Here is a 57671-nt window from a genome sequence, read left to right as displayed (position 1 = left end):
GCAGGAAGTAAGCATATTGGAATATCAGCGACTACTAAAGGTGATAGTACAGGAGCAAGAGTTCTTTACGAAGCTGATGTGACGTTGAGAAATGATATTGTAGAACTTCTATCTACGAGAAGAGAAAATCGTAGAGCAAGACGTAACCGCAAGATCAGATATCGTAAACCACGTTTCGACAATCGCCGTCGCAAGGATGGTTGGTTAGCACCGTCGGTTCAGAACAAAGTAAATACGCATCTTACAGTTGTGGCGAACGCCTGCAAGATACTGCCGGTCACAAAGATAGTTGTTGAAACTGCAAGCTTCAATCTACAAAAGCTTAAAGCTGACCTTGAAGGTTTAAAACGACCGGAAGGAATCGAGTACCAGCAGGGCGAACAGTTGGGCTTTTGGAATATCAGAGAATATGTATTATTCCGCGACGGTCACACCTGCCAGTGCTGCAAGGGTAAGTCAAAGGATAAGATACTAAACGTCCATCACATCCAGAGTCGCAAGACAGGTGGTGATGCGCCAAATAACTTGATCACTCTTTGTGAGACGTGCCACACTGGATACCACAAAGGCTTAGTAAAGCTTCCCGAAAGTATAAAACGGAATAAGCCTCTAAAGGATGCAACATTCATGGGCATCATGCGGTGGGCGTTCTATAACAAGGTCAAGGAAATATATGTTCCGCAGGGCATTGATGTACACATGACATACGGATACATCACTAAGAATACCCGCATAAAGAACGGCTTGCCTAAAGAACACTACATAGATGCAAGGTGTATAAGTAATTATCCAGAAGCTATTCATCCTTGGAATAAAACAGAAGTTTATTATCAAAAGAAAGTACGTTGTCACAATAGGCAGATACACAAAATGTCTATTCATAAGGGCGGTGTGCGCAAACTAAATCAAGCCGAATATCTTGTTAAAGGGTATAGGTTGTTTGACAGAGTGCAATATCAAGGAAAAGAATATTTTGTATTTGGCAGACGTAAAAGTGGATTCTTTGATATTAGGACTTTAGACGGAGAAAAAGTTAACAAAGGCAGTATCAGTTACAAGAAATTAAAATTATTGGAAATCTCAAAAGGATTCTTAACAGAAAGAAAGGTAGTGGCATAGCTAAACAGCGTTCCTCCCACCACCTAAAGGTAGTGGGTTTCCACGCTTGGCTTGCCGAGGTAATTATTTATGAAAACAAGGATATATTATAGATCACATTTTATAAAGTTTGTTTTACTAATCTGTTTATTAATTGGAATCTTATTAATTGGATTTAGGGCGGTATCGGTTACTGCAGGGCACACTGAGGTGTTTGATTCGCAAGAGAAATATTATACAAGCATAATCGTCACATCCGGAGATACTTTATGGACGATTGCTGATGAATATATGGGGAATCATTATGATCAAGCGTCAGATTATATTGAGGAAGTTGTTTCGATTAATCAGCTTCAAAGTGATACAATTCATGCCGGAGAAAGTTTGGTTATTCCTTACTTTAAATAAAATTTACACATTATCTATTTAAGAAAAATCCGAATTTTTTTCGGGTTTTTCTTTCGCTAAAGATATGCTATGATGTTCAAAAAAGTAGGAGTGTGGCATAGTGAAATTCATAATACAAAGAACATTAAATGCATCTGTTGAAATTGATGGACAGGTTATTAGTGAAATTGGGAAAGGCTATCTGGTATTCATCGGGATATGCGAATCTGATACGAAAGAAATAGCTGACAAACTAATTCGTAAAATGATTGGTTTGCGAATATTTGAAGATGAGAACGGAAAAACGAATTTATCTTTAAAGGATGTTGAAGGTGAGATATTATTGGTTTCTCAATTTACACTTTATGCCAATTGTAAAAAAGGAAATAGACCATCCTTTATTGAGGCTGCTAAACCGGATTTGTCAAAGCCTTTATATGACTATATAGTAGGGGAAGTAACTAAGCAATGTAAATGCGTGAAATCAGGCGAATTTGGTGCAGATATGAAGGTGTCTTTGATTAACGATGGTCCGTTTACTATTATTCTAGATTCGAAAGAATTATAAATTATAAAAATGCTCTTAATCAGGGATTAAGAGCATTTTTTATTCCTTAAGTATTTGATATTATATTGTCATGATTATTCATCTTGTAAAGGTGATTCTTCAAATTTAGACATTTCTTCTTTTAATACATTGATATCATCTAAATCTGCATCCGCTCCCGATTTTATTGTTCCCATAGAAGCAACGAGAACATTGACATTTTCTGTAGCTTCAGCTACGCCGGTTGAGCATTCGTTAATAGTAGTAGATACAACCTGAATTGAATTTGCAACGGATTCAGTAATTCCTTGTAAATTATCCATACTATTATTATAGGAATTAATAATTTCTTCCATGTTTTCCGCATCTTCATAATAATTATCGGCCGCTTTTTCAAAATCATCATAATCGCGAATAACAACATCGCTCATCATAGACATCATATCATTAGAAGCTTCCATAAGATCATTAACTGAACTTACAACGCCTTCGGAAATGCTTTGAATATTATTAGCTGTTTCTCTTGATGAATTAGCAAGAAGACTGATTTCATCAGCAACAACTGCAAATCCTTTGCCGGCTTCACCAGCTCTTGCGGCTTCGATTGAGGCATTAAGCGCAAGAAGATTGGTTTTGCTGGCGATTTCTAAAATATCATTGGTAAGATTGGTAATTTCATCAACCTTACGAGAAGCATTAATAGCATCTTCAAGACTTGCTTTCTTTTCTTCAAGTTCATTTTGAATCTCATTTTTACTATTGATTGTATTTTCTTTAATTTCTGAAGCACGTACTTTAATTTCATCAACTAAGGAAGCGCCACGATCGGATTCGCCACCAACGGATTCAACAGTTTCTAAAACTCTGCCTGCATCTTGTGCAATTGTTTCAGCAGATACAGAGACCTGTTCCATAGAAGCAGAAAGTTCTTCCATAACAGCAGAAATATTCATAGAAGATTCTGACGCTTCTGTAATTACATCATTGGTAGTAATTGTATTTTCTTGCACACGGTTAGTTGTATTTCTTACAGAACCAATTACATTATTTAAGGTATCAACAAAATGATTGATACTTTTTACAAGCTGTCCGGTTTCATCCTTAGCTTTAACCGAAATTTTGGTTGTAAGATCACCATGACCTTCGTTAATATCTGAAATAAGTTTATTTACCTGATTATTTGCAACCTGCAATGGCTTTGAAATGTTTCTAGCACAAAGGAAGATGATGATAAATGCGATAACGAAACATACAATTCCAATAATGAAAGCAGATTTATACAGTTGAGAAGTTTGGTCTGAGAACACACTTCCTTCGACAGAAACCTGACAAAGAAAATTATCTGAAACCACATAGCCGGTATAATTTATCTCGTTCGTATATGGATCACTAAAAGAGAAGTAACCTTCTTTGTTTTCTAGTTGTTTATTCCATGATTCCGGATCTAACTCATTCATATTTATAGTTAAAATAGACTCAGTATCTGGAGAAGCAACAACAATACCATTTAAATCAAAGAGTTTGATATCATAAACATCATCGCTTACAATTTTTTCTGTCATGGTTGCTAAATCAATGGAATTATTGACAGCACCAATAACTTCACCGGTTTTCGGATCCGTAATTGCATAGGAAATTACATATACCGGATTTCCGGTAACAGGAGAGACGTTATTTCCAATGAATTCTCCATTTTCTACGCATTCAAGATAAAATTCCTCTTCACTTACGTCATGTAAAGTTTCGTTATTGGATATATCAGCATAGCCGGTTGATCCGACAGTGATAAAGAAATTTTCATACAGATTTCCCGATTGCTCCTGAATGGCTGCAAGATATTCGGCCATTGTATTTTGATCTTCTTTATCAATCGTACCATTCGTAGCATATTCCTGGCATGCTTCTACAACACTTGCGCTTGTTGATACGGCTTTTGTTAAAGTCTTTTGTGCATCAATATATTGCTCTAAAGAACTAAGCTTATCATCTGCAAGTGTTTGCAGATTTTCCTGTGCATTTGTTGTTAAAGAATCGGATGCGAGATATGTGCTGATAAAAGTACTTACAATAAGTGGCACTACCATACATAAAATTGCAACCAAAAAAATTCGCCCAAAAATACCAATGCCTTTACCCCTCAAATCCCGTTTGCTTCTACGAGATCCGCTTTTGTTTTTTTTCATAATAATAGAAACCTCCTAACTTTTTATCCCTAAGCCAAAGACTTTAGTATCATTATCATAGACTTCAGACGAAATAGCAATATAAAATTTACAGAATATTCCTATTATTACAAACTTTTATTTCATTCGATGAAATTTGTATCGTTAATGATTACGTTTATAATCCACGGCATTAGCCGCTCGGCGTTTATGCTCGTCTTCAATTGCAGCATAGTAATCAATAGTGGTATTAATATTTTCATGTCCTAACACATCTGCAACAAGACGAATATCGCCGGTTTCACGATAGAGAGCAGTACCATAGGTACTACGAAGCTTATGCGGGGTGATTTTCTTATTTTTCACCACAAAAGCAGCATATTTTTTAACCAGTCGCTCAATTGCATCTACACTGATACGTTTAAACTGCATAGAGTAAAAGAGTGCATCTTCATGTCCATCTTGTGGAATAACACGACTGCGTTCTCCATTTATATATTCATTTAAAACCTGAATAATTTGATCTCCGATATATAAAATGTCCTGCGAACCACCTTTTCGCACAATCGTTATGGTTCCGCCTCGTAAATCTACATCTTTTTTATCAAGACCTGCACATTCTGATACACGAATCCCGGTACCAAGCATGAGAGTCACAATCGCAAGATCGCGTTGCTGTGTTTTGGCGAGAATCTTTCGTTGATGCTGCGACATTTGTTCATTTCCATATTTCACAGCATTGATAATATCTATGACTTCCTGGTTATTCATTCGCACAATGTTTTTGTCTTTTTTTATTTTAGGCATCTTAACAAGCTGCGTAGGATTGTTTTCAATATTATGATGTTCCAAATGGTATTTATAAAGGCCCCGAAGCGCTGATAATTTACGTGAAATGGCTTTTTTTTCATTAGAATGCGATTTACCGTCCGCATCATCCTCAGAATATTCGAGGAAATGTTGATATTCAATAATGTCATGAGAATTCAAATATTCAATATCAGATAGTTTAAATTGTTTTAATTCGACATTCTTATAAGCCGGATTATAAGTTTTAAGATATGTTAAAAACGTTCGAATATCACGCGAATACGAAATCAATGTACTTGGCTGAGAAGATAGTTCTTTATCATAAATAAAATCCGACACAAATTCCGGAAGCTCACTTAATATCTTACGAAGCAGCATAATCTGATGTTGTTTTTTTGATTTATAGTAAGATGAATCTTTAGCCATATTAATATACTCCTTTTAAAAATATACTCTCTAGCGGAAAAACAGATATTTATCCGCTAGTTTCATATCTCTATATTACTACTTTCCATTAAGAAAGTCCAGTAATATCAAGCAAATACAAGAATCTTCCGAATAAAAAAGAAGGTCTTTACTTAGCTGACCTTCTTTTTACAAATGCTTATTCATTTTTTAATTTAAGCTTCCTTAATTTTTCCTCAAAGTATTTTGGAAGTGGCGCCTTAAATTCTAGATATTCTCCGGTTGTCGGATGAATAAAGCCTATCGTTTGGGCATGTAAAGTCTGTCCCTTGAGATTTTTAACAGCTTTCCCATATACTTCATCACCTAATAATGGATGTCCAATGGATGCCATATGAACTCGAATCTGATGCGTGCGTCCGGTTTCTAATTGAAATTGCATATAAGTATATCGTTCACTTCTAGAAATCACTTTATAATGTGTAATAGCATCTCGTCCGGACACTTCGTCGATTGCCATTTTTTTGCGGTCTTTTTGACTTCGTCCGATTGCGGCATGAATGGTTCCTTCGTCTTCTTTCACAACGCCTGTCACAATCCCTACATATATACGCTTTACAGTATGTTCTTTAATTTGTTTGGCGATATGATTGTGTGCAATATCATTTTTACAAACAATCAAAGAGCCTGTTGTATCTCTGTCGATTCGATGAACAATTCCCGGGCGAATTTCTCCGTTAATACCGGATAATGAATCTTTACAATGATATAATAAAGCATTTACTAAGGTATGACTATCATGGCCTGCAGCTGGATGAACAACCATGCCTTTGGGTTTATTTACAATTAATAAATCACGATCTTCATACAAAATATCAAGCGGTATATTCTCTGCAATAATTGGAGTTTCTTTTAATTCAGGCAAAATCACGCAGATTTCATCCCCGATTACCGGTTTATAGCTTGATTTTACCGGTTTTTGATTTACGAAAACCGATTCATCTTTTAACAAATTTTGAAAAAAAGATCTTGTATAGCTAGGATACAACTTTGATAAAAGTTTGTCAATTCGTTCGTTATTGTTTTCTGTTAAATTATGAACCAGCTTCTCCATTTTGCTTCCTCTTTTTGAAGATCAGATTGAAATCTTTATCTTTATAGATAAATAACAAGCTAACAATTAATGCAATCGCTCCGGCTGTAACATAAATATCCGCAACATTAAAGACCGGGAAATTAATAACCTTAAAGTAAAAGAAATCTACAACATATTGTTGTCTGATACGATCTATAAAATTTCCTAAAGCTCCGGCGACTATTAAAACACAGATACTGTTTAATAAGAAAAATCTTTTGTTTGATGGTATTTTCCTATAAATCATTACGACTACTGCTACAATTACGATTGTAATAAGATAAAAGAAAAATTGTTTTTCCTGTAGTATTCCAAAGGCTGCACCATGATTTTCCAAATAATTTAATTCAAATACGTTTTTTATGATGACATATGCATCCTGATTCTTAAGATGAGTTACAGCTGCGTATTTAGTAACTTGATCTAAAACTAAAAGAATGATAATGCAAATATATCCAATTAATTTATTTTTTTTCATAATATTTCCTCAATAGCATCTAGGATATTAGCATCGTTAAGTTCTTTTGTAATATAGGCATCTCCGATGGTATGAAGCAGGATAAATTTGATTTTACCGGCTTCCATCTTTTTGTCAGATTTTGTTGCTGCAAGAATATCATTTGCACACAGACCGCTGTTGTTTAAAGATACCGGTAAATTGAAACTAAAAAACAAATCTTTTATCATGTCATACTCATCCTTGGTAATATGACCAAGCTTCATTGATAAATAAGAAGCACTGATACTTCCTATTGCAACACAATGACCATGAAGCATTTCAAAATTCATCAGTTTTTCAACTGCGTGTCCAATGGTGTGACCATAGTTAAGTAATGCCCTATCGCCTTGCTCTGTTGGATCAATTTCTACAACATGCTTTTTTATCATACAAGATTCATAAATCATTTCTTCTAAAGCTAAAATATCTTTTAACTTAATTTGAGCTGTATGCTCTTTGATCCATTCAAAATATTTCTTGTTTTTGATAAGCGAATGCTTGATGATCTCACCCATTCCGGAAGAAAACTGATTAGAATCAAGAGTATTTAATACGCTGAGATTCATGTATACCATAAGTGGCTGGTAGAATGCACCTACCATATTTTTGTATTTCATACAATCAACACCGGTTTTTCCTCCGATACTGCTATCTACTTGAGATAACAAAGTGGTTGGCACCTGGATAAATGGGATACCACGCAAATAAGTGGCAGCCGCAAAGCCTGTTAAATCTCCTACTACGCCTCCTCCAAGTGCAAGCAGATAATCTTTACGGTCAAAATGATTTTCTATTAGATATTCATATAATTCCGATACAGTATCAAGATTTTTTTGCTGTTCTCCTGCTTCAAAACAAAATGAATAAATATGTTCAAAATGTTTAGTCAATTCAGCTTGAACGACATCAAGATAGAAATCCCGGACATTCGAATCTGTAACAATACATATTTTAGAAGTTTTAGGTAAATCTAATAAAGCCAGTTCAGCAGCAAGATCAGTAAAATCATTTCTGATATGAATGTTATATTTATGTTTTCCATGATAAGAAACCGGTATGTTTTTTGACATGATTTGCTCCTTTATTTCTTAGCAGAACTTAGTTTTGCTAAATATATTTTTCATAAACAAGTTTTAGTTTTCCTTTTTTACTAATTCCATTAATGTGTATTAATGAATATTTTCCGTAACCACGTACTGAAATGACATCACCTTCATTACATTTATAGGTAGATTTTTCAACACATACGGAATTGACAAATGTTAGTTCCGATTTGATATAATGATCCGCCATAGTTCGAGACGTTCCAAGTAATGCTGCAATGATACAATCCAAACGCATTGAAGTTACCGTTTTGCTAATTGTTTTTGTCTTTATAGCAAATTGAGATATTTCCTGGTTGTATATACTACATTTTACATTGGTATGACGAATTTTCTTAAGTTCGCCCATGATAAAATCACAGATATGTTTTTGGCAAAATACATATGCACCATCTTCTGAAACCAAAATATCACCGATCTGATTTCGTGTGATTCCAAGATGCATTAAAGCGCCCAAAAAATCACGATGCGATAAAGATTCGGCGAATTTTTTATTCTTGGGTTCTACTTTTATGCAAATAATAGGATAATCGAAAGAATCATTTTCATCAAAAGAAAGAGCATCAGGAATAAATGCTATCATCTGACGCTCTGCTTTTTCATATCCACCAAACAATTTATAATGATCACAAATCTCATTCTTATTTTGAAGAAAAAAACTTAATTCATTTAAATTCAAAAAATCAGAATAAGTAGTCTCATAATACTCTTGTGCTCTGCGGGATAAATCTTGTAATCTTTTTAATAAAAATCGTATATCCTCATTCATAATTAGTAATCGGATCGTTTCCCATTTACATTGAAAGAATCAACGATTGTCTGAAAATCACCTGAAACATCTACACTTGCCGGTGTGATGATGAAGATATAATTCGTTATCTTCTGCAAATTACCATTTATTGCAAATGTTGCACCGGAAACAAAATCGATAATTCTCTGTGCAACATCAACATTTAATCCTTCAAGATTCAAAACAACCGTTCGATTTACTAATAAAGTCTCAACAATTTCACTTACTGTTTCAAATGAATTAGGTTTTATAACGCAAACTTCCATTGCGCCATTCTTTTTGCTTGAACGCATAGGTGTTATTTTTGAAGATGCCTTCTCACGATCGCGAGATTTACGCTCATAGGAAGAACTTTCATAAGATTCATCATCAGAAGCTGCTTTTTCTCTACGAAGATTTCTACGGGATGGCTTTACTTCCTCTTCTTCATCATCATAATATTCATCATAAAAGCCGTCTTCTTCCTCTTCAGGATTTAATTTCATAACATCAAGAAACTTATCCAGTACACTTACTGCCATATTATCTTACTCCTTCTTACCATAATCTCTTTCACCGAAAATGCCGGTTCCTACACGAACCATTGTTGCCCCTTCTTCGATTGCCACCATATAGTCTCCGGTCATACCCATTGACAATATATTCATATCTACATTATCAATGTTTTTGGAAGCGATGTCAACAGATAATTGCTTTATTTTGTGGAAAAAAGAACGATTTTCCTCAGCATCCACAACATATGGGGCGATGGTCATCAGTCCTTTTATCTGCACATTTGGCATCTTAGAAATCGTATTTACCATTTCGTATACTTCATTTTCGTTTATACCAAACTTACTTTCTTCATGTGCAATGTTAACCTCTATCAGAATCGGGATAACACGAGATGCTTTTTGTGCTTGCTTATTAATTTCTTCTGCAAGACGTATCGAATCTACAGAATGTATAAGAGAAACATACGGTGCGAGATATTTCACTTTATTTCTCTGCAAATGACCGATCATATGCCAATGGATATCCTTTGGCAATGCTTCACTTTTTCCCGTCATTTCTTGAACTTTATTTTCTCCAAATTCCCTTATTCCACAATTATAAGCTTCTATAAGATCTTCATTGGGTTTTGTTTTACTTACCGCTATTAATGTGACTTCCTCGCGATTTCTGCCGGATTTTTCACATGCTTTGCAAATGTTTGCTTCCACGTCTTTTAGATTTTCGCTTATCATTTTTTATCTGCCTCCTGTTAATTGACAAGTTCTCCCTCAGAAATAATACTTCCGTCAAGAGCAATATGATCATATTGATTCAATCCGTAATCTGTATCATCTGAAATAATTGCATATTCAGCATTTTGAGCAGTAATTTCAATTTGCTTAAATATAGCATATCCTTTATTTATATTGTAAACACCTTTTAGAGATTTGGTTGTTTTTACCGTATATGTTTCATCCGAATCCGGTTTTTGAATAACGGTTCCTTCTTCTAACGCATTAGGATCAATATAATAATAATCATCATCCTCATAATAGATTGTTAATGCTTCAAAAACAACATTATTTGATTCTTCTTGTTTTACCAGTAATCCTTCATCGCTAGAATCATTTCCTTTTGTAAAATAGTCTTTTGGTATCACATAAAAATCTTTTTTTGTAATTGCTGATTTTGGAATCTTTAATCCGCTTTGGGTATCAATTTCAAGCTTTACGCTAACAAATCGATCTTCACTGTATCGAATCATGGAATTATTAAAGGTCAAAACAAGATATTCTTGTTTATCAATAGTTTTGAATTTTACAGCGCCCCATATGGATTCACCATCTTTTTTTATGGTGATTTTGAGATAATCCTCATCCGCAATAAGCTCTTTTGTTTCTTCGGAAATTGGAATTAACATCTTCCATTTTTCGCTGGTAATTATTTTATATACACTCGTTTCTGCAGTAACATTTTCTAATGAAGATAGAGAAGTTTTGCTATAACTGAGAGAATCGAACTGATCGGCAGTTATATTTTTCAGAGTAACATCTTCATAGCCGTCTACATAATATTCAATAATTCCATCAGTCGGCGCCTGGTAAATATGAAAGCTGTCATTGGACGAGAGATTTTCGGATTCTTCAAGCGCATCTAAGGCATCAATACTAAGCACCTCTGACACTTTTGAATTTAAATTGGTTTTAAAACTATAAATGGATGAAAATGAATCATCCTCAAATCCCCCCATATAATCACTGATTTGCGAAGCTAAAGAAGAAAATTCATCTGATGTAATAGAAGAACCATCCATTGCTGCTTCTTTAATCTTTTGATAATAAGAACCATCTTCGTCGATTGAATATATGGTATCACCTTTTCCGATTTTGGATGCATTCTCTTGATAGAAATTTAGATATCCGGACTCTTCACTATTTATGACTTTTTCAGAACGAAGAATCAATCCGGTATATTCATTGCCTTCCGCTATTTCGCCAGTCTGCACTTCATAAATTGTTACATGTTTTTGCGTGGCATAAGCAACCATCTGGAATACAAGATACACAAAAATCACCAGAAAAATAATAATTCCAATATTTAATTGTATTGGTCTTTTGTATTTAACAATTTTATTACTTGATGACAATGATAGATTCTCCTTTGGTCAAGACTCGCTCGCGAGTCCGCGAAAAAACAGCTACGACAGAGATTCCATCGTAGCCATTATACATTCAAACTTTACTTTATAATGCATCCGTTACTTTCGCAGCTACCGAAGCCGGTAAATCAGCCTTATTTTTTGATAAACTAATTGTAACATTCACATTAAACTTGGAGGCAATCTTATCTAATCGTGTTATTGCGAGTTCTAATTCCTTGTCCGGAATCTTAGAAACTTTAAGAAAACTGTCTAAAAAGATATCTTCAAGATCATTATCACTAGATAATATTCCGCAGACAAATCCAACAAATTCAGCACCTTCTTCAATTGGATAATCCGAAATATCGATTAATCGAACCTTTTTATCGAGTTCATACATCCTCTTAGAATCCTTATCAATAAATACGATATTTCCGGCATCATTTAAAACTGCCGTATTGACTTTGTCTAAGAGAATCTTCGTCTTACCCTTGCCTTTTTCCCCGCAAACAATTTGTACCATAGCAATTCCTCCTGTTTCGAATGCATATTACCGTAACCATTTTTCTTATAAATATTATATAAGATTCCAGAATATAAGACAACATCAGCCGTCGAATTAATTGGAAAATTCTGTTAATATTTCATTCATGTATTGATATAAATCAGCATGCGAATTGGCATGTAAAACGATCGAAATATACGGAGTCGCTTCATCTTTTTCACTTAATAATACAAGACATGAACCTGCTTCATTGGTTGTTCCTGTCTTGCCGCCAATGACGGTTATTCCTGTTGGTGCCTGCGTAGTTCCATTCTTATACCAGTTTGTAGATGACCATTCTTTTGTCACAGTTTCACCAGAAGAATTTTGGTATGATGCACTATATTCTTTAGTTGAAATAACTTTATAAAAATCTTCGTTTTCCAATGCTTTGTTAAATATCAAATACAAATCGTATGCAGTTGTATAATGATCATCATCATGTAAGCCATTAGCATTTACAAAATTAGTACCGGTTGCACCTGCAGCCAATGCCTCTTTATTCATTAATTTGGCAAATTCTGAAACAGATCCTGAAATATGTTCTGCAATAACATTTGCTGCATCATTACCGCTACACAACATCAATCCGTAAATAAGCTGTTCGAGGGTAAGCGTATCTCCGATAGCTAATCCGGCATTTGACGAGTCACTAGGCAGTGAACTTAATGCTTCTTCAGATACAGTAACTTCATCACTAAGATTGCCATACTTAATGGCAACATAAGCCGTCATAATTTTAGTAGTGCTGGCCGGATACATTTTATCAAATAAGTTTTCTGCATAAGATACATTTTTCGCATTTATATCAAAAAATCCCGCAGAAGTATCCATGGTATTTTCAATCTGGTCGATACCATAATCTTCCATTCCAATGACACATAAATCAGATGCAAAATAATCTACACATGAATAACTATCCGAATTTACAAGTCCATACTGCGCTGAAGTTACAAGCGTATCATACGCATCCTCTAATTCAATTTCCTTTTGAAAACTGCACCCGTTTACAGCAAATAAAAGGGTGCAGATTACTATTGATATTATAATTGATTTGGTTTTATTTATACATTTCACGCCAAGCTAAATCTCCTCTGTCTAATGCTAAAATTAAAATTTCTGCCGTTGCGAGATTTGTTGCCAACGGGATATTGTGCGTATCGCATAAACGTACAATTCGATTCACATCAGGCTCAAATGTTTTTGGAGTCTGAGGATCTCGCAAAAATATTACAAGATCTAAATTGTTGCTTTCAATCTCTGCTCCGAGCTGTTGACTTCCGCCGAGATGACCATCTAAAAACTTGTGAATATTCAAATTCGCAACTTCCTCAATCAGTCTTCCTGTGGTTCCTGTTGCATATAATGTATTTTTTCCTAATATTCCCTGATAGGCGATACAAAAATTTTGCATTAATTTCTTTTTAGAATCATGTGCAATTAATCCTATATTCATATCACTTCTCCTTCCAAATTTTTTAGTTACATTAATAAAGCTTAGGTTGCATTCCAACATTCAATACTATTCCAAGTGCAATATATAAGGAAATCAGCGATGTCAATCCATAACTGATAAATGGTAAAGTTACACCTGTATTCGGTAATAATCCGGTTGTTACACCTATATTGACAAAAGCCTGAAAACCAATCCAACATCCCACGCCTATGCAGATTAGTCGACCGCCCATGTCTTTTGCTTTCCTAGCTAAAATAATACACTCAAATACAATTAAAAACAATAGAATAATAATAATTGTGCAACCTACAAAACCTATTTCCTCGCCAGCAACAGCGAAAATAAAATCTGTTTGAGGTTCTGAAATATAATTACCATTCTTTACAGAATCAATAGCATCATTATACAAGCCTTTGCCGAAAACTTGTCCGGATCCAATTGCCATAATGGAATTAATGGTTTGTAATGCAAGCTGTGGATAATCATCCGGATGAAGCCAGGCAAGAATTCGATTAACCTGATATTGATGCGATTCCGAAACTGTTATTGTACCACTGACAAGTAACGCAATACTAATACATATTACCGGTACAACAATTCCCAAAAAGCCTAAAACAATCTTATAATTCAATCCAGCCACAAAAATGATAGCTGCAAAAATAACCACTATTACAATTGACGAAGATAAATCCGGTTGTAACAAGACTAATGCTACCGGAATAATCAGCAAAACAACTGCAGTTAACAGGCCTTTCATCGTATTAATCTGGTCTTTCATTTTCAAAAACAAGGCGGCAAAAAATAAAATAAGTACTATTTTTGAAAGTTCGGTAGGCTGGAATCGAATTCCGGCAATATTAAGCCATCTTGTAGCGCCTCCGGAATCATCACCAAAGATTCGTACTGCTATGAGCAATACAAAATTGGCGGCGTAAAAGACCCAACTATATTTTAGCAGCTGATTGTAATCGATAAAGGATACAATCACCATAATTATTAGACCCATTATCAAACCGGCTATCTGTTTGTTTTGCACCGAAGCTTTTGCACTTCCGACCAGTAATACGCCAATAATAGATAATACTGCCGCAAAAAATACCAGACGGAAGTCAAAATATTTGATTTTATATTGTTTAAATATAGATAACATAATTATTAATCCCCAAATGAATTAGAATTATCTGAAATCGTTTCAGCTGAATTAGTCAAAATATCTTCAGCAGATGTTTCTCCAAAATAGTATGAAATTACTTTTGCCGATAAATCAGCAGCATTTGAAGAAGAATAACCGTAAGAAATTCTTGTTGCAATCGACATCTCAGGATTGTTATACGGGGCATAGCCAACAAACAATGCATGATTTGCCCGTGATGTATCTTGCTGCGCTGTACCGGTCTTACCGGCAACTTTAACCTCTAAATCATCAAACTGTTCATGTTCTTCTACTACCATTCTCATACCGGAGTGAATTGCATCCCAGGTAGAATCAGAAATTTCTGTTATTTCATTCTTGACTTCCGGAGAATATTCTTCTAGAACATTTCCATCTGAATCCGTCACTTTACTTAATAAAGTATAGTTATAAACGGTTCCACTGTTCGCTACAGCTGTTACGTAACGCGCAAGCTGAATGGTTGTATAGGAGTTATTACTTTGTCCTATTGCTGCTGTTACAGGATATTCATCTGCAATGCTAGGCTCACTTTCTGATATTTCAATTCCCGTAGTGGAATCAAGACCAAATAAAGAAGCGTATTTTTGAATCGTACTAATACCCTGATCCGCATCATAGTCACCATTATTCAAACTCAAACGATATCCAACTTCATAAAAGAAATAGTTACAGGAATCTCGGATTGCTTCTGATACATTGATTGATCCATGTGTACTTGGATATATCCAACATTTTGGATTCGGTGATACTTTCTCATAAACTCCTTTTGTCTTTATTGTCTCGCTGGTTGTGATAACCCCCTCGGTAAGTCCGGCTGCAGCGGTTACCATCTTAAAAGTCGAACCAGGTGCCGTCTGTTCCTGTGTAGCATGATTATATAATGGTAACGAATTGTCCGAACTTAATGAGGCATAATATGTCGCATCCACAGAACCGGTAAATTGATTGTTGTCATATCCGGGATAAGAAACACAAGCTAATAATTCACCCGTCTGAGTATCTGTAATAACACAAGATGCAGAACAAGGATCCAAACCAATCTGCGCCGGAGTTAATTCGATATCTTTTATCTTTTCTTTTAAAAAGCTATAAGCACTTGTAGCACCACTAGCAAGATTACTTCGTTCATCGCCGGAATCTTTTAAAACGCCCTGATCAAACAGCGCCATACATAATTGTGTACCTGTTACGGCATCATCCTGAACAAGATAATAATAAATCTCTTTTGCAAATTCACTATCTGTTTCAATTTCCGAAATGATATATTCAACCATGGCATTGTATAGTTCTTCAGAGTCTGAATATTTCTCATCAACTTCAAAATCAGCAGTATTTACCCACGATTTTTCAATGGCATAATTTAAATATTCATAAACCGAGATGGAACCATCTGCCCACTTAAGATAAGTTTCATCCGTCGTATCAATTTCATCCGTCATTAAGATTCCATCGGATTTCAACAAAGAAATAATATAAGTTAAATAATCTTGTTTTTCTTCACTTAAATCTTCAAAATCAGTATCGTCTGATAACAACACTTTTTTCATAGACTTTAATACAGACTTTTGTTTTTTCTTAAATGTGTTATATATCTTTTTTTCGTTCTTGGTAGAATCATCATCTCCAAATGTGCTCAAATCAAGTACATTATTATCTATGAGTGCAAAATAAACATCATAAATCGGAATCTGAATATCAGATGAATCTACAGATGATGTGTTATAAGATTTTACATTTACAATTTTGTTGTATAAAATACCTGCAAGTTCCTGTTCAATCAGATTGTAGGTTACTTCTGTAAGCTCTTTATCAATGGAAAGGTATACATTATTACCGGCGGATGCTTCTGTTGTCTCTCCGGTTTCTAATACCTTTCCGGTGTTGTTTACATATAATGTCTGGCTTCCTTTTGTTCCCTGAAGTTCTTCCTCCATAATCTGTTCAATACCGGCTTTACCAACGATATCATTTTGTGTATAACTATCATCTTCTGCCGATAATTCTTCATATTCTTCGGTAGAAATCTTTCCGGTATAGCCAATAATATGCGAAAAATATTCACTGTCTACATACTTACGGATGGTATCTTCAGAAATTTCTATACCCGTTAAAGAATCCGCATTTTCTTTTACAAATGCCACGGTTTCTTCACTGACATCTTCGGCAACTGTTGCCGTAATATATTTTGAATAAGAATATTGACTTAATTCATAACGAATCACAAGAATTCTGTAAAAATTATTTCGATCTTCGTAATCTTCTTCATTCAAATCAAAATGGTCTTCGCTTGCCAAATAACGAATAATCTGATTGGCCGTTGCCTGTGATTCTTCACCGCCGATTTCACTGTTATATTCCAAATCGTCAGTGCTTGAATGACCAAATACATCAGCTTTAAATCTGCTAAGCGAACTTCCTTCTACGTTAAATTCAAACTTGCCATCATCATTTAAGCTAATCCCAAAAGAATTCGTAATTTCATCCCCGTTTTCGTCCAGTTCTTGCAAAAGCTCATAAATCTCTGCATTCAAAGAAGCATTTTTTTCTTCGGTACTATCATATTCTCCACTATCTTCAATCGTAACAGAATAAGCGAGCTTATTATATGCTAATACTTCTCCATTTCGATCGTAAATCAAACCTCTGGTACCATAAATTGTTTTTGTTTTTTCAATTTTCAGATTATAGTTTTCTTGGTAATATTCACCATTTATAATTTGTAGTGAAAATATCCTTTGGATTAATAAGATTGCAAGGATAATGATTACAATAGCAAAGACAAAGATTCTGGATTTTATTAAATTTTGAAAAAATTCTTTTATATGCTCAAACAAACTTTTTAGCACTCCTTTTTTCTATTTTTTCCAGATGTGTATTCACTTTTAATAAGATAAAATACAAAACTAGCGTAATAATGATGGTATATAACAACTCCGGCACAATAATATGCGCTAAATAGTATCCGAAATCTGTCTGGTTACGAAACAGAAATTGAAAGAAATAAATAATAATATTCAATCCAAAATCACTGCAGGCAATTAATAACATCGGCAGCTTTATATCATCCGGATAAAAAAGTTTTTTTGCAAGCCCATTCATAAATCCTATATATAAATATATCAGGGCATAAAAACCAAGGATTTCTCCGTAAAAAATATCAATCAACAATCCACAGAAGAATCCAATTATCATTCCTTCTTTCCGACCACGCATAAATCCAAATGCTGAAACTACAACAATCAGTAAATTAGGTGAAATCGATGCAATTTCAAGACTTTGAAATAACGTAACTTGAAGAAGGAAACATGCAATTATGATAATAATAACGGTTATAATTCGTCTCATATTCTACTACTCTTCTTCATCTACATATTCTTTTGTCTGCAATATAACAAGTACATTATTCATATGCTTAAAATCAACAGATGGTGTTATCGTACCGGATTTCGTCAGATTGTTTGAATCATATTCCAAAGTGCTGATATAGCCAATTCTAAGATTTGGTAAATATTTATCACTTACATTACTTGTTACAATCTGATCGCCTTCTTTTACGGCATCTTCATCATCTTGCAGATCGCTAATAAGAATCTGCTGATTTGCATTCATCTCTTCTAAATCACCGGAAACAATACAATTATCCGATGTATTTACAACCATAGCAGATACATTATTCGTATCATCAATAATGGAACGTACCTTTGCATAATTTTGTCCGACATCTGTTACAATACCAACCAAACCGCCGCCGGCGATGACGTTCATATCAACGGTAATACCATCTTTCGAACCTTTATCAATCAAAAAAGTAGAAAACCAATTACCGGCATCTTTACCGATTACAGTAGCTGTCATCGTATCATAATCAGAATATTCTTCTGAAACCTCAAGTAATTCCTTTAAATTATCTAGTTCATATTGATCAAGTTTCAAACTGTTAAGCTCTTCGGTAAGCTCATTAACCTGCGCTGTCAGTTCTTCATTCTCTTCCATTACTTGATTTAATTCTTGAATATATTCGATTTTATCGGAAATTGCTGTTCCAACTTTATTAATTCCTTTTTGCATCGGGACAAAAACATAGCCGGCTACCGTTTTTAACGGTCCGCCGGAAATATTTGCAGTAAACGATACAAAAATAAAGATGATACAGATAGCTGTAAGTATCAATACCAGATATTTGGTTGGGATTGGCAATTTCTTTTTCATTTTTCGTCTCATGAAAAGCTCCCTTTTTTACATCTTATTTATATACTTTATTTTTTAAGCTGTAAGCCAATGAAGAATATTTAGGATCTGAGACGATCTTATCAAGTCCCATAACTACTGTTTCTTCTGGTTTTTCACAGGTGTTAACTTTAATATTGGTCATTTCGGAAAACAACTCATCAAAGCGATAAATCTTAGATGATCCTCCTGTAAGATAGATACCGGATTTAATAATATCTCTTGCAAGTTCAGGTGGTGTCTTTTCAAGCACCATTTTAATAGAATTGCATATAGAATGAACATTTTCCTTAATAGCATTGTAGATAATATCAGATGTAATTTCTCGTTCAACCGGTAATCCACTAACTACATCTCGTCCAACAACAATCTCACTTGCAATATCCCCTTCTTTTGCCGAGGCAAGATGTTCTTTTAATAACATTGAAGTTTTCTGTCCAATCAATAAATTAAAATTCCTTTTTATATAAGTTGCAATCGATTCATCAATGCGATTACCACCAAAATCAAGAAGATCAGAAATCACAAGACCTTTTAATGAAATTACGGAAATCTCCGTTGTATCCGCGCCTATGTCTACAACCATGATTCCGGTTGGTTCTGTAACATCAAGTCCTAAACCTACTGCATCCGCAATTGGTTTTTCGCATAATAATACACTTTTGGCTTTGAATTTTCCTTTATAAAACAAATCATGAAAGGCTTTTTTCTCAACTTCTGTAATGGCTGTAGGTACTGCAACAATATATTCAGCACCTTTGGTTTTGCCGTTTTTGCTAATGAGTTCAAATATCATGGTCTGCATATTATTAAAATCAGCAATGACACCTTTATTAACCGGAAATGTTACATCTATATTCGCCGGTGCTTTCTCGTACATTGCATAAGCTTCATCACCATAAGCATACAATTCATTTTTATTTACAAGTGCAATGGTATTCTTTTCGTTGATTACGGTTCCGTTGCTTTTACAAAAAATCTTTAAATTACAGGTTCCAAGGTCTAAACCATAAACATTATTGGACATACTATTCTACCTCTTCTAATAATTGTATTACCTATCTAAAAGGCCTTGTTCAAAGAAACTAAAATATTCATTGTCTGCAATGATAATATGATCTGCCAATTGAATATTCAGCATTTCTCCAACGTCCATAATCACCCTTGTAATGGCTTTATCAGCTTTCGAAGGCATTTTGTTTCCACTTGGATGATTATGAATCAAAATAATATATACTGCCTGATGTTCCAATGCTTTAATAAACACTTCTCTAGGCGATAACAAGGATTCACTTACCGTACCAATCGAAAGAACTTCATCTCCAATTAACTGAGACTTTTTATCAAACATGCTTATAATTACATGCTCTAGCTGTTCATGTCTAAGTTGCTCGGAATAATAGGCTGCAACCGATTCGGAATTGGATAGAATCAAATTGTTTCTTCTGGAAAGTTTTGAAATTCTTTTTGTCAATTCCGTAATACATTTTAACTGAATCGCTTTCGTCTGACCTATGCCCGGATATTTCATTAACTCATTAATAGATTTGTCAAAAATATTAAGCAGTCCGCTCCCATGCGAATCAGATAGTATCACTTGCGCCAGTTGCAAAGCATTCATATGCTTCGTTCCGGTTCTTAAAATCACAGCTAAAAGTTCTGCATCTGTAAGTTCCTTAACGCCAAATTGCAAACACTTTTCATAGGGTTGCAAATGTTTTGGCATCTGTAAGATTGTATTTTTCATAGTATTTACCTGAGGAATACATCTTACTCTACACATCATGACTGATCAAATCTCAAAATCAGCTTAAAACATTTTACCATATTTCAAAAATGATGTATATGTTATTATTCTTACGATTTTATTAACTTTCGAGTAAAATCATAGCGTAATCAAGCCTTTGTCATACATCTTTTGTGCGGCCATCATCATTCCGAATTTAGCATGATACCAGGTAAGCCCGCCTTGAAAATATACATTATAGGGCTCTTTAAGAGGTCCATCAGCACTAAGTTCAATAGAAGAACCTTGTACAAATGCACCGGCTGCCATAATTACTTTAGAATCATATCCGGGCATATCCCAAGGCTCAGGAGTGACATATGAATCAACAGGCGCAGCTGCCTGAATTCCATGGCAAAAAGCAAGCAAGCCTTCCGCGCTATTTAAAGTTACCGCCTGTATGATATCATGGCGTTCTTCTTTCTTGTCCGGAACAACTTTAAAGCCGAGCTCCTCAAAAATATTAGCTGCAAATATAGCACCTTTTAAGGCTCCGGCCACTACTAATGGAGCCAAAAACAATCCCTGATAAAAAGATTGCATCACCCCAAGTGAGGCGCCAACTTCTTTTCCCAGGCCAGGAGATGTCAGTCTATAAGCGGCATTTTCAACACAAGATTTTCTTCCTGCGATATAGCCTCCGATAGGAGCTAATCCACCGCCCGGATTTTTAATCAAAGACCCAACTATCATATCTGCGCCAACATCTGAAGGTTCTATTTCTTCAACAAATTCACCATAACAATTGTCCACCATGATAAGTATATCCGGTTTTACGGATTTAATAAACGAAATCAGCTGCCCGATTTGTTTTACTCCAAAGGATGGTCTGGTTTGATAGCCTTTGGATCGTTGTATTGTAACGAGTTTCGTCTTAGCATGGATTGCTTTTTTGATGTTTTCATAATCAAAGGAACCATCTTCTAGAAGATCAACTTGACGATAGGTTATCCCATATTCTGCCAAAGATCCTTTAGAAGGACGAATTCCAATCACTTCTTCTAACGTATCATACGGTTTTCCTACCGGAGACAACAACTCATCTCCCGGCCGAAGATTGGACATCAGCGCCAAAGCAAGTGCGTGTGTTCCGCAGGTAATTTGTGGTCTTACAAGTGCATCCTCCGTATGAAAACAAGAGGCGTATACTTTTTCTAAAGTGTCTCTGCCTAAATCATCATAACCATATCCACTGCTTGATTCAAAGCATTGTGCACTTACATGGTTATCCTGTAATGCTTTTAATACTTTCAACTGATTGAATTCCGCCATCTTATCAATTTTGGCAAAACGCTCGTATAACGTGTTTTCTATTTTACTGCAATAATCATAAATTTCAGGGGAAATTCCCATACTTAAATACTGTTCTTTCACAACATTTGCTTCCTTTTCATATGTTTCATAATTTCTTCTAAAATAACAGTTTCCGAACAAAAATCAGATTTGTTAAGCCATATCACATCTTTTTCTCGACGAAACCAGGTAAGTTGTCTTTTGGCAAAATGACGAGTATCACGCTTGATGGTATACACAGCTTCATCTAAGGTGCATTCTCCCATAAGATAACGATAAATTTCTTTATATCCCAGTCCTTGAATGGATGTCATATCCAAAGTACAGCCATATTCTTTTAATCGTTTCACTTCATTGACTAGACCAAGCTCTAACATCTCATCAACTCTTTTTTCAATTTTGCGATATAGAATTTCGCGTTCATCCGTTAAGACAAAATAGCAAAAATTATAGGGGCTATCTTTTTGATGTTGCTCCTCATTATGGGCAGAAAGCGGCTGTCCGGTCATATGATAAAATTCCAATGCACGGATGATACGTTTCACATTATTTGCATGTGTCTTTTGGGCCGTGATAGGATCAACTTTTTGTAACTGTTTATGTAGATACTCTTTTCCTTTGGTATTGGCAAGTTCTTCTAACTTCTGACGATATAAGCAATCGGATTCTTCCGAAAAATCAATATCGTACAATACTGATTGGATATAAAATCCGGTTCCTCCGACCATAATCGGTATTTTTCCTTTTTCATAGATTTGTTCAATGGCATTTTGAGCCTTTTGCTGAAATATCTTTATATTAAATTCTTCTTTCGGATCACAAATATCGATAAGATGGTGTGTTACACCATCCATCTGTTCTTTCGTTATCTTACCGGAACCGATGTCCAACCCTTTATAAACTTGAATCGAGTCTGCAGAAATGATTTCTCCATTTATTTTTTTTGCAAGTGAAATGGATAAATTGGTTTTTCCGGCAGAGGTCGGTCCGGTTAATATAATTAAATTATTCTTCATAAATCACCTAAACAATTCTTTTGAATTTCTTATCCATCTCGTATTGTGAAATGGTAACAAGTGTTGGTCTGCCATGTGGGCATTGATAAGGATTATCAAGTTCTAATATCTGATTTAGCAATGCTTTTGCTTCTTCAAAACTGATTTTTTGATTTCCTTTAATTGCTGCTTTGCATGACATGGATGCGATTTTTTCGGTTATTAAATCACTTGTTGAATTTTTTCCTAATTCAGATAATTCGTCAAGCAAGTTAATAAAAAGAGCTTTCAAATCAATTCCATAAAGGTTAGCCGGAACGCCTCTGATACAATAAGAATCTTCACCAAATGGTTCGATTTCATATCCCAAAGAAGTAAAAGAATCCATATGTTTTTTTAGATTGTCTGCCTCGGTCATAGATAAATTAAGTACTACCGGCGGAGAAATCATCTGCGTTGTAAAGTCTTTGGTACGATATTGCTTCATAAATGTCTCAAACATTACTTTTTCATGCGCAGCATGTTGATCCATAATATATAATTTTTTCTCATATTCCAACAACCAATATGTATCAAAAACTTGTCCGATTATTTTCACTTCACGTTGTTTAAATTCTTTCCAGTCTTCTATTTGTGGCACATAATCTTCAATTTTTTTCTGAATAAATTTCTCTTCTGTTTCACATGTGGAAGGCGTGCTTTTTACTGTATTTGTAAAAATAACAGGTTCTTTTTCTTTCACAAAAGATACCCTTTGGGGTGAGTGCTCAGGATATTTTGGTTCATAAGGAGTATCTTCACGAATAGATTCACGGATTTTCTTTAAACGCTCTTCTTCAAATGGTTCCGGTCTTCTTTGCGGTTTTGTAATATCCTTTTTGGGGTGTAATGGGGTACTTTCGATAATCAATTCTTGTTCTTCTAATGATTCTTTGATCGCAGGAACGATAGCATCATATACAAGCTGTGGTTGTTCAAATCGCAATTCCATCTTGGTCGGATGAACATTTACATCAAGCATTTCGCCTTGAAAAGTAAGATGCAATACACAAAACGGATATTGATGCTGCATAAGATGCAGTTTATATGCATCTTCCACACATTTTGATAACAATTGACTTTTGATATATCTGGCATTAACAAAAAAATGTTCAAAATTACGATTGCCTCTTGAAACCACAGGTTTTCCTATAAATCCTTTCATTTGAAATATTTCATTTTCAAATGATACTTCGATTAGTTCTTTCACAACATCGCGTCCATATATCTGATAAATAACATCTTTCAAACTGCCATTACCGCTTGTTCTTAATTTTGGCTGATTATTTATAATCAATTGAAATGAAATATCCGGATGAGATAAAGCCAGGTGTTGCATTAACGTGTTAATATATCCAGCCTCTGTCTGTGCACTTTTAAGAAACTTTTTCCTTGCAGGAGTATGATAGAACAAATTACGAATCAAAAAGGTTGTTCCATCCGGTGCTCCTATTTCTTCTAATTCTCCGGCAATTCCATCTTCAATAAAAAAGCGGATACCCGAAAATGCCCTTGGTGTTTTGGTAATCAATTCAACCTGGGATACAGCGGCAATACTTGATAAAGCTTCTCCACGAAATCCTAAAGAAGAGATAGAATTTAAATCATCTACACTTCTGATTTTACTTGTTGAATGACGTAAGAAAGCAATTTTGACCTGCTCTTTGTCTATGCCGCATCCATTATCCGTAATCCGAATCAGGCTAATTCCACCATCTTTTATTTCAACCGTTACCATAGAGGCTCCGGCATCAATAGAATTTTCGACCAATTCTTTCACAACAGAAGATGGACGCTCAATTACTTCACCCGCTGCAATCTTATCAATTGTCTGTTTGTCAAGCACTTCAATTTCAGGCATTTTCGTTCCTTTCTACCAGCGATTATTAATCTTACATTGAATTTCATACAATTTATTTAACGCATCTACCGGTGTCATATTACCAATTTCGAGTTCTTTGATTTCTTCTAGAATATCATCATCGTTCATCACATCAAATAATGAAATTTGTGCCATATCCATTGCATCCGGCACATTCTTTTTCGTTTCTTTTTTTCCGTTTTCTTCGGCGATGGCCTTTACACGTTCTGTAATATCCTGCGTTGCCAATTCTCCGGCAATTTGCTTTGCTCTTTCAATTACACCATCCGGAACGCCGGCAAGTTTTGCCACCTGTATACCATAACTTTTATCGGCCCCTCCCGGTACAATCTTGCGAAGAAAGACAATATCATCACCGTTTTCCTTTACTGCGACACAATAATTCGTAACATTATCAAGCTTTCCTTCTAATTCTGTAAGTTCATGATAATGTGTTGCAAATAAAGTCTTAGCTCCAAGCAGTTTCGGATTCGAGATATGTTCAACCACAGCCCACGCAATAGAAAGTCCGTCAAATGTACTAGTTCCACGCCCGATTTCATCTAAAATAAGCAGCGAATCGGATGTTGCATTTCGGAGTATATTGGCTACTTCATTCATCTCCACCATGAAAGTACTTTGCCCGGATGATAAATCATCAGATGCGCCAACTCTTGTAAAGATTCGATCCACAATTCCAATCTTTGCCTTTTCAGCCGGGACAAAACTTCCTATTTGCGCCATTAATACAATGAGCGCGCATTGTCTCATATAGGTGGATTTTCCAGCCATATTTGGACCGGTAATGATTGCTACCCTTTTCTTGTTGTGATCTAGATAGGTATCATTGGATATGAACAAATCATTTGAAATCATTTTCTCTACGACAGGATGACGTCCTTTTGTAATTTCAATTTTTCCTTTCTCATTGACAACAGGTCTACAATAATTATTCTGCTCAGCGACTTGTGCAAGAGAACATAAAACATCCAAAAGAGCAATCGCTTTCGCTGTTTGTTGAATTCGAACAACTTCCTTGGCAATAGAGCTTCTGATTTCACAAAACAAATCATATTCTAATCCAACAAGTCGGTCTTGCGCACCTAATATCGTATCTTCCATCTCTTTTAATTCCGGAGTAATATAACGTTCCGCATTTGTCAAAGTCTGCTTACGCATATAATATTCCGGAACAAGATCTTTATAGGAATTTGTTACTTCCAAATAATATCCAAAAACCTTATTGAATTTTATCTTTAAATTTTTAATTCCGGTCTTTTCACGTTCTTTTTCTTCAAGTCCGGCAAGCCAGGAAGTGCCTTCATTTTTGGCAGTTTTAAGACGATCAACTTCTGTATGATAACCTTCTTTAATGATTCCGCCTTCCCTTACAAGAAGTGGCGGCTCATCCACAATCGAACGTTCAATTAATGCATGAATATCCTCTAAAGGATCGAGTTGTTCATTCAAATTTCGAAGTAAATCACTATGAAATTCAGACAGTATCGTTTTTATAGCCGGGAGCATCGATAAAGAAGTTTTAAACGAAATCAAATCTCTTGGATTGGCATTTTGATATGTAACCCGGCTGATAAGACGTTCTAAATCATAAACCGGTGTTAAATACTCTCGAATTTCTTCTCGAGATATCATATCTTTCATTAATTCTTCAATTGCATCCTGTCGCTGCTTGATTGCTTCAACATTTAATAATGGCTGTTCTATAAAACTACGCAACATACGTGCGCCCATAGCGGTTTTTGTCTTATCTAATACCCAAAACAGACTGCCTCGTTTTTGCTTTTCTCGCATCGTTTCGATCAGTTCAAGGTTACGACGAGTGAAACTGTCTATAATCATAAACTTACCAATGCGATATGGATGAATTGAAGTCATTTGCCCAAGATCGTTTTTTTGTGTTTGCTCTAGATAAGTAAGCAGTGCCCCACTGGCCACAGTACCTACCGGAAAATCGGATAATCCAAGTCCCTCTAACTGTTTTACCCGAAAATGTTCCAGCACTGTCTGCGTGGCAGTATCATCATTAAAATACCAGTCATCAAGAGGGCTGATACAGATTTGTAGCCGTTCCTTAATTTGCGTAATATCAAAACCACTGACCGTAAATGCATCATTGCAAATAATTTCGGAGGGCGCATATTTATAAATTTCATCCATGATTCCTCGAAATGTATCAACTTCTGTTGTATAAAATTCTCCAGTGGAAATATCCGCAATGGATAATCCTATACTATTAGTCGTATATACGATACACATCAAAAAATTATTGCGACCATCATCAAGCATAGATGCATCTAAATTGGTTCCCGGTGTTACAATCCGAATCACTTCACGCTTTACAAGACCTTTTGAAAGCTTTGGATCTTCAACTTGCTCACAGATAGCAACTTTATATCCTTTCGAAACCAAACGATTCAAATAGGATTCAGCTGCATGATATGGCACGCCGCACATTGGCGCTCTTTCTTCTAACCCACAAGCTTTTCCGGTAAGCGTTAATTCTAATTCTTTCGATACAGTAATTGCATCATCAAAAAACATTTCATAAAAGTCACCTAATCGATAAAACAAGATGCAATCACGATATTCTTCTTTTGTCTTCATGTATTGCGCCATCATAGGCGTAAGTTCTGCCACGTTTTTTACTCCTTATTGTCTTATATAATAGTGTATTTTTGAGCAATTGCTTCTGCAATCTTCATTCCATCCATTGCTGCAGAAGTAATTCCTCCGGCATAACCGGCTCCTTCGCCGCACGGATAAATTCCTTTAATATTACTTTCAAACATTTCATCCCGATACATTTTTATCGGGGATGATGTCCTGCTTTCAATGCCTGAAACAATCGCATCATCACGATTAAATCCCGGAATCTTTGAGCCAAAATATTCCATGCCTTCTATAAATGATTCGGCTATTACATCCGGGAAAATATGTCTAACATCAGCAAACGCATGCTCTCCTTTCGTCTCGCTTTGAAATGCTCCATATGACAAGCTAAGATGATCTTCCTTAAAATCTTTATACAATTGTTGTGGAATTGCGCCGTTTGCAGCTTCAAATGCCTTTCTTTCCATGTCTTCTTGAAAACAAACTCCGGATAAAGCACCAGCTTTATACGCAGAAAAATCTTCTGGCGTTACGGATACTATGATTGCACTATTCGCATTTTTGCCATCTCGTTTGGCATAACTCATTCCATTTACAGCCAGCATATTGGTCTGCGAAGAAGCATTTACCACATATCCGCCCGGACACATACAAAACGAATACACACCTCTTTCATTATTTAGTTTTGTATGTACTTTATAAGGGGAGGCGCTAAGGTTATGATGTGAAATACCATGATATTGGATTTCATTTATCATATCTTGCGGATGTTCTACTCGATATCCGACCGCGAAAGGTTTTGCCTCCATATCAAAATGCTTACTATGCAACATACGAAAGGTATCTCTGGCACTATGACCAATAGCAAGTACTAAAACCTCACATTCATACCATTTATCATGATTTAATTCTATGGATGTAATTTGTCCATCTTCGTATTTAAAGTCAGTTAGACAAGTTTCAAACCAAAATTCACCGCCAAGATTTATGATTTCATGGCGAAATGAAACAAGAAAATCAATCAGTCGATCTGTACCTATATGCGGTTTGGCATCGTATAATATTTCTTTAGGTGCGCCAAATTCATGAAAAATCTTTAGCACTTTTCGATTGCGAATATCTTTTACTGAAGTATTTAGCTTACCATCCGAAAAAGTTCCGGCACCACCTTCTCCAAATTGTACATTACTAGAAGGATTCAATTCTTTATTTTTCCAGAATTTTTCCACATCCACGATTCGCTTATCAACGCTCTTTCCTCGTTCAATAACAAGAGGATGGTATCCTGCTTTTGCAAGCATATAAGCACAAAACAGACCGGCCGGACCAGCACCTATGATAACCGGACGTTTTAGCGGAATATTCCCTCTTTGTGTTGGAAATTGATATTCTTCCCGCTTTATTTTAATGATTTTCTTTCCATCAATCCGATTTTTCAAGCGTGTTTCATTTGCCACTTTTACATCAATGATATAGCGAAATGTGATTTGCCCTTTTCTTGCATCAATAGATCGACGAATAATTTCATATTCTAAAAGTTCGGTCAATCGAATTTTTAATTTTTTTATAATTTTTTCTTCAAGTTCTTCTTCATTATGGTCTAAAGGCATAGCCAGATTCATAATACGAATCATCCATTATCTCCTTTATCACGTATATTCATTGCCGCTTTATGTGCACTTGAAAATGCCCATTGCAAATTATAGCCACCGCATTTTCCATCAACGTCAAGTATTTCACCGGCAAAATACAAACCTTTTACTATTTTTGACTCCATGGTTTTTAAATCAATCTGATTCAAATCGATGCCTCCTGCACATACTTGTGCATCGTTATACCCACGTGTCTTTTGAATGCGAAATTCAAATCCGGTTAAAAAGGATGCCACCTTTTGAAAATCTGCTTCCGTCATATCCTGAATCAATAAGGAGCTATCTATATCAAGCCTTTTTATAATCGGAGCAATCAATTTGCCATCCACAATCCCGATTAGCAACTTGCGAATAGGGTTGTTTGCTCTGACTTTCGCTATTAAATGGAGTTTTTTTAAGATTTGTGCGTAGTTTTCTTCAACAAATGAAATAGTTCCTTTTATGTGCTTTTTTTGTTGCGCAGCATAGGAAACATATCTGCTTAATTGAAATACCGGAATTCCGCTAATCCCATAATCACTTAATTGAAGTTGTCCTTTTTCTTCATAGATCTGCTTGTTTTCAATCATCACACATATCGTTCCGTCAAATCGTATCTTAGGAATATGATGAAAAAAAGAATCAGACGACTCAATTCCGGTTAAAGAAGGGACGATTGGAACCAATCGATGTCCAAATTTGACGGCATAATCATAACCACTCCCGTCACTACCCGTAAAAGGAGCTGCTTTTGATCCGGTTGCAAGAAGTACATTTTTTGCATGCATGATATATCCGGAATCCGTCATTAATTGAAACTGATCATTACTTTGAGTCAATTGCGAAAGTATGGTATTCGTTTTGATTTTTACCTGTAATCGCTCCAATTCCAGCTTGAAGATTTCCAGCACTGTTACAGCAGATTGCGTAGCCGGATACAGATAGCCATTCTTATTCGTAATCAGCATACCAAGCTCTTGAAAAAAAGCCTGTAAACAATCGCTGTCATAATCTTCAATCACCCGGAAGTATCCCTCGCCTGAGGATGAATGATAACAATCCGGTTGCATAAGTAGATTCGAAAAATTACAACGACCATTTCCTGTCGAAAGTAATTTTTTTCCGATTTGGTTACTATGTTCTATAAGCACAACGCAGCAGCCCCTTCGAGCTGCTGTGATTGCTGCAAATATTCCGGCTGCTCCCGCACCGATTACGGCAAGATCATAAATATCCTTCTTACTCATAATATATCCTCATTCATTACATCAAATGTAATTTTTCAAAGATTTTGATTAAAATATTTCCTTTCGGCATCGTTTCAAGCTCCGCTTTTGTAATCCCTTTCGATACAATCATTATAATTGCATAACTTAACATACCAATTACAATAGCCACAACAGTTGCAATAGAATTTGCTTTCAAAAGCATAAATAACGCTTTATATACACCAAATACTATAATTCCCATCATGCAAGATGATAATCCGGGAAGTAGAAACGTTTTTTTGATTTCTTGTTTATATCTGGCTTCTTTTCGAATTCCCCAATGATTTAAGATACACATGATAAATGCATAAAATGTATTTGCCATTACGACAGCCATAATATTTAAATCAAATACCATCATTAAGACCACCAAAAAAGCAACATGTAAAATCAATGCATATATTGCATTTGTTACAGGCACTCGCATCTTATCAATTCCCTGAAGAATTCCATTCGAAATCGTTGACAAGGAATAGAAAATAATAGAAATTGCACCAACCGATAACATCTGCGCCGAAAGTGTATTGGTATCACTAAATAAAAGCTGTAGAATCGGTCCTGCTAACACACCCATTCCAACTGCACACGGAAATGCAATCAACATGGTAAAACGAATTGCTGAGTGAATCCTCTTTCGCAATAACTCCATATCTTTATTCGCATATGCAGCTGCAAGCGTTGGTACCGTTGATGCAGCAAGTGCAGAGGCAATCGCAATTGGAACATTCAAAAGTAGTTTTGTCTTACCACTAAAGATTCCCCACATATCGCCAAACACCTCTGCCGAATAGCCTTGATGTTCCGCTATTGCTTTGAATAATCCATTGTCAATGACGGAAGAAATATTATAAATGGTTGTACTAAGCAGTACCGGAATTATGGTCATAATGACAATGCGAATAATTCTACGATATGATTCAGATGGATTCTTTTTTTCTTTTCGTATCAGGCGCTTCATAACCGGACGATAAGCAAAAAACACAAAAGAAATAAAGAATAATCCAATCACTGCACCAATACAGGTTCCTAATGTACCGCCGGCTGCCCCATAAGCTTCTGCATAATTCTTTTGATCGCCCATTACAGCACCAACTTTGGCACCATAGGAGAACAATACATAGGATGCAATAATACTGATGATCGCATTTACAATTTGTTCAATGATCTGTGATATCGCACTTGGCATTGTTGTTCCAAGCCCCTGAAAGAAACCTCGTATTGTTCCCATCACTGCAACAATAAACAAAGTAGGCGCTAACACTCTTAATGCATAGTAGCTAAACGGTGTATTCATAATATCTGCAAAAAATCCGGCACCAAAGAATACAATTAACGTAACCGCCAATCCGGATATGATTGCAAAAAACAAAGAGCCTTTAAAATATCGATATGCATTCTTTCGATCTTTTTGCGCAACTCTAGTCGATACAAGTTTTGACACGGCAAGCGGAAGGGAGAAAGAAGATATTAACAAAAAAACATTATATATTTCATAAGCCGTTCCATACAGATTGTTTCCACCATCACCAATTACTTGCTGCATTGGAATTCGATAAACAAGTCCAATGATTCTGCTGATGATTGACGCAATCGCCAGTATAGATCCTTGTATTAAAAAATTACTCTTCTTTCCTTTACCTGCCATGTTAATTAATTACCTCAAATTTATTATTCGACGCCGGCATCCTCTTTCGATGCATAGATGCCAACTGCATCGGTTTTTGCTGAATCCACAACACAAACCCAAGTCTTTCCCTGGTTTAAAGTGATTTCATTTCCGCTTTCATCATAATAATGCATAACGGATGAAGTCGTATCTTTTTCCCAGGTAATATCGATTGCTTTACCATTTGTGATATATTTTCCTTTACCACTGCCGTTTGTTGGAATGTTCAAAGTCTTTGAATCCATCATTCCGGTTGTCATATACTGGAAAATGATATTCTTATAAGCAAGTTGATTTCCGGAAGTTGCATCTGTCTGAGACTGTGAATACTGATAACGATAATATAATCCATCTTCTTCATCATAGGAGAACCATGGTTTGTTCACGACATATCCAGGCTTAACAACCACAGCATCTTCTCCATCAGATAACTCTATGGTTTGATCATCTTCTGCAAATTGATAATGACCTTCATAATCCTCAGAATACGTCTTATCATATCCAAGTGCCTCAATTCCGGCTGCAACTCCTTCGCCTGTTGCATATCCATTGTGCGGAGCGGATTTTGAAGAATCTCTAAAATAAGTTGTTCCAAAGATAGTTGACGATTGTCCGTCTAAATCGTCGTAAGCTGAAAGTGCGCTTTTGGCATATGGTGATTGTCCCCAATGACCATAAATCGCCTCAAACTCAGAGGCAAATTCCAAAAAATACAAACGACAGCTACGAATTGATTCATATTTTTCTACACTCTCATAATCCTGGAAAATCCCCATAAGTCTCGTCAGACCACCTTCTACAGTACATTCATAAACTACGTCTGCAGATCCGATTCCGGCTTGTGGAAGAACTCCGCTCTCATTAGTATTGCCAAACATTACCGCAAACGGACGAAGTGCTGCTGTATCCTCGTCAATCCACTCGCCTGTCAGATAACTTTTTGCCTGACCTTCGTGAGTATCCACCGGTTCTTCCTCAACAACGGAAACTTCATCTTCCGTAGTTGAAACCACAGTTTCTTCTTTTTTCCCACATGCTGCAAACATCACCATACAAAGTGCAGCCACAAGTATAACACTAAAAACTCTTTTCATTTTCTTAATTCCTCCCATTCTTATTAGTGTTTAACGATTTATCTGAAGCATCTTTAAAACGGATGCTTGTTTTGCAAACATAATTTCTTCCTCTTTAGAAGTCATATGATCGTAGCCAAATAAATGAAACATACTATGCGTAATCAAAAAGGCATATTCTCGCTTTGCACTATGACCATAGTTTTGGGCTTGCTTAAGCACCTTATCTACGCTGATTACAATATCCCCCAAAAGACATTCTCCAGTCTCCGGATGAAAATTATCGGAATTTTCCTCAATCTTTGAAAAATCTCCGGCCTGTTCATAATCCAACATAGGAAAGGAAAGTACATCGGTAGCCTTATCAATGTTTCGTTGCTTGGCATTTATTTCCTGTATCATTTTATCATCGACCAGTAAAATATTCACTTCCGCTTCAAATGGAAAATTGACATAATCTATACATGCTTCTATTACTCTATCCGCAAGTTGTTTATAGTCAAAGTCAAATGGAATTTCAACCTCTTCTTCTATATGTACCGTCATCTTATTGTCCTCCTAAATGTACAAGATAATCACGAATCTTCAAAAATTGATTCATCGAAAGTCCGGATTCATCATACATTCCTTTTGCCGAATACTCATTTAATGCCTGATAAACAATCATCTCACGGTTCCATTCAGTTTTAGTTGCTTTTTGCCCACTTAAAACATCAAATTTTGCCGTAACCAAATCTACTATTTGTACGATAGCAGATTCTACGGTTGATGGCAAATGCTCTTCCCCATTAAATTCTCTTAAAATTTGCGTAATTTCAGCAGGAAAATCAAATTGCGCAGCAATTAAAACGCCATTTTGCACATGCGGTTCCCCTTCCAAACGACCGATTCTATAATAAAGTCCGGCTGCAGCAGCTAAGGAACTGTCTGCTCCGACAATGGTTGCACAAATTGCACAAATATCGCTTACTCTTTTGGCATGGTCATAATCTAATTTCGAGGACTGTCTCATTAAACTGTTTAAAGGATATTCATCTTCTAACATCTTCCGATAAGTATCCTCGTTTATATTTTGTTTTTTTGACGATAGAATTGGCATAAATATCCAAGCCAAAATCACGTTTAAAGCAGACATGATCAGCATATAAATCAGGATTTTGAAACGAATAGCATCCTCATAATAATAGGTTGCCACACATCCAAATAATACACACATCACAAATAAAATCACAAAAAACTGTTTGCGATAAGTTTTATTTAAAAGCCCTTTGTATATCGTCATACCACCACAAATGATGCTCAGTGAAATAATCAGTGAAATTACGGAAGGATTGTTGCTGACAAAATATGCCACTATCGAAAAATAAATCCCCGCTGTAACCCCTATCATTTGATCGGTTGTGCATGCAAGCAAAAGCGCCAGCAGCAAAAAAGGTTGAATCTGATTTGGCAGAAAATTTAATAGCAAAGCATACGCCATGCCGATGCTGTAAATCAATACAAGCATGTAATATTTTCGAGCATTTAAATCCTTGATTCCAGCCTCTTTACGCTTTATTTCCAGCTGTGCATATACCAAAAGGTAGAAAAACAGTTGGAAAATCACCAGGCTAATCACTTCATCTATATACAGTTTTAAAAATAGACCTGCGACCAAAGCAAATGCCAACATGATAACAAGCAGAAAAGTCAGGCAAATAATTCTGCCGGACTTTCCGTGTAATTCATCAATTTCTGTGGCTGTTAGCTCCTTTGTTTGCTGCTTTGATGCTTTTTGATTTTGTTTTTTTTGTTTCATAGTCCTCGTAAGCCTTTACAATTTTTTGAACTAATGGATGTCTTACAACATCTTTACTGTCAAGTTTGCAAAAAGCAATATCATCAATTTTATTTAATACTCTAGATGCAACATCCAGTCCGGAAACGACATCTTTCGGAAGATCTTTTTGCGTCGCATCTCCAGTCACAACAACCTTTGATCCAAAACCGATTCTGGTCAAAAACATCTTCATTTGTGATGATGTTGTATTTTGCGCTTCGTCTAAAATGATAAAAGCATTATCTAAAGTACGACCACGCATATAAGCAAGCGGCGCAACTTCAATTAAACCTTTTTCCATATTCTTTAAAAAACTCTCAGATCCCATAATCTGATAAAGTGCATCATATAACGGACGCAGATAAGGATCGATCTTACTTTGCAAATCTCCCGGTAAAAAGCCAAGCTTTTCGCCTGCTTCAATCGCCGGACGAGTCAAAATAATTCTGGAAACTTCTTCCTTCTTAAATGCAGTAATGGCCATTGCCATTGCAAGATACGTCTTACCCGTTCCGGCCGGTCCGATTCCAAACGTAATCATGCGTTTTCGAATAGAATCTACATACTTTTTCTGGCCGGCTGTCTTTGGCTTTACCGGCTTTCCATTAACCGTATGACAGATAATATCATCATCCAGGCTTGCAAGATCAACATCGGACTTTTCTTTTTCTATATCCAAAGCATAACAAACCTGTTGTTCTGTGATATCATTACCACGTCTTGAAAGCTCTAACAGCTTCATAATTACATTCTGTGCACTTGCAACATCCGCCTCATTGCCGATAATCTTGACGCGGCTATCACGAAGAGTCATCGTAACTCGAAGCGAACGTTCTATGATTTTCATATAGGAATCACAGCTTCCAAAAACATTAGCAAAATGTTCGATTGGAAGCTCTAAGGATAATTCATCGAGACTCATAAAGGTAATCCTTTCTGGTTATAATCTTTACTATCATACCATTTTTTGCTAATTAGATACACCTTATTTTAAGATATAATTTTATAAATAAGCGGTTCTTCATTAGTTGGAAAATCTGATACTTCATATGCACTCTCTAGTTCACATAAGATATCTTCATTTTTTTCATAGTTGCTGTGAATATACGCTAATACGTCGCCCTCTTTAACATAATCATTTATTTTTTTGCATAAGGTTACACCAACAGCAAGATCAATACAATCTGTCTTTGATTTTCGTCCACCGCCGAGTTTCATGGACACCAGCCCAACTTGTAAGGCATCGCACTTAGAAATATACCCGGTTTTTTTCGAATATAAAGGAATTCGATGTTTTGCCTGAGGTAACTCGTCCGGATTGTTAATCGCTGTATCCGACCCTTTTTGAATGGTAACAAGTTGTCTAAGCTTTTCAAAAGCTGCACCGCTTTTGATAGCCTCATCAATCTGTCTGCGTGCATCCTTTCGGTCGGTCGCTAATTTCGCAAGCAAAATCATCTCAATTGCAAGCGAAAATACAATTTCCATAAGATCTTGCGGCCCGTTTCCTTTCAGTGCTTCAATTGCTTCTTGCACTTCTACAGCATTTCCTACCGTATAGCCAAGTGGTTCGTTCATATTGGATATGACGGCAACGGTTTCTTTTCCGGCTGCTTTTCCAATTTCAACCATACATTTGGCTAATTGCTCTGCTTGCTCTTTTGTTTTCATAAAAGCTCCGCTCCCCCATGTGACGTCTAATACGATTGCATCGCAACCGGCAGCCAGTTTTTTGCTCATAATACTACTTGCAATCAAAGCAATATGATTGACAGTGCCGGTAACATCACGCAATGCATACAAAAGTTTATCTGCCGGAGCAAGATTGCCGGATTGACCGGTAATTGCCATCTTATAGCGTTTGACTTGTTCAAAGAATGCATGCGCATCCAGGTTCACATCAAAGCCCTCAAAACATTCCAGCTTATCAATCGTTCCACCGGTATGACCCAGTCCACGTCCTGACATCTTTGCCACAGGTACACCACAAGCTGCAACAATCGGAATCAGAACCAATGACGTCTTATCTCCCACTCCTCCGGTTGAATGTTTATCTACTTTAACTCCATCTATCCCTGACAAATCCAATACATCTCCCGAATCTCTCATTGCTTTTGTCAGTATCAAAAGTTCGTTCGAATCCATGCCACAAAAATATACTGCCATCAGCATTGCAGACATCTGATAGTCCGGAATCTCTCCTTTGGTATATCCATTTACTACAAATTCGATTTCTTCTTTGGTCAAAGCATTATTATTTTTCTTTTTTTCAATCAAATCAACCATCCGATACATGTAATTAACTCCTTAATTTATAATTTTAAAGTGAGAACTTATTTTTTTGTTTCCATTTTCATTCAAATTGTTTATACTGTAACTATTAGAAATAACATAAGAGGTGCAGATTAGTGGAAGTATTAAAAGAGAAAATATTAAAAGACGGCAATGCATTAGATGAGAACATTTTAAAAGTTGACAGTTTTATCAATCATCAGGTAGATGCCTCACTTATGCAACAAATCGGCAATGAATTTGCCAATCATTTCAAAGATTACAAGATTACAAAAGTTGCAACAATCGAAAGTTCAGGTATTGCTCCTGCTCTTATGACTGCGCAAGCGTTAGGTGTACCAATGTTAATCCTCAAAAAAGCACCATCTAGCATTTTAAATGACAATCTTCTTCATACAGAAGTGGTTTCATTTACCAAAAAAAACAGTTACGAGCTTACCTTATCCAAGAAATTTGTTAATGAAAATGATCATGTGCTCATTATTGATGACTTTCTTGCAAATGGTGAAGCTGCAACCGGGGCTATTCGATTAATGCGAAAAGCTCACGCAACGATTGCCGGAATCGGAATTCTGATTGAAAAATCATTCCAACCGGGACGTGGCAAGCTTGAAGAGCAAGGATTTGAAGTATATTCTCTTGCTCGTATCGCAAAGCTTGGTAAAGGTATCATCGAATTTGTAGAAGAATCATAATCTGAATAAGGATGCTGTGTACAAAATATGTACACAGCTTTTTTCTTACTCTTCTTCTAAAACATCCGGTAAATATACATAATTTCCTCGAAAAATTCCACTCGAAATACCATTATCCGAAATGATCACAACCGACAAAATGTTATTACCTTCGGGAACTTGAATTGGTTTCGTGTACTTTGTAGAATTTTCATCCGGAACAGATTGCTTCCACGAATAATATGCACTGCAGCCGCTTGGCACAGTAATGGTTATTGTTGCCGGACTTTCAAATGTTCCACCATCCGGACTTACCTGTGGCATATCCGGCACATTATAGGACACCTGATACTCAAAGGATACTTCTTTACTAAAAATCCCCCGGCTATCTTTTGAAACAGCCGTAAGAGTATATGTCCCTTCTTCATCCATCACGATGGGGTCAGAATATTTTTTCCCGGAAGTCTTAGGCGACTTTCCATTCAATGTATAATAAATTTCATAGTCGGATTCTTCAAATTCAATAATTAGATTTTCGTAAGTTCCGGATGTTGGATTTGCTACCGGTGCATCAATCGTATACTCCGAAAAGACTTTGGAAATGATCGTATCCGATGCGTCTTCCATTAATTTATTGATCGCATTATAATCTTCATTATCCGAATAATAACTTTTCAAAGCTTTATAGGCTTTTTCACAATCCGAATCGGCTTCGATTGCTTTTTCATAATAGGAAATCGCTTCTTGGATATCATCGGATTTAAACGCAATTTTCCCCAAATATACATATGGCAAAGCCTGACTTTCATCAAGCTCTATACAAGCTTCAAAGTGTTCCACAGCAGCATCATAATCTGCTTTTTCATACGCTTCATACCCCTGTGAATAGTGCCAATCATATGATTTTTGATATTTACTTTGAAGCAATATAACAGTAAAAAGAATCACGCAACAGATTATTACAATCACTAAAATAAATAGCCGAATCCACTTTTTCTTTTTCTTAGAACAAGCTTTTTCTTTTCTTCCTTGCTGTGGTATTTCTGTAACTTCTTTTGGTTTATCTTCCTTTTCCAAATTCACAACATAATCATCTTCAAAGCTATAATCAGGCACAATTCTTGCTTCTGTCCCACACTTTGAACAATAAATACAATTGTCCCTTAGCTTTGCCCCACATTTTTTGCAAATCATTAACCTACTCCTCAATGAAAACTATACTTGATATTTAGCCGCAAATTCTTCTTTAGACATCAAAACCTCTCTAGGTTTCGTTCCGCGTTCAGGTCCAACCACACCTTCTCTTGTCAGTTGGTCAATAATCCTGGCTGCGCGGTTAAAACCGATTCGATAATTTCGTTGCAAACTACCGATCGATACCGTTTCGTTTCCTGCAATATTAAAACCAATTTCCGTAAACAAGACATCCAGATCAGATCCGTTCGTTCCAGAAGTTCCTTCCATGTTGGACTGCGCATGTGCTTGTTCTATACCTTGCTGCGCTGCCTCATCATAAGCTCCGTTTGGATATTGTTTTTTAATATAATCGACAACCGACTTCACTTCATCATCTGAAACAAATGCCCCTTGTACACGAAGCGGTTTGGAGTACCCTTGCGGGAAATACAACATATCTCCTTTTCCTAATAATTTTTCTGCACCATTTGAATCTAGAATTGTTCTTGAGTCGATACTTGACGAAACAGCAAACGCAATACGCGACGGCATATTTGCTTTAATCAACCCGGTAATGACATTAACAGATGGTCTTTGTGTTGCAATAACCAAATGAATACCGGCAGCTCTTGCCAGCTGTGCCAAACGGCAAATGGAATCTTCTACCTCAGAAGCTGAAACCATCATAAGATCTGCCAGCTCATCCACAATAATTACAAGTTGATACATTTTTTCCAGCGGTTGTCCGTTTTCATCAACTGCGCCGGCCTCAACTTTTTCATTAAATCCGGCAATGTTTCGAACTTCCATTTCAGCAAATTTATTATATCTTTTTGTCATTTCTGCAACTGCCCAGTTAAGTGCCGCAGCCGCCTTTTTAGGATCTGTTACAACCGGAATTGCCAAATGAGGAATCCCATTATAGACGCTTAATTCCACCACTTTCGGATCAACCATGATTAATTTAACATCATTTGGATCTGCGTGATACAAGATACTCATAACAATCGTATTAATACAAACAGACTTACCGGATCCTGTTGAACCGGCTATCAAAATATGTGGCATTTTAGCAATATCTGCCACAATTACTTCACCGGAAATATCTTTTCCGGCAGCAAAAGCAATCTTCGAATTATGATTTTTAAATGTCTCAGATTCAATCAATTCCCGAAATGAAACCATAGAATTTTTCTCATTTGGGATTTCTATACCAATTAACGCTTTGCCTGGAATTGGTGCTTCGATTCGAATGTCTTTTGCAGCCAGATTAAGTTGGATATCATCGGCGAGATTTAATATCTTACTGACTTTCACCCCCATCTCCGGTTCAACTTCATATCGAGTAACAGCCGGACCTTGAGAATATCCGTGGGGTTTTACATTTACGCCAAAACTTTTTAAAGTCTGAATAAGTTTGTCTCCTAATTCCTGGACACGAGCTTTTGAATCTCCAGACATACTTTTCGCTTTGCAAAGCAAGGAAACCGGCGGAAATTTATATTTAATAATCGTGGATGGCGCCTTTTTGGAAGTAGAAAAAGCAGCCTCTGCGGCAGTAGCCGCTGCCTTTAGGGTACCAGCTTTTTCTGCTACTCCTTCTGGATTAACTTCATCCGCACTCAGGGTTGACCACTGATCCAAATCCTTAGTATCTTCATTTACATCATTATCATCTACGGATGTCTGGGCTTCTTTTGTTGCCTGGTCATTATTAGAATGTTCTTCTTCATCGAGCGTCTCTTGCGGCGGATATTCCTCTTCATAGACCGGCCCACCTTGCTGCGAATTAGATTCCCAGTTGAATTCATCATCATCTTCTTCTAAAGTCGGCTTTAAAGTTTCTTTTTTTACATTTTTTCCAAATAAGCTTTCCGGTTCTGTAATCGTTTCCTTTATCGGTTGTTCTATTTCATTTACAGGTTCAAAATGCGTTTGCGGCGTTACCTCTGTCAAAGCATCAGAAGGTGAAGTATTCGTTTGTGTTTTTAAATCAAACGAAACCGGTGAGCCTTGTTCTTCCTGAAGGGATAGTTCTGAAAACAATATCGGAGACTCGTTTTTTTCCGTTTCTTTATTCGTCTCATGATTTGCTTTTTTTAAATCCGTATCCATAGTTACTCCGCGCGCATATTTTTCGCGACGTTTCATTCGTCTTTCATCACGCCGTTTTTGGGCATTTTCCTGACGAATCTGCGAACGAAACTCATGTTCTTCCATGGCAGAAGAATATACTCTTTCCCCGCCATTTTTCAGTCCATCAAATATTGATTTTTCTGTTATGAAAACAAGACAAATGATTAGTACTATAAAATCGACAATAAAGGCACCAACTCGTCCAATATTTGGAACTAACGCATTCGCAATCGCACTTCCAAGGACACCTCCGCCTGTTTTGTTGCTTCCACAATAAAAATAAGCATCAGATAACGTTGCTCCTTCATCTCCATATAAAATTAACTGTAAAAAAACGCATAGAAAAATAAAGAATACAAAACAAGCCACCAGCTTAATAATCGCTCGTAGATTGTCTTTATTCGATAAATAAAAAGCACTTCCCACAAACAATACAATCGGGAAAATAAAAGCTAACAGTCCAAACAGTCCAAAAAAGAAATAACTAATTGGCGTTCCAATCTTGCCACCAATCCCGAAATTACAAATGAACAAAAATACACTAATTCCGAGAATGAGCCAAAGGCTGACTTCGCTTTTAAAAGATACTGTGCTATTTTTCTTTTTGTTTCTCCTCTTTTTTGATGATTGACTTGATTTTTTCTTAGCAGCCAAGTGCAATACTCTCCCTACTTTTTATTTCATGACAACCCCGAGCACGGTTTAAAAGCCGGCTCGGGGGGATTATTATCGAAATTCTCCAATCAAATAATTATACAGATTCTCATATTTATTTTGAGAAACATTCCATGAAAAATCAGTTTTCATGGCTCGTTCTATAATCTTATTCCATTTTGCTTTTTTATTAAAGTAAATGGATTTTGCATAATTGATAATATGCAACATTTCATCACCATTGTAATTCGTAAAAGAAAATCCGTTTCCTTGTTGGATATATTCATTATAAGGCTGAACCGTATCTTTTAATCCGCCTGTTTCGCGAACAATCGGAACCGTTCCATATCTCATAGAAATCATTTGTGACAATCCACATGGTTCAAACCTAGATGGCATTAAAAACGCATCACAACCTGCGTAAACTCTGTGCGAAAGTTCATCCGAATAATAAATATTAGCTGATACGCGACCTTGATATACGGATTCATAATAACGAAACATATCTTCGTAGCGTTGTTCGCCAACTCCAATTACAACAAATTGTGTAAATTCATCCATTATAGAATGAAATGCATAATCAATAAGATCGAGACCTTTTTGATCGGTAAGGCGTGAAATCAGACCAATAACAAATGCCTTTTTATCCACATTTAACCCAAGCTCTTCTTGTAATGCTTCTTTATTTTTGATTTTGTACTTCCTGAAATTTTCCGAATTATAATTGCGTACAAGAGTCGAATCCGTATTTGGATCAAACTCCGAATAATCAATACCATTTACAATTCCCTGCATATCCATTCGTCTTGCATACAACAATCCGCCTAGCCCTTCACCATAGTAATCAGACTGAATCTCATGTGCATAGCTGTTGGATACCGTAGTTATATAATCAGCATATACAATACCGCCTTTTAACATATTGGCACCTTTTTCGAATTCCAATCGATCACTTGTAAAGAATTCATCGCCAAGACCGGTAAATCCCTGAAAAGTTTTAATATCCCATTTTCCTTGGAATTTAAGATTATGAATTGTCATAATGGATTTCATTCCCCAAAAGAACATATCACCCATAAATTCATTTTTCATAAGAACCGGAATCATCCCCGTCTGCCAATCATGACAATGGATAATATCCGGCTGGAACTGAATAAGCGGAAGCATAGATAAAACCGCTTTGTCAAAAAAGATAAACTTCTCAAGGTCGAATCGAATATTCGAATCATAGGGATAAAAACCGGTAAAATAATCTTGATTGTCAATAAAATAATACGTCACACCATTGTGCTCATATTGTAAGACTCCGACATATTTATTCTGAATATACGGACCAACGCTCATATAAAAATGTGTTATATATTCAAACTTTTCTCTATATTCCCAGGGAATACACGAATAATTTGGAAGAACAACACGAACATCCCAGTATTCTTTATTAAATTCTCTCGGAAGTGCTCCGACTACATCCGCAAGTCCACCGGTTTTTACAAAAGGTGAACATTCAGAAGCAACAAATAACACCTTCTTCATAGACAATTCCTCCGTTTTGTCAGAAAAAAATCTCGCTAAATATTTTTTGCAAGTTTTCCTTCTTTTCGATTCTTTAGTACTATCGCCGTCTAAAAAATGATTTAAAGCTTTTAAATCCACTCTGTATTTCAGCCTCATTGACTGCTTTTATAACACCCATATGAAACCTATTGCTCCAGTCTTTTGCAATCAAATCCGCTAATCTTTTGGCCGATTCCATCCTGCTTTCACTCACATCCAATAAAGCCGGAAAGACATAGGATACTAATGCGAATTGATCGTTTAAAATCCTGATTTCGCGTTCTTTTTTCTTCTTTAGCTTTAAATATTCTTCATATTTTTTATCGACAAACTTTTGTGCAATCACATCCAGCATTTTAGGATTTTGTGAAGATTGATCATAAATCTGATTCAACATTAAAAACAATTTGTCAAAATGATCTTTTTCTGTATGCAAGACCTTTTGATAAGATCTGGCATTTAAGTTCTCTATCGGATTATCAAAACATAACAAAAACTGATAAAGACCTTCCGGTATATCCGAATATGTACGCTCCATGCTTGGGATTGTCCTTTCTGATCAACCACAATTTAATACACAAAAGACCTACATCTGTCATGAAAGATGCAGGTCCAAAAATTCATTATTCTTCGTCAGGCATATCCCAATTATGATATACTTCCTGAACATCATCATCTTCATCGAGCAAATCTAATGTTTTATTAATATTATAAAGATCTTGCTCATCGGTTAATGTTACATATGTCTGCGGAATCATGGTAACTTCTGCACTAGCCATAGAGATATTTTCTTTTTCAAGTGCTTCTCTAACCTGTCCAAAATCGTTTGGATCTGTAATGATTTCAAAGCTGTCATCTTCTTCCGTAAAATCTTCCGCTCCAGCATCAAGCGCCAACATCATAAGATCGTCAGCTTCCATCTCGCACTCTTCCTTAGCTATTAATATCTGACCTTTCTTATCGAACATATAAGAGACGCATCCTTGTGTCCCGATATTGCCGTTCCCCTTTGTAAATGCGTTACGAACATTTGCCGCAGTTCGATTCTTATTATCCGTAAGTGCATCAACAATGATTGCAGTACCATTAGGGCCATAGCCTTCATACGTAACATATTCATAATTTACCGAATTCACGTCACCGGCTGCTTTTTTTATTCCTCGCTCAATGGTATCATTTGGCATATTATTTGCTTTCGCCTTTGCAATAACATCACGAAGTTTGGAATTGTTTGCAGGATCAGGTCCGCCTTCCTTAACAGCAACCGCAATTTCACGGCCAATTACAGTAAATATTTTTCCTTTTGCTTTATCATTTTTTTCTTTCTTGTGTTTGATATTAGCAAACTTTGAATGTCCAGACATGTTATTCCTCTTTTCTTAAATCATATTTAATACATTTTACCATTCTTTGAAAACACTGACAAGCCTTTCAGCTTTACTCTATTTCGTTCATCGAAACGCATAATCCCTCAAGTAAATCCGATGCCATCAATGAATATTCATTCTTTATCTTTACCGCATTCGTGCCGGCCAAGCCATGAAGATAAGGACCAAACGCGCAAGCTTTTGCCGGAGGCATATTGATTGCGCACAAGCCGCCAATAATACCGCTTAAAACATCACCGCTTCCGCCGGTGGACATCCCACTGTTACCGGACTCATTGATATAGACCTTTTGTTTAACGTCTACGATAATACTGCGTGCATCTTTCATCACCAGATTGCAATTAAGATTCCTCGCATATTCCGTCGCAATTTTAATGGGATCTTTTTTTATGTCGGAAACAGACTTTTTGCACAGCCGAGACATTTCTCCTATATGCGGCGTCAAAACAAAGTTGGCTCCCAATTTTAGCTGCGACATGGTTGCGAGAATATTTAAACCATCCGCATCGATGATAACCGGTTTTGTTTTCTCTTTTAATACTTCTTCCATGATTTGCCCGGCTACCGTTTCCGTTCCAAGTCCCGGACCGCAAATAATGACACTCGCCCATAGTATAGATTTTTTCAACAGCTCAACACGAAACCGTTGTTCTTCGTATGTTTCTAGTATCGCTTCCGGAATAAGCGTTTGAACAATCTGCCTGTTCGATTCTTCTGTAAACACTTTCACAAGACCACAGCCGGTTTTATATGCCGCAGCAGCTGCAAAATATGCTGCCCCGCCCATATTTTGTTTTCCTGCAATCACTAATACCTTTCCATAAGTTCCTTTATTAGAACTTGATTTCCTTTTTGGAATCTCCGTCAAATCTGTTTTTTCAAGGATAAATGCAGTAGGTTTATGTTCCAAAAAACTATAATCATTAATACCGATTTCACAGCATACAAGTTCTCCCGTATAATCCACACCCGGATACAGATGTTGCCCTACCTTTTCATATCCAACCGTAATTGTAAGATCTGCCATAAATGCTGTACCCATAATCTGCCCATCATCCGCGCTGATTCCAGACGAAATATCAAGCGCTACTTTGTACGCATTGATTTGATTCATCCTCTCAATCAGATCGCAATAATCTCCTTCTATCCTTCGGCATAATCCCACACCAAAAATCGCATCCACAATCACATCTTGCTTTTTAAGCAGATTATCTAAATCTGTTTTATCTTTAAAGCAGCAAGGAACCTGATATTGCTTTGCTATATCCATTTGTTTTTTGCAATCGATCGACATATGCTCAAGGTTACCGGCAAATAAAATCTGCACCCGATATCCGGCCAAATGCAAAAGTCTCGCCAAAGCAATACCATCTCCACCATTATTCCCACTTCCACATACGATACAACAATTATCGTCATGTCTTATTTTTTCTTCCAACACCCGATACATTTCAAGTGCAGCGCGTTCCATCAAAACAAGTGAAGGCATTTTATAAAAATCAATTGTTGTACGATCGCATTGCTGCATACTTGCAGCGTTCAAAATCTTTTTCATGCCTGATACCTCCCATTTATTTATACCAAAACTGACTGTTGCAAAATCGCAACAGTCAGCTATATCATTTTTGTTCTTCTGTTTTAAAATTCTCTTTCCCTTTTTCGTTATTTTTTTCAGCCGAAACAACCTTGATCTCACTTTTAGGTGTCTTAAGATCAAAGCTCTCGTCATACTGTATATCAAAGACATCAAGTACTTCCGGACCCAAAATCGCATCCATATAAGCATACATCTCACGATTTTTTGTTTCACAATATTGCTTCTTGATAATCTTCTTTTTTAATTCGACTCTGACAGAAGTAATCCATTTGGCAATTTCTTTTGCTTCAGCGTCATTAGAATGCAGTTTTTCGTAGCAAAAGCACATACTCAAAATCATGAGATTTAAATTAGCTTCCTGCAAATCATGCGGAACTTCAAGAAGTTCATCTTCCGCATTCTCAATTTTCTGATTGAGCTGTTCAATCAGCTCTTTATTCTTATCTAGTTTTTCTTCTTGCAGTGTATCTTTAGAAGCCGCTTCAGCACCGTCCATATTATCAACAATACTTTGCATTAATGTGTTTTTTAGTTTTTTATATTCTTTTATCTCTTCATTTAATTTCGACTGACGCTGCATCTGCTCGTTCACAATTCGCTCAGCTTCCACTATCTCTTCTGTCTTATTTTCGCCTTTAAACAAATGATGCCACTTATTATCCAGCACCAAAAGCGGAACCTTCTTTCCAAGCAATGATTGTTTGAACTTATTTACATCAAATTCTGCCATATCATCATTCCTGTTCCATCTCGTGTTTCACAATATTATAAGATAATTGCATCAAAGAATCCGATAAGTGCACATTTTGTACCACAACTCCTTCGGGTACTTCCAAATCAAGATGTGCAAAATTCCAGATAGCTCGTATACCGGCCTTTACAACTCGATCCGTAACATCAAGAGCCATTTCTTTTGGAAGAGTCAATGCCACAATATCCACTTTGTTATCCGCAAGGAAATCTTCTAGTTCATCCATCATCTTAATCGGAATCCCACGAACCGAAAGACCTCGCATAGCAGGGTTTACATCAAATAATCCGATGGTAACAAATCCTCGCTTTTCAAACTTAACATAATTCGCTAATGCTTGTCCTAAATTACCGGCTCCTATGATAATAATATTATGTTGACGATCGAGACCTAAAATCTTCCCGATTTCTTCATAAAGGTATTGTACGTTATATCCATAACCCTGTTGTCCAAAACCTCCAAAATTGTTCAAATCCTGACGAATCTGAGAGGCTGTAACTTTCATACGAATGCTTAGTTCATTTGACGAAATCCGCTCTACCCCATTATCAAGCAGTTCTCCTAAGTATCGATAATAACGAGGCATTCTTTTGATAACAGCCTGCGATATTTGTTTTTCCACTTACTCTTTCCTCATTTCGTTAATAATATATCATTTCAAATAATTATAGTTTTTTTGGGTAAAGATGTCAATTATTCAGCCAGCTCTTCCCACTTTTCATACAACTCTTCTAAGCGATTTCCATTTGTTGTTAACTGCTCACTTAGCTCATTTAACTTTGCCGAATTCGAAACATTTTCAGGAAGAAGCATAAGCTCTTCAAGCTTTGAATTTTCTCCTTCTAATTTATCAATTTCTTCTTCAATCTGTTTTATTTGCTGGTTTTTCTTCCGAAGTAAAGCAGCCTCTTTTTTTTGCTCTTTCCAATCCGCTTTCCCTTCCGAAGTCTTTGTTTCCTTTTGGCTTTGCTTTGTTTCATGCAAGCCAATTTCGCTGCTTTTTTCCAGATAATAATCGTAATTACCTAAATAACCGGTCAACTTGTGATCTTGAAGTAAAAGAATACGCGTAGCTGTTTCATTAATAAAATATCGGTCGTGTGAAACATAAAGCACTGTTCCGGTATAACATTTTAAGGCCTCTTCTAGGATTTCTTTAGAAGGAATATCCAGATGGTTTGTTGGCTCATCCAAAATCAAAAAATTAGCATTTGAAAGCATTAGTTTTGCAAGTGATACGCGTCCTCTTTCACCACCGCTCAAAGTCGAAATCTTTTTAAACACGTCCTCATCGGTAAACAAAAAAGCCGCCAAAACATTACGAATTCTGGTTTGCGTCAAATCCGGATAGGCATCCGAAATCTCTTCATAGATTGTTTTTTCCAAGTGGAGCACATGATGTTCCTGATCATAATAGCCAATCTCTACATTACTTCCCAAACGAATTGTCCCTTGTTCAAATGGTTCTAAGTTATTAATCATTTTTAGAAGTGTTGTTTTGCCGGTTCCATTAGCGCCAATGATTGCTACCCTTTCTCCACGCTGAATCAATTCATGGAGATTATCAAACAGCAATTGTAAGCCAAAAGATTTACGAACACCATCTAGCGTCAGCACATCCTTTCCACTAATAATTTCCGGTTCTAAGCTAAGACGCATTTCACTTCGTTCTTCTATCGGCTTTTCTAACACCTCCATTTTATCCAATGCCTTTTTTCGGCTTTCTGCTCTTTTTATAGATTTTTCTCTGTTAAATTGCTTTAATTTATCAATCACCTGGTTTTGGTGTTCAATCTCTGCTTGTTGTGCAAGATACGCTCGCAATCTTTCCTCGCGCTTTTTTTTGCTCTTTTTTGCATAGTCCGTATAATTTCCGTCATATTGACTAATAATTCCATTGGAAATTTCTACAACCTTTGAGACAACGCGATCGAGGAAGTATCGATCATGAGAAACCACCAAAACGGCGCCCTTATAATTTTTCAGATAACCTTCAAGCCACACCACCGAATCTATGTCCAGATGATTGGTCGGTTCATCCAAAATAATAAGGTCCGGTTTCGACACCAAAAGCTTGCATAATGAAACGCGGGTTTTTTGGCCTCCCGATAAAGTTGAAATCTTTTTATCAAACTCTTCATCTTTAAACCCAAGACCTCTTAATATTCCTGTCACTTCACCTTTATAAGCATATCCATTGGCGTCCTCAAACTCATGAAGAAGCTTATGATATGCATTCATATGCGTTTCTAGTTCCTCTTTGGCAAGAGAATCCATACGGCTTTCCATTTCATGCAGTTTTTCTTCCATAACAAGAACATCTTTTTTCTCTTCTAATACCGCATCATAAATCGACATCTCATCTTCAATATTTTGATGCTGCGCCAAATAACCGATTGTTGTATTAGAAGAAAGTGTAATCGTTCCTTCATCCGTATCTAATTCTCCGAGAATCATCTTTAACAAAGTTGATTTGCCGGCGCCATTGATACCAACAATCGCAACTTTTTGATGATCTTCCATATGAAAAGAACCGCCTTTAATAATCGATTCATCACCAAATGATTTTTGAATATTAGAACACGATAAAATCATATGCTTCTCCTTCTTCACAAAAATACCGCCGAAATATAATCATCCCGGCGATATCTTCCACTTGCAGTTGCAAAATATCTTTTATAATAATTTTTCCAATTCTTCTTTAATTGCTTTTATAAACTCTGAAGAGTTTAATTTTTTGGCATTCGGAAGAGTTGTGATTCTAGTAAGATCTCCGCTCATGCGTCCCGACTCAATTGTTACAATGCATGCCTTTTCCAATTTGTCCGCAAATGCTTTAAGTTCTTCATTTCCGGTTAAGTCACCATTTTTACGAAGCGCACCGGTCCATGCATAAATCGTCGCGAGTGGATTCACTGAAGTTTCTTTACCTTCCAGATAATCATAATACTGATCTTGGACTGTTCCATGAGCCGCTTCATACTCATAATATCCATAAGGCGATACCAAAGTTGAAGTCATCATCGGCATGGAACCAAATGCAGCTGCCACCATATCACTCATAACATCTCCATCATAGTTTTTGCATGCCCAAATCATTCCGCCTTCTGATAAAATAACCTTTGCTACAGCATCATCAATCAATTTATATGAAAAATATATTCCGGCTTTCTCAAACTTGTCTTTATATTCTTTTTCATACATTTCTTCAAAAATATCTTTAAAAGTATGATCATACTGTTTGGAAATGGTATCTTTTGCACCGAACCAGAGAGGCTGTTTGGTATCTAAAGCAAACTGAAAACAACTATGCGCAAAATTTTCAATTGATTTATTGATATTATGTTGTCCTTGCACAATTCCCGGGCCATCAAATTCCTGAATCAATTCTCTTGTTTGTGTTCCATCTAAAGCCGTATAAACCAGTTCGCATTTTCCTGGACCAGGAATCTTCATTTCTGTTGCTTTATACAAATCTCCATAAGCATGTCTTGCAATTGTAATTGGTTTTTTCCATGATTTAACATTTGGTTCTACACCTTTTACAATAATTGGAGCTCGAAAAACTGTTCCGTCAAGAATTGAACGAATCGTTCCATTAGGACTTTTATACATTTTCTTTAAGTTATATTCTTTTACTCGAGCAGCGTTCGGTGTAATTGTAGCGCATTTTACAGCAACTTTATATTCTTTCGTTGCATTTGCAGCATCAATTGTAACCTGATCGTCTGTCTCATTACGATTTTTTAAACCTAAATCAAAATATTTGGTATTTAATTCCACATAAGGAGTTAATAATTCATCCTTTATTTCTTTCCAGATAATTCTGGTCATTTCATCGCCGTCCATCTCAACGATTGGCTGAGTCATTTTAATTTTTTCCATCTCCAACTTCCTTTCTGTTTTTAGTCGTTATCTGTTTGGGAAAAAAGAGAAAGCGCAAAATCGCTTTCTCTTTGGAATTATTTCATCACAATATTGACAATTTTACCCGGAACATAAATTTCTTTTATTACATTACCAGTAAGCTTATCACGAATGGCCTCTTTTCCCTTTGCAATCACTTCATCTTTTGAAGCATCTTTTGAAATTACAATCGTTCCTTTTGTCTTTCCATTAATCTGAACAGGAATTTCTATATCATTATCAACCATGAGACTTTCATCATAGGTTGGCCATTCATTTTCAAAGACTGATGTGTCATGTCCAAAATCAGACCACAATTCTTCTGCAATATGCGGAGCAAAAGGCGAAAGTAAAATGACAAATGTTTCTAAAGTCGTTTTGTCTATTCCACCTGTTTTCGCAATATCATTTAATTTATTGTTATATTCCATAAATCCCGAAACAACGGTATTTAAACTAAAGTTTTCAAGCCTTGTTGTGATATCTTTAATCAAACGATGTCTGATCTTAACCAGCTCTGGTGTCTCCTTCGCATCTTTGTCCATCTGACTTTGACACAAATTCCAGAATTTCTTTATAAAACGATAGACGCCATCAATTCCTCGATCATCCCACTCAGAATCAAGTTCAGGCGGTCCTACAAAAAGTTCATATAGTCTTAATGAATCGCAACCATAATCTCTAACGAGTTCATCCGGTGATACTACATTACCTTTTGACTTACTCATTTTGATGCCGTTTTTGCCGGTAATCATTCCTTGATTAAACAGTTTAATAAATGGCTCATCAAAGTCAACAACTCCAATATCATTTAAAAACTTAGTATAAAATCTTGAATATAAAAGATGAAGTACCGCATGTTCCACACCACCGATGTACATGTCTACAGGAAGGTATTGATTCGCTTTTTCTTTCGAAACAAGTTCTTCTTTATTTTTATTATCTACATAACGAAGGAAATACCATGATGACCCTGCCCACTGTGGCATAGTATTTGTCTCGCGCTTAGCCGGCTTTCCACAGCAAGGACACGTTGTATGAACCCACTCATCAATATCGGCAAGCGGAGATTCTCCGGTTCCGGTCGGCTGATAAGAATCCACTTTTGGCAAAAGCAACGGAAGTTCTTCTTCCGGTACAGGTACCGCACCACAATCAGGACAATGTACAATCGGAATCGGTTCACCCCAATAACGCTGTCTTGAGAATACCCAATCTCGAAGTTTATAATTCGTCGTTGCACGGCCGATCCCCATCTTTTCAATCATTGCCGGAGCTTCTTTCTTTAAAGTTGCAGACTCCATACCATTCCATTCACCAGAATTAATCATGGTTCCTACGGCATCGGTATAAGCTTCTGTCATATTTTCAATTTCTTTGCCATCCTTAGCAATTACTTGAATAATAGGTATTTCAAACTTTTTAGCGAATTCAAAATCGCGGTCATCATGCGCCGGTACGCACATGATTGCACCGGTACCATAATCGGCTAAAACATAATCCGAAAGCCAGATTGGAACCTTCGCTCCATTTAATGGATTTATCGCATAAGAACCTGTAAAAACTCCAGTTTTTTCTTTTCCTTGAAGACGATCCACGGATGACTTAAGTGAAGATTGATAGATATATTCTTCTACCGCTTCTTGCGTCTTTGGTGTTGCAAGTTCTTTCGCCATTGCATGTTCCGGAGCAAGTACCATAAAGGTTGCGCCATGTAAAGTGTCAGGACGCGTTGTATAAACCGTAATCTTTTGATCTGTTCCGTCAATAGCAAAATCAACCTCTGCTCCTTGGCTCTTACCAATCCAATCAGCCTGCATCTTTTTTACTTTTTCCGGCCAATCAAGTTTATCAAGATCGCTTAACAACCGATCCGCATACTTTGTGATTTTAAGCATCCATTGCTTCAAATTCTTCTTTGTAACATCTGCGCCGCAACGTTCGCATTTACCGTTCACGACTTCTTCATTCGCAAGTCCGGTCTTACATGAAGGACACCAGTTAATCGGCATTTCTTTTTCATATGCAAGCCCTTCCTTAAACATCTTTACAAAAATCCACTGTGTCCATTTATAAAATTCCGGATCCGTAGTATTTACTTCCATATCCCAATCATAGACAGCGGAAATCTCTTGAATCTGACGCTTGATATTCTTAATATTTTCATTCGTTGATTTTTCCGGATGTACCCCCATCTTAATCGCATAGTTTTCTGCCGGAAGTCCAAACGCATCCCATCCCATCGGATGAATAACGTAATAATTGTGAAGCATCTTATAACGACTCCACACATCCGATATCACATATCCACGCCAATGACCTACATGAAGTCCATTACCTGATGGATATGGAAACATATCAAGACAATAATACTTTTTCTTCTTATTGTCATTTACATTTACAGGATGTTCCTGCCAATGCTTTCTCCATTTTTGTTCGATTTCTCGATGATTATATGATCGTTCCATGTCTTTATAAACTCCTATATTTTCTCCTATGTGCTTTTACAAAAACCGCAAAAATACACTATTAAAAAGTTTATCACAAGGCTTTCATTTGTCAAGTAGCCGTCAACGCTATGCATGTACCACCACTTACGTTATCCTACAGTCAAGACTCGCTCGCGAGTCTTGCGCGCCGGATTCGGGTCTGCTTCAGCAGACAAATTCCTGTCCGAATCCGTGCGCATCCTCGCGGAGCGTTTAACTCAGTCGGAGAAATCCCCACCTCACACAGCTTGAGGTGGGGAATTTCTCCGACTGAGTTAAAACAAGAATCGAAACACTTAAATATTCCGATTCTTGCTTTTGCTACATGAAGTAGCCATCAATATTATATGATATAAGGAAAAATGTACTCCTGGCTTAGAATGCTTATTCTTTTTCTAATTTGGCAATTTCTTGTTCCTGCACATCGGAAGGGGCCTGTTCATATCTGGCAAAATCGTATTCATAATCACCACTACCTGCCGTCATAGAACGAAGATCCATTGTATAACCGTACAATTCCATATATGGAACATCTGCAACAATTTCCTGCTTTCCATTGTCTATAGGATTCATTCCAAGAATTCTGCCACGTCGCTTATTTAAATCTCCCATAACATCCCCGGTATATTGATCCGGAACCTTAACCTTAACAGTTGCAATCGGTTCAAGAAGTACCGGATTAGCCTCCATAAATCCTTTTTTGAAAGCCTGGATTGCAGCTGTCTTAAATGCCATCTCTGATGAATCAACAGAATGATAGGAACCATCATATAAAACCGCTTTCACTCCAACAACCGGATAACCGGCCAAAGGGCCTGCCTTAACTCCTTCTTGGATTCCCTTTTCCACTGCCGGAAAATAATTCTTTGGAACAGCACCACCTACAACAGTCTGTTCAAATGTATACGCCGTCTCCAAATCACCGGATGGTTCAAAGGTCATCTTAACATGACCATACTGTCCATGTCCTCCAGACTGCTTTTTATATTTATATTCCACATCCGCTTTCTTTCGAAGTGTTTCACGAAATGCGACTTTCGGTCGTGTTAATTCAATTTCTACTTTATATTTATCCTTTAATAAACTAACAATGACATCAAGATGTTGTTCGCCAAGTCCATATAATAACGTCTGACCATTTTGTGCATCATTCACATTACGAACCGTTAAATCCTCCGACATAATCTTTGAAAGCGCCTGTGATATCTTATCTTCATCCCCTTTATTCTTCGCTACATATGCGCGATACGTATATGGTTTTGGAAGATCCGCTTTTATGTAAAGCACCGGATTGGCTTTGGTTGATAAGGTATCTGTTGTTCCAACCTTACCTAGCTTCGCTAATGCGCCTAAATCACCGGCATGAAGCTCCGGCACCTCAACAGCTTTATTCCCCTGCATGACATAAATCTTTCCAACCTTATCTTCTGCATCCTTTTCATGATTAAATAAAATGTCATCCGTTTTTATCACGCCCGAATTCACTTTAATTAATGAATATTTACCAATAAACGGATCCGCAATGGTTTTATATACATAGGCCGTCTTCGGTTTTGAAAAATCATAATTTGCTTCAAATACACTATTTGTCAAAATATTAATTCCGGAAATCGGTCTTTTATCCGGCGAAGGAAAATATTTAATAATATCAGACAACAATGTATACATACCTCTCGCCAAGGTATTCGATCCCATAAGAACAGGAATAATAGAGCCATCTACAACATTAACACGAAGTGCCTGACGAATCTCATCTTCCGAAAATTCTTCTCCGTTAAAATAGCGATCCATAAATTCTTCGCTGGTTTCCGCAACCGTCTCCATTAAAACCTCACGACAAATGCTAAGATTCTCTTTGGAATATTCCGGGACATCGAATTTGTCAACACCCCCGTCGTTGTTCCATTTTTTAGCTTTTTGTTGGATAACATTTACATAGCCTGTGAATTCGCCGTTTTCACGAATCGGCAAATGAAATGGTGCTATCTTTTTTCCGTATAAATCCTGAAGATCTGCAACCACTTGACGATAAGATGCATTATCATCATCCATCTGCGTAACAAAAACGATTCTTGGAAGATTATACTTTTCACAAAGCTCCCACGCACGTCTTGTTCCAACTTCGATTCCGGCTTTTCCGGATACAACGATTATTGCACTATCTGCAACCGAAAGTGCTTCTTCTACTTCACCGGCAAAATCAAAATATCCGGGAGTATCCAAAAAATTAATTTTCACGCCTTCCCACTCAATAGGAATCACTGATGTAAAGATTGAAATGCCACGTTTTATCTCTTCTTTGTCGTTGTCGCTTATGGTATTACCATCTGCAATCTTGCCCATCCTACCGGTTAATCCGGACAAATATGCCATTGCTTCGACAAGTGAAGTCTTTCCGCTTCCCCCATGGCCCAATAAAGCTACATTTCGAATCTTATCTGTTGTATAAACGTTCATTGATGTCCACCTCATTTCCGTAATATGTTGTTTATATTGTACTAAACTTTTTCTTTTCTTACAACACAAAGTGTCGAAATGCATAACATAGCGTTCCATTTCTCTTTTATTATTCGTCATTTATTTCTAAGTTGTGTAATTTATAGTCTTTATTTTGGTACAATATAAACAACTTACTTTTGCGCTTTAAAGTGTTGATTTATTTAATGTTTATGTTAAGATTAAGTTCATGACAACAAAAACTAATTAAAAGGGGATCATTATTATGCATTTGCAAACTGTCGGAATCATTGGTCTTGGATTAATCGGGGGATCCATGGCAAAAACAATAAAAAAACATATGCCAAATATTCAAATTCTTGCATACGACAAGAATCAAGATGCTTTAATTCAGGCTAGCTCTGAAAAAGTTATCGATGGTTTTTCACATCTATCTGTCTCTGTACTCGAACCGGCAGATTTGATTATTTTGTGTGCAGAAGTCAAAGAAAACATTCAGTTATTAAACGAACTTAAGCCTTATTTATCCAAGGAAACCATTATCAGCGATGTGGGAAGTGTCAAAGAAGAAGTTGTTACAATTATGAAACAAGAAGGCCTCTCTACTAACTTTATCGGCGGACATCCTATGGCCGGTTCTGAAAAATCCGGGTATGAGAATGCAACTGACTTTATGTTTGAAAATGTTTATTATATCCTGACCCCAACTGAAGATACACCGGAACATCTTACAAACTCATTTAGTGAATTTTTATTAAACCTCAAAATCCTTCCTAAAGTGATGACACCTCAAATGCACGACTATGCTACAGCTGCAGTTTCCCATTTTCCGCATATACTTGCATCTAGTCTTGTAAATGTAGTTTCTTCTCTAGATGATGAGGAAGAAACATTTAAACAAATAGCTGCCGGTGGTTTTAAAGATATTACACGAATCGCTTCGTCTTCACCGGAAATGTGGCGTCAGATCTGTTTGAGCAACAAATCTGCAATCTGTGATATCATCAGTGCTTTCAAAAAGCAATTAGACAAGATGGAACAATTTGTATGTTCGGCAAACAGCGATCAAATCTATCATTTTTTTGAAGATGCAAAAAATTATAGAGATTCTTTACAGATCAAATCCAAAAACACCCTAGAAGGAGCTTACGAATTCTATTGTGACCTTGTAGACAAACCCGGCGGAATTGCAACCATCACCACCATTCTTGCCTGCAACCAGCTCAGTATTAAAAATATTGGCATCATACACAATCGAGAGTATGAACAGGGCGTTCTTCGCCTTTCCTTTTATGACAATCGTTCTTACAACGAAGCAATTGAAGTATTACAAGGATATAATTATACTATATACGAACGTTAATAAAGATGGAGTTGACTATTATGAATATAAAACCACTACGCGGGGAAATCGTTGTTCCCGGCGACAAATCTATTTCTCATAGAAGCATTATGTTTAGTGCTTTAGCTGAAGGCACAAGTGAAATTACAGATTTTCTTTCCGGAGCGGACTGTTTATCGACAATCGACTGTTTTCGCCGCATGGGAATCGATATTAACCTTGAGCAAAACCATGTACTTGTT

At 36.4% G+C, this 57671-nt stretch carries 48 protein-coding genes (2 of these 48 cut by a window edge); 6 read left to right on the top strand and 42 right to left on the bottom strand.

The annotated features are described in order from the left end of the window. The 3 genes from iscB to dtd all read left to right on the top strand — a co-directional run. Positions 1-1119, top strand: partial view of an RNA-guided endonuclease IscB gene (gene iscB, locus BLS20_RS03440; protein WP_090172238.1) — the 3' portion only. Its footprint begins 174 nt before the window's first position; the window shows 1119 of its 1293 coding nt (coding positions 175-1293); the start codon falls outside the window, past its left edge; the stop codon is at positions 1117-1119. Between the two features lie 69 nt (positions 1120-1188). After that, entirely contained in the window at positions 1189-1506 is a 318-nt protein-coding gene (gene yneA, locus BLS20_RS03435; protein ID WP_090172236.1) for a cell division suppressor protein YneA, read from the top strand. A 100-nt stretch (positions 1507-1606) separates the two neighbouring features. Continuing rightward, the gene (gene dtd, locus BLS20_RS03430; protein ID WP_090172233.1) at positions 1607-2053 is read left to right on the top strand and encodes a D-aminoacyl-tRNA deacylase; all 447 of its coding nucleotides are present in this window, start codon (positions 1607-1609) and stop codon (positions 2051-2053) included. Between the two features lie 74 nt (positions 2054-2127). Here dtd and BLS20_RS03425 read toward each other — a convergent pair whose 3' ends face one another. The 30 genes from BLS20_RS03425 to BLS20_RS03280 form a co-directional block, all read right to left on the bottom strand. Further along, positions 2128-4215, bottom strand: a complete 2088-nt coding sequence (locus tag BLS20_RS03425; RefSeq protein ID WP_090172231.1) for a methyl-accepting chemotaxis protein — start codon at positions 4213-4215, stop codon at positions 2128-2130. A 144-nt stretch (positions 4216-4359) separates the two neighbouring features. Further along, positions 4360-5430 (bottom strand): tyrosine-type recombinase/integrase, encoded by a 1071-nt coding sequence (locus tag BLS20_RS03420; RefSeq protein ID WP_090172229.1) that lies wholly within the window; start codon positions 5428-5430, stop codon positions 4360-4362. Between the two features lie 178 nt (positions 5431-5608). Further along, the gene (locus BLS20_RS03415; protein ID WP_090172227.1) at positions 5609-6523 is read right to left on the bottom strand and encodes an RluA family pseudouridine synthase; all 915 of its coding nucleotides are present in this window, start codon (positions 6521-6523) and stop codon (positions 5609-5611) included. After that, on the bottom strand, positions 6504-7022 hold the full coding sequence (lspA, locus tag BLS20_RS03410; RefSeq protein WP_090172224.1) for a signal peptidase II: 519 nt from the start codon (positions 7020-7022) through the stop codon (positions 6504-6506). Before lspA ends, BLS20_RS03415 begins: the two co-directional genes overlap by 20 nt. Further along, the gene (aroB, locus tag BLS20_RS03405; protein WP_090172222.1) at positions 7019-8113 is read right to left on the bottom strand and encodes a 3-dehydroquinate synthase; all 1095 of its coding nucleotides are present in this window, start codon (positions 8111-8113) and stop codon (positions 7019-7021) included. Before aroB ends, lspA begins: the two co-directional genes overlap by 4 nt. Positions 8114-8150: 37 nt before the next feature. Then, complete coding sequence (locus BLS20_RS03400; protein WP_090172220.1) at positions 8151-8915, bottom strand: YlmH family RNA-binding protein; 765 nt, start codon at positions 8913-8915, stop codon at positions 8151-8153. 2 nt (positions 8916-8917) lie between these two features. Further along, the gene (locus tag BLS20_RS03395; RefSeq protein ID WP_090172218.1) at positions 8918-9457 is read right to left on the bottom strand and encodes a cell division protein SepF; all 540 of its coding nucleotides are present in this window, start codon (positions 9455-9457) and stop codon (positions 8918-8920) included. 6 nt (positions 9458-9463) lie between these two features. Beyond that, complete coding sequence (locus BLS20_RS03390) at positions 9464-10162, bottom strand: YggS family pyridoxal phosphate-dependent enzyme (protein ID WP_090172216.1); 699 nt, start codon at positions 10160-10162, stop codon at positions 9464-9466. Positions 10163-10179: 17 nt separating this feature from the next. After that, on the bottom strand, positions 10180-11556 hold the full coding sequence (locus BLS20_RS03385) for a biotin/lipoyl attachment domain-containing protein (protein WP_090172214.1): 1377 nt from the start codon (positions 11554-11556) through the stop codon (positions 10180-10182). A 97-nt stretch (positions 11557-11653) separates the two neighbouring features. After that, the gene (locus BLS20_RS03380; protein ID WP_090172212.1) at positions 11654-12073 is read right to left on the bottom strand and encodes a twitching motility protein PilT; all 420 of its coding nucleotides are present in this window, start codon (positions 12071-12073) and stop codon (positions 11654-11656) included. 96 nt (positions 12074-12169) lie between these two features. Beyond that, positions 12170-13171 carry a D-alanyl-D-alanine carboxypeptidase family protein gene (locus tag BLS20_RS03375; RefSeq protein ID WP_090172210.1) on the bottom strand — a complete coding sequence of 334 codons (1002 nt, stop codon included), beginning with the start codon at positions 13169-13171 and terminating at the stop codon, positions 12170-12172. After that, positions 13155-13550, bottom strand: coding sequence for a methylglyoxal synthase (locus tag BLS20_RS03370; protein WP_090172208.1), 396 nt, complete (start codon positions 13548-13550; stop codon positions 13155-13157). Before BLS20_RS03370 ends, BLS20_RS03375 begins: the two co-directional genes overlap by 17 nt. Before the next feature lie 31 nt (positions 13551-13581). Then, positions 13582-14700, bottom strand: a complete 1119-nt coding sequence (locus BLS20_RS03365; protein WP_341443181.1) for an FtsW/RodA/SpoVE family cell cycle protein — start codon at positions 14698-14700, stop codon at positions 13582-13584. A gap of 5 nt (positions 14701-14705) precedes the next feature. Continuing rightward, on the bottom strand, positions 14706-17558 hold the full coding sequence (locus BLS20_RS03360; RefSeq protein WP_090172206.1) for a penicillin-binding transpeptidase domain-containing protein: 2853 nt from the start codon (positions 17556-17558) through the stop codon (positions 14706-14708). Continuing rightward, a complete protein-coding gene (gene mreD, locus BLS20_RS03355; protein WP_090172204.1) occupies positions 17551-18069 on the bottom strand; it encodes a rod shape-determining protein MreD in 519 nt (172 codons plus the stop codon). Before mreD ends, BLS20_RS03360 begins: the two co-directional genes overlap by 8 nt. Before the next feature lie 6 nt (positions 18070-18075). Next, a complete protein-coding gene (gene mreC, locus BLS20_RS03350) occupies positions 18076-18945 on the bottom strand; it encodes a rod shape-determining protein MreC (RefSeq protein WP_090172203.1) in 870 nt (289 codons plus the stop codon). A gap of 22 nt (positions 18946-18967) precedes the next feature. Next, entirely contained in the window at positions 18968-19978 is a 1011-nt protein-coding gene (locus tag BLS20_RS03345; RefSeq protein WP_090172201.1) for a rod shape-determining protein, read from the bottom strand. A 27-nt stretch (positions 19979-20005) separates the two neighbouring features. Beyond that, complete coding sequence (radC, locus tag BLS20_RS03340; RefSeq protein ID WP_090172199.1) at positions 20006-20698, bottom strand: RadC family protein; 693 nt, start codon at positions 20696-20698, stop codon at positions 20006-20008. A gap of 138 nt (positions 20699-20836) precedes the next feature. Then, positions 20837-22090 carry a methionine gamma-lyase family protein gene (locus BLS20_RS03335; RefSeq protein ID WP_090172591.1) on the bottom strand — a complete coding sequence of 418 codons (1254 nt, stop codon included), beginning with the start codon at positions 22088-22090 and terminating at the stop codon, positions 20837-20839. A 17-nt stretch (positions 22091-22107) separates the two neighbouring features. Beyond that, complete coding sequence (gene miaA / locus BLS20_RS03330; RefSeq protein WP_090172197.1) at positions 22108-23046, bottom strand: tRNA (adenosine(37)-N6)-dimethylallyltransferase MiaA; 939 nt, start codon at positions 23044-23046, stop codon at positions 22108-22110. Positions 23047-23053: 7 nt separating this feature from the next. Next, positions 23054-24925, bottom strand: coding sequence for a DNA mismatch repair endonuclease MutL (gene mutL, locus BLS20_RS03325; RefSeq protein ID WP_090172195.1), 1872 nt, complete (start codon positions 24923-24925; stop codon positions 23054-23056). A 12-nt stretch (positions 24926-24937) separates the two neighbouring features. Continuing rightward, positions 24938-27565, bottom strand: a complete 2628-nt coding sequence (mutS, locus tag BLS20_RS03320) for a DNA mismatch repair protein MutS (RefSeq protein ID WP_090172589.1) — start codon at positions 27563-27565, stop codon at positions 24938-24940. A 38-nt stretch (positions 27566-27603) separates the two neighbouring features. After that, on the bottom strand, positions 27604-29190 hold the full coding sequence (locus BLS20_RS03315) for an NAD(P)/FAD-dependent oxidoreductase (protein WP_090172193.1): 1587 nt from the start codon (positions 29188-29190) through the stop codon (positions 27604-27606). Next, positions 29187-30434, bottom strand: a complete 1248-nt coding sequence (locus tag BLS20_RS03310) for an aminoacetone oxidase family FAD-binding enzyme (RefSeq protein ID WP_090172191.1) — start codon at positions 30432-30434, stop codon at positions 29187-29189. The genes BLS20_RS03315 and BLS20_RS03310 overlap by 4 nt, the downstream gene beginning before the upstream one ends. A gap of 16 nt (positions 30435-30450) precedes the next feature. Beyond that, positions 30451-32100 (bottom strand): putative polysaccharide biosynthesis protein, encoded by a 1650-nt coding sequence (locus BLS20_RS03305; protein WP_090172189.1) that lies wholly within the window; start codon positions 32098-32100, stop codon positions 30451-30453. A 23-nt stretch (positions 32101-32123) separates the two neighbouring features. Beyond that, the gene (locus BLS20_RS03300; RefSeq protein ID WP_090172187.1) at positions 32124-33215 is read right to left on the bottom strand and encodes a DUF3048 domain-containing protein; all 1092 of its coding nucleotides are present in this window, start codon (positions 33213-33215) and stop codon (positions 32124-32126) included. 30 nt (positions 33216-33245) lie between these two features. Continuing rightward, positions 33246-33740 (bottom strand): rRNA maturation RNase YbeY, encoded by a 495-nt coding sequence (ybeY, locus tag BLS20_RS03295; protein WP_090172185.1) that lies wholly within the window; start codon positions 33738-33740, stop codon positions 33246-33248. A gap of 1 nt (position 33741) precedes the next feature. Then, a complete protein-coding gene (locus tag BLS20_RS03290) occupies positions 33742-34992 on the bottom strand; it encodes a hypothetical protein (protein WP_090172183.1) in 1251 nt (416 codons plus the stop codon). Continuing rightward, complete coding sequence (locus tag BLS20_RS03285) at positions 34922-35935, bottom strand: PhoH family protein (protein ID WP_090172181.1); 1014 nt, start codon at positions 35933-35935, stop codon at positions 34922-34924. Before BLS20_RS03285 ends, BLS20_RS03290 begins: the two co-directional genes overlap by 71 nt. A 68-nt stretch (positions 35936-36003) precedes the next feature. Beyond that, a complete protein-coding gene (locus tag BLS20_RS03280) occupies positions 36004-37308 on the bottom strand; it encodes a pyrimidine-nucleoside phosphorylase (RefSeq protein WP_090172179.1) in 1305 nt (434 codons plus the stop codon). A 113-nt stretch (positions 37309-37421) separates the two neighbouring features. On the opposite strand from BLS20_RS03280, the gene BLS20_RS03275 reads away from it, so the two are divergent. Beyond that, positions 37422-38000: a xanthine phosphoribosyltransferase gene (locus BLS20_RS03275; protein WP_090172177.1), complete on the top strand. Its 579-nt coding sequence runs from the start codon at positions 37422-37424 to the stop codon at positions 37998-38000. Positions 38001-38045: 45 nt separating this feature from the next. On the opposite strand, the gene BLS20_RS03270 is transcribed toward BLS20_RS03275, so the two are convergent. From BLS20_RS03270 to BLS20_RS03220, 12 genes are all read right to left on the bottom strand, one after another. Continuing rightward, positions 38046-39173, bottom strand: coding sequence for a chitobiase/beta-hexosaminidase C-terminal domain-containing protein (locus BLS20_RS03270; protein WP_090172175.1), 1128 nt, complete (start codon positions 39171-39173; stop codon positions 38046-38048). Between the two features lie 21 nt (positions 39174-39194). After that, complete coding sequence (locus tag BLS20_RS03265) at positions 39195-41945, bottom strand: FtsK/SpoIIIE family DNA translocase (protein WP_090172173.1); 2751 nt, start codon at positions 41943-41945, stop codon at positions 39195-39197. A gap of 72 nt (positions 41946-42017) precedes the next feature. Continuing rightward, positions 42018-43478 (bottom strand): glycogen synthase GlgA, encoded by a 1461-nt coding sequence (gene glgA / locus BLS20_RS03260; protein ID WP_090172171.1) that lies wholly within the window; start codon positions 43476-43478, stop codon positions 42018-42020. Positions 43479-43557: 79 nt separating this feature from the next. Beyond that, the gene (locus BLS20_RS03255; RefSeq protein WP_090172169.1) at positions 43558-44037 is read right to left on the bottom strand and encodes a hypothetical protein; all 480 of its coding nucleotides are present in this window, start codon (positions 44035-44037) and stop codon (positions 43558-43560) included. A gap of 85 nt (positions 44038-44122) precedes the next feature. After that, positions 44123-44863, bottom strand: a complete 741-nt coding sequence (locus BLS20_RS03250; protein ID WP_090172167.1) for a YebC/PmpR family DNA-binding transcriptional regulator — start codon at positions 44861-44863, stop codon at positions 44123-44125. Positions 44864-44936: 73 nt separating this feature from the next. Beyond that, positions 44937-46442 (bottom strand): NAD(P)H-hydrate dehydratase, encoded by a 1506-nt coding sequence (locus tag BLS20_RS03245; RefSeq protein ID WP_176762271.1) that lies wholly within the window; start codon positions 46440-46442, stop codon positions 44937-44939. A gap of 64 nt (positions 46443-46506) precedes the next feature. Next, positions 46507-47214: a coiled-coil domain-containing protein gene (locus tag BLS20_RS13670; protein WP_176762270.1), complete on the bottom strand. Its 708-nt coding sequence runs from the start codon at positions 47212-47214 to the stop codon at positions 46507-46509. A 4-nt stretch (positions 47215-47218) separates the two neighbouring features. Then, the gene (locus BLS20_RS03240; protein ID WP_090172162.1) at positions 47219-47857 is read right to left on the bottom strand and encodes a redox-sensing transcriptional repressor Rex; all 639 of its coding nucleotides are present in this window, start codon (positions 47855-47857) and stop codon (positions 47219-47221) included. A gap of 71 nt (positions 47858-47928) precedes the next feature. Next, positions 47929-49830: an ABC-F family ATP-binding cassette domain-containing protein gene (locus BLS20_RS03235; protein ID WP_090172159.1), complete on the bottom strand. Its 1902-nt coding sequence runs from the start codon at positions 49828-49830 to the stop codon at positions 47929-47931. 81 nt (positions 49831-49911) lie between these two features. Then, on the bottom strand, positions 49912-51120 hold the full coding sequence (locus BLS20_RS03230; RefSeq protein ID WP_090172157.1) for an NADP-dependent isocitrate dehydrogenase: 1209 nt from the start codon (positions 51118-51120) through the stop codon (positions 49912-49914). Between the two features lie 77 nt (positions 51121-51197). After that, positions 51198-53609 (bottom strand): leucine--tRNA ligase, encoded by a 2412-nt coding sequence (gene leuS / locus BLS20_RS03225; RefSeq protein WP_090172155.1) that lies wholly within the window; start codon positions 53607-53609, stop codon positions 51198-51200. Between the two features lie 405 nt (positions 53610-54014). Further along, positions 54015-56087, bottom strand: a complete 2073-nt coding sequence (locus BLS20_RS03220) for an elongation factor G (RefSeq protein ID WP_090172153.1) — start codon at positions 56085-56087, stop codon at positions 54015-54017. Between the two features lie 265 nt (positions 56088-56352). On the opposite strand from BLS20_RS03220, the gene BLS20_RS03215 reads away from it, so the two are divergent. Both BLS20_RS03215 and aroA read left to right on the top strand, forming a co-directional pair. Beyond that, positions 56353-57450: a prephenate dehydrogenase gene (locus BLS20_RS03215; RefSeq protein WP_090172150.1), complete on the top strand. Its 1098-nt coding sequence runs from the start codon at positions 56353-56355 to the stop codon at positions 57448-57450. A 20-nt stretch (positions 57451-57470) separates the two neighbouring features. After that, positions 57471-57671, top strand: the start of a protein-coding gene (gene aroA / locus BLS20_RS03210) for a 3-phosphoshikimate 1-carboxyvinyltransferase (protein ID WP_090172149.1). It continues 1074 nt past the right edge of the window; the window shows 201 of its 1275 coding nt (coding positions 1-201); it begins with the start codon at positions 57471-57473; the stop codon falls past the right edge of the window.

The organism is Eubacterium oxidoreducens (genome assembly GCF_900104415.1).
Taxonomy (GTDB): domain Bacteria; phylum Bacillota; class Clostridia; order Lachnospirales; family Lachnospiraceae; genus Eubacterium_C; species Eubacterium_C oxidoreducens.
Note: the sequence above shows the minus strand (reverse complement) of the source record. Positions and strands in the feature narration are given on the sequence as shown.

Coding starts and splice junctions, on each gene's coding strand:
- yneA (WP_090172236.1), top strand. CDS start 1,189: ATGAAAACAAGGATATATTATAGATCACATTTTATAAAGTTTGTTTTA.
- BLS20_RS03425 (WP_090172231.1), bottom strand. CDS start 4,215: ATGAAAAAAAACAAAAGCGGATCTCGTAGAAGCAAACGGGATTTGAGG.
- BLS20_RS03420 (WP_090172229.1), bottom strand. CDS start 5,430: ATGGCTAAAGATTCATCTTACTATAAATCAAAAAAACAACATCAGATT.
- BLS20_RS03415 (WP_090172227.1), bottom strand. CDS start 6,523: ATGGAGAAGCTGGTTCATAATTTAACAGAAAACAATAACGAACGAATT.
- lspA (WP_090172224.1), bottom strand. CDS start 7,022: ATGAAAAAAAATAAATTAATTGGATATATTTGCATTATCATTCTTTTA.
- aroB (WP_090172222.1), bottom strand. CDS start 8,113: ATGTCAAAAAACATACCGGTTTCTTATCATGGAAAACATAAATATAAC.
- BLS20_RS03400 (WP_090172220.1), bottom strand. CDS start 8,915: ATGAATGAGGATATACGATTTTTATTAAAAAGATTACAAGATTTATCC.
- BLS20_RS03395 (WP_090172218.1), bottom strand. CDS start 9,457: ATGGCAGTAAGTGTACTGGATAAGTTTCTTGATGTTATGAAATTAAAT.
- BLS20_RS03390 (WP_090172216.1), bottom strand. CDS start 10,162: ATGATAAGCGAAAATCTAAAAGACGTGGAAGCAAACATTTGCAAAGCA.
- BLS20_RS03380 (WP_090172212.1), bottom strand. CDS start 12,073: ATGGTACAAATTGTTTGCGGGGAAAAAGGCAAGGGTAAGACGAAGATT.
- BLS20_RS03370 (WP_090172208.1), bottom strand. CDS start 13,550: ATGAATATAGGATTAATTGCACATGATTCTAAAAAGAAATTAATGCAA.
- BLS20_RS03365 (WP_341443181.1), bottom strand. CDS start 14,700: ATGTTATCTATATTTAAACAATATAAAATCAAATATTTTGACTTCCGT.
- mreD (WP_090172204.1), bottom strand. CDS start 18,069: ATGAGACGAATTATAACCGTTATTATTATCATAATTGCATGTTTCCTT.
- mreC (WP_090172203.1), bottom strand. CDS start 18,945: ATGAGACGAAAAATGAAAAAGAAATTGCCAATCCCAACCAAATATCTG.
- BLS20_RS03345 (WP_090172201.1), bottom strand. CDS start 19,978: ATGTCCAATAATGTTTATGGTTTAGACCTTGGAACCTGTAATTTAAAG.
- radC (WP_090172199.1), bottom strand. CDS start 20,698: ATGAAAAATACAATCTTACAGATGCCAAAACATTTGCAACCCTATGAA.
- BLS20_RS03335 (WP_090172591.1), bottom strand. CDS start 22,090: ATGGGAATTTCCCCTGAAATTTATGATTATTGCAGTAAAATAGAAAAC.
- miaA (WP_090172197.1), bottom strand. CDS start 23,046: ATGAAGAATAATTTAATTATATTAACCGGACCGACCTCTGCCGGAAAA.
- mutL (WP_090172195.1), bottom strand. CDS start 24,925: ATGCCTGAAATTGAAGTGCTTGACAAACAGACAATTGATAAGATTGCA.
- mutS (WP_090172589.1), bottom strand. CDS start 27,565: ATGATGGCGCAATACATGAAGACAAAAGAAGAATATCGTGATTGCATC.
- BLS20_RS03315 (WP_090172193.1), bottom strand. CDS start 29,190: ATGATTCGTATTATGAATCTGGCTATGCCTTTAGACCATAATGAAGAA.
- BLS20_RS03310 (WP_090172191.1), bottom strand. CDS start 30,434: ATGAGTAAGAAGGATATTTATGATCTTGCCGTAATCGGTGCGGGAGCA.
- BLS20_RS03305 (WP_090172189.1), bottom strand. CDS start 32,100: ATGGCAGGTAAAGGAAAGAAGAGTAATTTTTTAATACAAGGATCTATA.
- BLS20_RS03300 (WP_090172187.1), bottom strand. CDS start 33,215: ATGAAAAGAGTTTTTAGTGTTATACTTGTGGCTGCACTTTGTATGGTG.
- ybeY (WP_090172185.1), bottom strand. CDS start 33,740: ATGACGGTACATATAGAAGAAGAGGTTGAAATTCCATTTGACTTTGAC.
- BLS20_RS03290 (WP_090172183.1), bottom strand. CDS start 34,992: ATGAAACAAAAAAAACAAAATCAAAAAGCATCAAAGCAGCAAACAAAG.
- BLS20_RS03285 (WP_090172181.1), bottom strand. CDS start 35,935: ATGAGTCTCGATGAATTATCCTTAGAGCTTCCAATCGAACATTTTGCT.
- BLS20_RS03280 (WP_090172179.1), bottom strand. CDS start 37,308: ATGTATCGGATGGTTGATTTGATTGAAAAAAAGAAAAATAATAATGCT.
- BLS20_RS03270 (WP_090172175.1), bottom strand. CDS start 39,173: ATGATTTGCAAAAAATGTGGGGCAAAGCTAAGGGACAATTGTATTTAT.
- glgA (WP_090172171.1), bottom strand. CDS start 43,478: ATGAAGAAGGTGTTATTTGTTGCTTCTGAATGTTCACCTTTTGTAAAA.
- BLS20_RS03255 (WP_090172169.1), bottom strand. CDS start 44,037: ATGGAGCGTACATATTCGGATATACCGGAAGGTCTTTATCAGTTTTTG.
- BLS20_RS03250 (WP_090172167.1), bottom strand. CDS start 44,863: ATGTCTGGACATTCAAAGTTTGCTAATATCAAACACAAGAAAGAAAAA.
- BLS20_RS03245 (WP_176762271.1), bottom strand. CDS start 46,442: ATGAAAAAGATTTTGAACGCTGCAAGTATGCAGCAATGCGATCGTACA.
- BLS20_RS13670 (WP_176762270.1), bottom strand. CDS start 47,214: ATGGCAGAATTTGATGTAAATAAGTTCAAACAATCATTGCTTGGAAAG.
- BLS20_RS03235 (WP_090172159.1), bottom strand. CDS start 49,830: ATGATTTTATCGTGTTCTAATATTCAAAAATCATTTGGTGATGAATCG.
- BLS20_RS03230 (WP_090172157.1), bottom strand. CDS start 51,120: ATGGAAAAAATTAAAATGACTCAGCCAATCGTTGAGATGGACGGCGAT.
- leuS (WP_090172155.1), bottom strand. CDS start 53,609: ATGGAACGATCATATAATCATCGAGAAATCGAACAAAAATGGAGAAAG.
- BLS20_RS03220 (WP_090172153.1), bottom strand. CDS start 56,087: ATGAACGTTTATACAACAGATAAGATTCGAAATGTAGCTTTATTGGGC.
- BLS20_RS03215 (WP_090172150.1), top strand. CDS start 56,353: ATGCATTTGCAAACTGTCGGAATCATTGGTCTTGGATTAATCGGGGGA.